The sequence below is a fragment of the Paenarthrobacter sp. 2TAF44 genome (assembly GCF_052114885.1).
Taxonomy (GTDB): domain Bacteria; phylum Actinomycetota; class Actinomycetes; order Actinomycetales; family Micrococcaceae; genus Arthrobacter.
In genome coordinates this window covers 56,468-112,461 of sequence record NZ_JBFRFP010000005.1, presented here as the reverse complement: position 1 = coordinate 112,461, position 55,994 = coordinate 56,468, and the positions used below count along the sequence as shown (strand labels likewise).

55 protein-coding genes and 1 tRNA gene (2 of these 56 running past the window's edge) are annotated in these 55,994 nt (G+C 62.2%); 21 read left to right on the top strand and 35 right to left on the bottom strand.

Annotated features, from left to right (window positions below):
* Both AB4Z15_RS07355 and AB4Z15_RS07350 read left to right on the top strand, forming a co-directional pair.
* Positions 1-470, top strand: the 3' portion of a protein-coding gene (locus tag AB4Z15_RS07355; RefSeq protein ID WP_442016747.1) for a hypothetical protein. 349 nt of this gene lie to the left of the window's left edge; the window shows 470 of its 819 coding nt (coding positions 350-819); the start codon falls outside the window, past its left edge; it ends in the stop codon at positions 468-470.
* 75 nt (positions 471-545) lie between these two features.
* Complete coding sequence (locus AB4Z15_RS07350) at positions 546-1,190, top strand: GNAT family N-acetyltransferase (protein ID WP_442016746.1); 645 nt, start codon at positions 546-548, stop codon at positions 1,188-1,190.
* A gap of 165 nt (positions 1,191-1,355) precedes the next feature.
* Here AB4Z15_RS07350 and AB4Z15_RS07345 read toward each other — a convergent pair whose 3' ends face one another.
* Together AB4Z15_RS07345 and AB4Z15_RS07340 are read right to left on the bottom strand one after the other, a co-directional pair.
* Positions 1,356-2,723, bottom strand: a complete 1,368-nt coding sequence (locus AB4Z15_RS07345; RefSeq protein ID WP_442002709.1) for a PhoH family protein — start codon at positions 2,721-2,723, stop codon at positions 1,356-1,358.
* 263 nt (positions 2,724-2,986) lie between these two features.
* Positions 2,987-3,748, bottom strand: a complete 762-nt coding sequence (locus tag AB4Z15_RS07340) for an isoprenyl transferase (RefSeq protein WP_442002663.1) — start codon at positions 3,746-3,748, stop codon at positions 2,987-2,989.
* Between the two features lie 152 nt (positions 3,749-3,900).
* Here AB4Z15_RS07340 and trhA point away from each other — a divergent pair, with 152 nt between their 5' ends.
* Positions 3,901-4,542 (top strand): PAQR family membrane homeostasis protein TrhA, encoded by a 642-nt coding sequence (trhA, locus tag AB4Z15_RS07335; protein WP_442002662.1) that lies wholly within the window; start codon positions 3,901-3,903, stop codon positions 4,540-4,542.
* On the opposite strand, the gene AB4Z15_RS07330 is transcribed toward trhA, so the two are convergent.
* From AB4Z15_RS07330 to mca, 3 genes are all read right to left on the bottom strand, one after another.
* The gene (locus AB4Z15_RS07330; protein WP_442016745.1) at positions 4,535-6,694 is read right to left on the bottom strand and encodes a thioredoxin domain-containing protein; all 2,160 of its coding nucleotides are present in this window, start codon (positions 6,692-6,694) and stop codon (positions 4,535-4,537) included. The two genes, trhA and AB4Z15_RS07330, sit on opposite strands and share 8 nt — an antisense overlap.
* Positions 6,672-6,971 (bottom strand): hypothetical protein, encoded by a 300-nt coding sequence (locus AB4Z15_RS07325; RefSeq protein ID WP_442016744.1) that lies wholly within the window; start codon positions 6,969-6,971, stop codon positions 6,672-6,674. The genes AB4Z15_RS07330 and AB4Z15_RS07325 overlap by 23 nt, the downstream gene beginning before the upstream one ends.
* A gap of 109 nt (positions 6,972-7,080) precedes the next feature.
* Positions 7,081-7,986 (bottom strand): mycothiol conjugate amidase Mca, encoded by a 906-nt coding sequence (mca, locus tag AB4Z15_RS07320; RefSeq protein ID WP_442016743.1) that lies wholly within the window; start codon positions 7,984-7,986, stop codon positions 7,081-7,083.
* A 76-nt stretch (positions 7,987-8,062) separates the two neighbouring features.
* On the opposite strand from mca, the gene AB4Z15_RS07315 reads away from it, so the two are divergent.
* Positions 8,063-8,521: a DUF4307 domain-containing protein gene (locus tag AB4Z15_RS07315; RefSeq protein ID WP_442016742.1), complete on the top strand. Its 459-nt coding sequence runs from the start codon at positions 8,063-8,065 to the stop codon at positions 8,519-8,521.
* Between the two features lie 151 nt (positions 8,522-8,672).
* A complete protein-coding gene (gene greA / locus AB4Z15_RS07310) occupies positions 8,673-9,167 on the top strand; it encodes a transcription elongation factor GreA (protein WP_442002657.1) in 495 nt (164 codons plus the stop codon).
* 132 nt (positions 9,168-9,299) lie between these two features.
* Here greA and AB4Z15_RS07305 read toward each other — a convergent pair whose 3' ends face one another.
* The 4 genes from AB4Z15_RS07305 to AB4Z15_RS07290 are packed head-to-tail and all read right to left on the bottom strand — an operon-like array spanning position 9,300 to position 13,457.
* Positions 9,300-9,914 (bottom strand): rhomboid family intramembrane serine protease, encoded by a 615-nt coding sequence (locus tag AB4Z15_RS07305; protein ID WP_442016741.1) that lies wholly within the window; start codon positions 9,912-9,914, stop codon positions 9,300-9,302.
* A gap of 12 nt (positions 9,915-9,926) precedes the next feature.
* Positions 9,927-11,165: a threonine ammonia-lyase gene (ilvA, locus tag AB4Z15_RS07300; protein WP_442002655.1), complete on the bottom strand. Its 1,239-nt coding sequence runs from the start codon at positions 11,163-11,165 to the stop codon at positions 9,927-9,929.
* A 3-nt stretch (positions 11,166-11,168) separates the two neighbouring features.
* Entirely contained in the window at positions 11,169-12,449 is a 1,281-nt protein-coding gene (locus AB4Z15_RS07295; protein WP_442016740.1) for an AI-2E family transporter, read from the bottom strand.
* A gap of 57 nt (positions 12,450-12,506) precedes the next feature.
* Positions 12,507-13,457 carry an aldose 1-epimerase family protein gene (locus AB4Z15_RS07290; protein ID WP_442016739.1) on the bottom strand — a complete coding sequence of 317 codons (951 nt, stop codon included), beginning with the start codon at positions 13,455-13,457 and terminating at the stop codon, positions 12,507-12,509.
* 101 nt (positions 13,458-13,558) lie between these two features.
* Here AB4Z15_RS07290 and galT point away from each other — a divergent pair, with 101 nt between their 5' ends.
* The 3 genes from galT to AB4Z15_RS07275 are packed head-to-tail and all read left to right on the top strand — an operon-like array spanning position 13,559 to position 17,168.
* Positions 13,559-14,719, top strand: coding sequence for a galactose-1-phosphate uridylyltransferase (gene galT / locus AB4Z15_RS07285; RefSeq protein WP_442016738.1), 1,161 nt, complete (start codon positions 13,559-13,561; stop codon positions 14,717-14,719).
* Positions 14,716-15,876, top strand: a complete 1,161-nt coding sequence (gene galK, locus AB4Z15_RS07280) for a galactokinase (RefSeq protein ID WP_442016737.1) — start codon at positions 14,716-14,718, stop codon at positions 15,874-15,876. Before galT ends, galK begins: the two co-directional genes overlap by 4 nt.
* Before the next feature lie 53 nt (positions 15,877-15,929).
* Positions 15,930-17,168 carry an acetyl-CoA C-acetyltransferase gene (locus AB4Z15_RS07275; RefSeq protein ID WP_442016736.1) on the top strand — a complete coding sequence of 413 codons (1,239 nt, stop codon included), beginning with the start codon at positions 15,930-15,932 and terminating at the stop codon, positions 17,166-17,168.
* A 97-nt stretch (positions 17,169-17,265) separates the two neighbouring features.
* Here AB4Z15_RS07275 and AB4Z15_RS07270 read toward each other — a convergent pair whose 3' ends face one another.
* Positions 17,266-18,189, bottom strand: a complete 924-nt coding sequence (locus tag AB4Z15_RS07270) for a Bax inhibitor-1/YccA family protein (protein WP_442016735.1) — start codon at positions 18,187-18,189, stop codon at positions 17,266-17,268.
* 279 nt (positions 18,190-18,468) lie between these two features.
* On the opposite strand from AB4Z15_RS07270, the gene AB4Z15_RS07265 reads away from it, so the two are divergent.
* Genes AB4Z15_RS07265 through AB4Z15_RS07250 form a run of 4 tightly spaced genes read left to right on the top strand, consistent with a single transcriptional unit; the run spans position 18,469 to position 22,672 of the window.
* Positions 18,469-19,866: a branched-chain amino acid ABC transporter permease gene (locus AB4Z15_RS07265; protein WP_442016734.1), complete on the top strand. Its 1,398-nt coding sequence runs from the start codon at positions 18,469-18,471 to the stop codon at positions 19,864-19,866.
* A gap of 9 nt (positions 19,867-19,875) precedes the next feature.
* Positions 19,876-20,844 (top strand): branched-chain amino acid ABC transporter permease, encoded by a 969-nt coding sequence (locus AB4Z15_RS07260; RefSeq protein ID WP_442016733.1) that lies wholly within the window; start codon positions 19,876-19,878, stop codon positions 20,842-20,844.
* A complete protein-coding gene (locus AB4Z15_RS07255) occupies positions 20,841-21,905 on the top strand; it encodes an ABC transporter ATP-binding protein (RefSeq protein WP_442016732.1) in 1,065 nt (354 codons plus the stop codon). The genes AB4Z15_RS07260 and AB4Z15_RS07255 overlap by 4 nt, the downstream gene beginning before the upstream one ends.
* Entirely contained in the window at positions 21,902-22,672 is a 771-nt protein-coding gene (locus AB4Z15_RS07250; protein WP_431119032.1) for an ABC transporter ATP-binding protein, read from the top strand. Before AB4Z15_RS07255 ends, AB4Z15_RS07250 begins: the two co-directional genes overlap by 4 nt.
* Positions 22,673-22,834: 162 nt before the next feature.
* On the opposite strand, the gene AB4Z15_RS07245 is transcribed toward AB4Z15_RS07250, so the two are convergent.
* The gene (locus AB4Z15_RS07245) at positions 22,835-24,190 is read right to left on the bottom strand and encodes an ABC transporter substrate-binding protein (protein WP_442016731.1); all 1,356 of its coding nucleotides are present in this window, start codon (positions 24,188-24,190) and stop codon (positions 22,835-22,837) included.
* Positions 24,191-24,525: 335 nt separating this feature from the next.
* On the opposite strand from AB4Z15_RS07245, the gene AB4Z15_RS07240 reads away from it, so the two are divergent.
* Positions 24,526-24,705 (top strand): hypothetical protein, encoded by a 180-nt coding sequence (locus AB4Z15_RS07240; protein ID WP_442016730.1) that lies wholly within the window; start codon positions 24,526-24,528, stop codon positions 24,703-24,705.
* Positions 24,698-24,895 (top strand): hypothetical protein, encoded by a 198-nt coding sequence (locus AB4Z15_RS07235; protein WP_442002642.1) that lies wholly within the window; start codon positions 24,698-24,700, stop codon positions 24,893-24,895. The genes AB4Z15_RS07240 and AB4Z15_RS07235 overlap by 8 nt, the downstream gene beginning before the upstream one ends.
* A gap of 153 nt (positions 24,896-25,048) precedes the next feature.
* On the opposite strand, the gene AB4Z15_RS07230 is transcribed toward AB4Z15_RS07235, so the two are convergent.
* The 7 genes from AB4Z15_RS07230 to AB4Z15_RS07200 all read right to left on the bottom strand — a co-directional run bounded on the left by AB4Z15_RS07230 (position 25,049) and on the right by AB4Z15_RS07200 (position 31,165).
* Positions 25,049-25,122 (bottom strand) — tRNA-Leu (locus AB4Z15_RS07230).
* A 38-nt stretch (positions 25,123-25,160) separates the two neighbouring features.
* On the bottom strand, positions 25,161-26,081 hold the full coding sequence (locus AB4Z15_RS07225; protein WP_442016729.1) for an N-acetyltransferase: 921 nt from the start codon (positions 26,079-26,081) through the stop codon (positions 25,161-25,163).
* A 63-nt stretch (positions 26,082-26,144) separates the two neighbouring features.
* Positions 26,145-27,602: an NAD(P)/FAD-dependent oxidoreductase gene (locus AB4Z15_RS07220; protein ID WP_442016728.1), complete on the bottom strand. Its 1,458-nt coding sequence runs from the start codon at positions 27,600-27,602 to the stop codon at positions 26,145-26,147.
* Positions 27,603-27,640: 38 nt separating this feature from the next.
* Positions 27,641-29,014 carry a S8 family serine peptidase gene (locus AB4Z15_RS07215; RefSeq protein ID WP_442016727.1) on the bottom strand — a complete coding sequence of 458 codons (1,374 nt, stop codon included), beginning with the start codon at positions 29,012-29,014 and terminating at the stop codon, positions 27,641-27,643.
* Entirely contained in the window at positions 29,011-29,967 is a 957-nt protein-coding gene (locus AB4Z15_RS07210) for a Ppx/GppA phosphatase family protein (RefSeq protein WP_442016726.1), read from the bottom strand. The genes AB4Z15_RS07215 and AB4Z15_RS07210 overlap by 4 nt, the downstream gene beginning before the upstream one ends.
* Entirely contained in the window at positions 29,964-30,647 is a 684-nt protein-coding gene (locus tag AB4Z15_RS07205; RefSeq protein WP_442002708.1) for a DUF501 domain-containing protein, read from the bottom strand. The genes AB4Z15_RS07210 and AB4Z15_RS07205 overlap by 4 nt, the downstream gene beginning before the upstream one ends.
* Positions 30,648-30,715: 68 nt before the next feature.
* Positions 30,716-31,165: an FtsB family cell division protein gene (locus AB4Z15_RS07200; protein ID WP_442016725.1), complete on the bottom strand. Its 450-nt coding sequence runs from the start codon at positions 31,163-31,165 to the stop codon at positions 30,716-30,718.
* On the opposite strand from AB4Z15_RS07200, the gene AB4Z15_RS07195 reads away from it, so the two are divergent.
* Positions 31,164-31,568 (top strand): hypothetical protein, encoded by a 405-nt coding sequence (locus AB4Z15_RS07195; RefSeq protein ID WP_442016724.1) that lies wholly within the window; start codon positions 31,164-31,166, stop codon positions 31,566-31,568. The genes AB4Z15_RS07200 and AB4Z15_RS07195 overlap by 2 nt on opposite strands.
* Positions 31,569-31,735: 167 nt before the next feature.
* On the opposite strand, the gene eno is transcribed toward AB4Z15_RS07195, so the two are convergent.
* The 16 genes from eno to AB4Z15_RS07115 all read right to left on the bottom strand — a co-directional run bounded on the left by eno (position 31,736) and on the right by AB4Z15_RS07115 (position 48,573).
* On the bottom strand, positions 31,736-33,016 hold the full coding sequence (gene eno, locus AB4Z15_RS07190) for a phosphopyruvate hydratase (RefSeq protein ID WP_442016723.1): 1,281 nt from the start codon (positions 33,014-33,016) through the stop codon (positions 31,736-31,738).
* A gap of 116 nt (positions 33,017-33,132) precedes the next feature.
* Entirely contained in the window at positions 33,133-33,831 is a 699-nt protein-coding gene (locus AB4Z15_RS07185) for a MazG nucleotide pyrophosphohydrolase domain-containing protein (RefSeq protein ID WP_442016722.1), read from the bottom strand.
* The gene (locus tag AB4Z15_RS07180; RefSeq protein ID WP_442016721.1) at positions 33,809-34,951 is read right to left on the bottom strand and encodes an adenosine deaminase; all 1,143 of its coding nucleotides are present in this window, start codon (positions 34,949-34,951) and stop codon (positions 33,809-33,811) included. Before AB4Z15_RS07180 ends, AB4Z15_RS07185 begins: the two co-directional genes overlap by 23 nt.
* A gap of 76 nt (positions 34,952-35,027) precedes the next feature.
* Positions 35,028-35,750, bottom strand: a complete 723-nt coding sequence (locus AB4Z15_RS07175; RefSeq protein ID WP_442016819.1) for a DedA family protein — start codon at positions 35,748-35,750, stop codon at positions 35,028-35,030.
* A 193-nt stretch (positions 35,751-35,943) separates the two neighbouring features.
* Positions 35,944-36,612 (bottom strand): DedA family protein, encoded by a 669-nt coding sequence (locus AB4Z15_RS07170; RefSeq protein WP_442002634.1) that lies wholly within the window; start codon positions 36,610-36,612, stop codon positions 35,944-35,946.
* A gap of 11 nt (positions 36,613-36,623) precedes the next feature.
* Positions 36,624-37,934, bottom strand: a complete 1,311-nt coding sequence (locus AB4Z15_RS07165) for a thymidine phosphorylase (protein ID WP_442016720.1) — start codon at positions 37,932-37,934, stop codon at positions 36,624-36,626.
* The gene (locus AB4Z15_RS07160) at positions 37,931-38,335 is read right to left on the bottom strand and encodes a cytidine deaminase (protein WP_442002632.1); all 405 of its coding nucleotides are present in this window, start codon (positions 38,333-38,335) and stop codon (positions 37,931-37,933) included. The genes AB4Z15_RS07165 and AB4Z15_RS07160 overlap by 4 nt, the downstream gene beginning before the upstream one ends.
* Before the next feature lie 3 nt (positions 38,336-38,338).
* On the bottom strand, positions 38,339-39,628 hold the full coding sequence (locus tag AB4Z15_RS07155; protein WP_442016719.1) for an ABC transporter permease: 1,290 nt from the start codon (positions 39,626-39,628) through the stop codon (positions 38,339-38,341).
* Complete coding sequence (locus AB4Z15_RS07150; protein WP_442016718.1) at positions 39,625-40,986, bottom strand: ABC transporter permease; 1,362 nt, start codon at positions 40,984-40,986, stop codon at positions 39,625-39,627. Before AB4Z15_RS07150 ends, AB4Z15_RS07155 begins: the two co-directional genes overlap by 4 nt.
* Positions 40,976-42,496, bottom strand: coding sequence for an ABC transporter ATP-binding protein (locus AB4Z15_RS07145; RefSeq protein ID WP_442016717.1), 1,521 nt, complete (start codon positions 42,494-42,496; stop codon positions 40,976-40,978). Before AB4Z15_RS07145 ends, AB4Z15_RS07150 begins: the two co-directional genes overlap by 11 nt.
* Before the next feature lie 206 nt (positions 42,497-42,702).
* Positions 42,703-43,770: a BMP family lipoprotein gene (locus AB4Z15_RS07140; RefSeq protein WP_442016716.1), complete on the bottom strand. Its 1,068-nt coding sequence runs from the start codon at positions 43,768-43,770 to the stop codon at positions 42,703-42,705.
* Between the two features lie 302 nt (positions 43,771-44,072).
* Complete coding sequence (locus AB4Z15_RS07135) at positions 44,073-45,095, bottom strand: NADP-dependent oxidoreductase (RefSeq protein ID WP_442016715.1); 1,023 nt, start codon at positions 45,093-45,095, stop codon at positions 44,073-44,075.
* A complete protein-coding gene (locus tag AB4Z15_RS07130) occupies positions 45,092-45,523 on the bottom strand; it encodes an organic hydroperoxide resistance protein (RefSeq protein ID WP_442016714.1) in 432 nt (143 codons plus the stop codon). The genes AB4Z15_RS07135 and AB4Z15_RS07130 overlap by 4 nt, the downstream gene beginning before the upstream one ends.
* A gap of 54 nt (positions 45,524-45,577) precedes the next feature.
* Positions 45,578-46,012 (bottom strand): MarR family winged helix-turn-helix transcriptional regulator, encoded by a 435-nt coding sequence (locus AB4Z15_RS07125; protein ID WP_442016713.1) that lies wholly within the window; start codon positions 46,010-46,012, stop codon positions 45,578-45,580.
* 113 nt (positions 46,013-46,125) lie between these two features.
* Positions 46,126-47,331: an amidohydrolase gene (locus tag AB4Z15_RS07120; RefSeq protein ID WP_442016712.1), complete on the bottom strand. Its 1,206-nt coding sequence runs from the start codon at positions 47,329-47,331 to the stop codon at positions 46,126-46,128.
* A gap of 108 nt (positions 47,332-47,439) precedes the next feature.
* Complete coding sequence (locus AB4Z15_RS07115) at positions 47,440-48,573, bottom strand: mannose-1-phosphate guanylyltransferase (RefSeq protein WP_442002623.1); 1,134 nt, start codon at positions 48,571-48,573, stop codon at positions 47,440-47,442.
* Between the two features lie 264 nt (positions 48,574-48,837).
* On the opposite strand from AB4Z15_RS07115, the gene sdhC reads away from it, so the two are divergent.
* The 5 genes from sdhC to AB4Z15_RS07090 all read left to right on the top strand — a co-directional run bounded on the left by sdhC (position 48,838) and on the right by AB4Z15_RS07090 (position 53,279).
* Positions 48,838-49,218, top strand: coding sequence for a succinate dehydrogenase, cytochrome b556 subunit (gene sdhC, locus AB4Z15_RS07110; protein ID WP_442002622.1), 381 nt, complete (start codon positions 48,838-48,840; stop codon positions 49,216-49,218).
* A gap of 3 nt (positions 49,219-49,221) precedes the next feature.
* On the top strand, positions 49,222-49,698 hold the full coding sequence (locus AB4Z15_RS07105) for a succinate dehydrogenase hydrophobic membrane anchor subunit (protein WP_442002621.1): 477 nt from the start codon (positions 49,222-49,224) through the stop codon (positions 49,696-49,698).
* 98 nt (positions 49,699-49,796) lie between these two features.
* Positions 49,797-51,596 carry a succinate dehydrogenase flavoprotein subunit gene (gene sdhA / locus AB4Z15_RS07100; protein ID WP_442016711.1) on the top strand — a complete coding sequence of 600 codons (1,800 nt, stop codon included), beginning with the start codon at positions 49,797-49,799 and terminating at the stop codon, positions 51,594-51,596.
* Positions 51,596-52,378 carry a succinate dehydrogenase iron-sulfur subunit gene (locus tag AB4Z15_RS07095; protein WP_011773975.1) on the top strand — a complete coding sequence of 261 codons (783 nt, stop codon included), beginning with the start codon at positions 51,596-51,598 and terminating at the stop codon, positions 52,376-52,378. The genes sdhA and AB4Z15_RS07095 overlap by 1 nt, the downstream gene beginning before the upstream one ends.
* Positions 52,379-52,505: 127 nt before the next feature.
* On the top strand, positions 52,506-53,279 hold the full coding sequence (locus AB4Z15_RS07090; protein ID WP_442016710.1) for an alpha/beta hydrolase: 774 nt from the start codon (positions 52,506-52,508) through the stop codon (positions 53,277-53,279).
* A gap of 68 nt (positions 53,280-53,347) precedes the next feature.
* Here the strand turns inward: AB4Z15_RS07090 and AB4Z15_RS07085 are convergent, their stop codons facing one another.
* Positions 53,348-54,652: an ABC transporter substrate-binding protein gene (locus tag AB4Z15_RS07085; protein WP_442016709.1), complete on the bottom strand. Its 1,305-nt coding sequence runs from the start codon at positions 54,650-54,652 to the stop codon at positions 53,348-53,350.
* Positions 54,653-54,762: 110 nt separating this feature from the next.
* On the opposite strand from AB4Z15_RS07085, the gene AB4Z15_RS07080 reads away from it, so the two are divergent.
* Positions 54,763-55,994, top strand: partial view of a hypothetical protein gene (locus tag AB4Z15_RS07080; protein WP_442016708.1) — the 5' portion only. 991 nt of this gene lie beyond the right edge of the window; only the first 1,232 of its 2,223 coding nucleotides appear in the window; the start codon lies at positions 54,763-54,765; its stop codon lies beyond the right edge, outside the window.

Sequence of the window (55,994 nt, the reverse complement as noted above, 5' to 3'; positions counted from 1 at the left end):
TTTACGACGCCTCTGGCTTGGTCCGTAGGCGCCCAGAGGCGGCCTACGGTGAGCCCTCCTTTGGGAACGGACGGCTGGCTGCCGCACTGGATCCGGTGGAACTTGCCGGTAATGCGCCCGTCCCGCTGGAGTTCCCGGATTCCAATCCAGTGTCACTGGAAGAGCCCCGGGAAGTTGACCATGAGGGACGCTTGGCCTTGGAAACTGTGGTTACGCGTGGCCGAACCTACGTGCCCTTGGATCCTTCCCAACCTTTGGCCCATCCGGGACGCACGCTCATCAGGGTGGATGCAGGGACCGGGGTCTGCGTCGCCAGCCAAAGCCTGGACGGCGATACCGCAGGCAAGGGTCATTGGCTGAAGATCCTGGCCGTTGACGAATACATGCTGGACGATCTCTTCCTTGCCGAGTCAATGAACCTGACCGACGTTCGACGCCATATCTCCTGGGACATCGGCCCAGCAGCCTGACATCCCCACGATCCACCAAGACTGTCACCAACTCTGTGACTCGCATGCCCTCGACGGCCGGGCTAAGCTGCACCGATGACCACGCTCGCGGAAATCTGGCCGCCCTTCGGACTAACGCTCACGACTCCCCGACTGACCCTCCGTCCAGTTCTCGACGCCGATATCCCCGCTGCCGTCGCGGCAGCCCGATCTGGTGTCCACGAGCCCGGCAAGAGCCCGTTCAGCACCCCGTGGGCAGAACTGCCGGACGATGAGCTCGCCCCCAACATGGCCCAGTGGTACTGGCGCTGCAGGGCCGGATTCACGCCTGAATCCTGGACACTCCTCCTCGGGGTCTGGCACAACGAGGACCTCCTGGGCGTCCAGGACATCGGCGCCAAGAACTTCAACACCCTCAAAACAGTCAGCACGGGCTCTTGGCTCAAGCAGTCCGCGCAAGGGCAAGGCTTCGGCAAGGAGATGCGTGCCGCCGTCGTGAGCTATGCGTTCGACTATTTGGACGCGGAAGTGGCCGAATCCGAAGCGGCCTCATGGAACAAGCAATCCCTGGGCGTCTCCCTGAGCCTCGGCTACGAACTCAACGGCCTCGTCCGCGATGGTTGGGGTGACAAAGTCGAAGAAGTCCAAAGAGTCCGCCTCACCCCGGAAACCTTCAACCGCCCCAACTGGACCCTAAAAGTCCAAGGCCACGAAGAGCTGAAAACATATCTCAAGCGCTAACCGCACCTGAGCGCCTAGCGTGGCCGCGGGCTTCCGGGAAGGAGCGCATCGCGACGCATCGGACCCGAAGGTCGCCCAGCGACCTTCGGGTCCTTTTGCGTTGTGTCTAAGCGACGGCGGGAGGCCGTTGCCGCGCGGCAGTGACCACCGTTCGGGAAGGACCAGTTAGATTTCGGCCCCTTCGAGCAGCTCCGTCACCAAGGCCGCAATCGGCGACCGCTCGGACCTGGTGAGGGTGATGTGGCCAAACAGTGGATGACCTTTGAGGGTTTCGACGACGGCGGCCACGCCGTCGTGCCGACCAACACGGAGGTTGTCGCGCTGGGCGACGTCGTGGGTGAGAACGATCTTGGAGTTCTGGCCGATGCGGCTCATCACGGTCAGGAGGACGTTCTTCTCCAGGGACTGTGCCTCGTCCACGATGACGAAGGCATCGTGCAGCGAGCGTCCGCGGATGTGGGTAAGAGGCATGACTTCGAGCATGCCGCGGTCCATGACTTCTTCCACGACTTCCTGGCTGACCAACGCGCCGAGTGTGTCGAAAACGGCTTGAGCCCAAGGGTTCATCTTTTCCGCTTCAGACCCGGGGAGGTATCCCAGTTCCTGGCCGCCTACGGCGTAGAGGGGCCGGAAGACGATGACCTTGCGGTGTTCGCGCCGCTCCAGGACGGCCTCGAGGCCCGCACAGAGTGCCAGTGCGGATTTGCCCGTGCCAGCGCGCCCGCCGATGGAGACAATGCCCACTGCGGGATCCATGAGGAGATCGATGGCCAGCCGTTGTTCCGCCGAACGGCCATGGAGCCCGAAGACATCACGGTCACCCTTGACGAGGCGGACCTGCTTGTCCGCCCCTACACGGCCGAGCGCCGAGCCACGGTTGGACAAGAGGACAAGCCCGGTGTTCACGGGAAGTTCCGCTGCGGCGGGGATGAAAACGGGCTCATGGCCATACAGAGTCGTGATTTCGTCTTCGCTGGCTTCCACTTCGGCTATGCCGGTCCAGCCTGAATCCTTGACGAGTTCGTTGCGGTATTCATCGGCGTGCAGTCCCATGGCAGAGGCTTTGACGCGCATGGGAAGGTCCTTGGACACCACGGTGACGTTGTGGCCCTCGTTTGCCAGGTTCTTCGCTACGGCCAGAATTCGGCTGTCGTTGTCCCCGCCACGGAAGCCTGCGGGAAGGACCTCTGTGGAAATATGGTTCATCTCTACCCGGAGCATGCCTCCGTCGGCACCAATGGGTATCGCGTGGTCCAGTCCACCGTGTTCGATTCGGAGGTCATCCAGGAGCCGCAGGGCTTTGCGGGCAAAGTACCCTAGTTCGGGATCGTGGCGTTTGCCTTCGAGTTCGCTGATGACCACGATCGGGACAATGACTTCGTGCTCAGCGAAGCGCAGCAGTGCGTGCGGGTCTGAGAGCAAGACGGATGTATCGATCACATAGCTGCGGCCCACTGCAGACGATGCTGTCCGTTCCCCCGATGAAACCCGTTTGGCGCGAGAGGTAGCTGCACTTTCCCCGTCAGAAACCATTGTGGGCAGTTGCTCAGAAATAGCCACATCGACTCCAGCCCCGGGCGGTCGCCCGGCCTAATGGTGAAGCGGCTCGGCCGGAAGGCCGGGCGTGGCCTCCCATGTAACTGGTGCGATAGTTCGCTCCATCTACTGGCCTCCCCGATCAGCGGGCGGTTTTGCCTGCTGATGGGATTAACGTAATCCCACTCACAGAAAATTCCGAAACCTGCGTCGGCAAGTCGCATTGCCAGCTGATTAATTCCTGGTTAACCGAAGCGCACCTAGGAGCCGAAGCGACGCTGGCGTCCGGCATAGTCCCGGAGCGCCCGCAGAAAATCAACCTTGCGGAACGCCGGCCAGAGGGCTTCGCAGAAGTAGAACTCGCTGTAGGCGCTCTGCCACATCAGGAATCCGGAGAGCCGCTGCTCACCGGAAGTTCGGATGACAAGGTCCGGATCCGGCTGGCCGCGCGTGTAAAGGAACCTTGAGATGTCGTCCACCGAAAGTTCATCTGCGACGTCGGACATAGTCCGCCCTTTGGCGACCGCATCGCGGAGGAGTTCCTTCACGGCGTCGACGATTTCACGCCGCCCGCCATAGCCGACTGCCACGTTCACATGGATTTTTTCATGGACCGGGGTCCGGGCGGTCAGCTTGTTCAGGCGATCGGCCAGGTAGTCCGGGAGAAGCTCTGGTGCGCCCATTGCGTGCACAGAGACGTCCTCGTTTTCATCCAGCCGGTCCATGGTGTTGGCGATGATGCCCATGAGCAGGTCAAGCTCTTCGCCGGAGCGGTTCATGTTGTCCGTGGAGAGCATGTACAGCGTCACTACTTTGACGCCAAGCTCCTGGCACCAGCCAAGGAACTCGTGGATTTTGTCCGCCCCGGCCTGATGTCCCTGGCTGGTTGGCGCGTTGAATTGACGGGCCCATCTGCGGTTGCCGTCCACCATGACACCGATATGCCTGGGAATGCGGTCTTGCTTCAGGGAGCGAAGGAGTTGGCGCTCGTAGTAGCCATAGAGGAAACCGGGCAGCTCCACCGGACTCTCACCTGACTTCCTTACTTTTACGACGACGGCGCACCTCCAAGGCTACCTTCCCGAGCTGCCCCACTGGTGCAGCGAGAGTCAAACTCCCATCGTGCGGGAGCTACTGATCAGTAACTTACTGAAGCGTAGGTTATTCTTTAACGATGGCCGAGCTGCTCACTATCAAGCCCGCATGGCGCGGTTGGATCCACGCCGTTGCCGCCCCTTTCGCCCTCGCGGCCGGAATCGTCCTGGTGTCACTTGCCCCCACAGCCGACCGAAAGATCACCTCCACGATCTATGCGGTAACGGGCGTCCTTCTTTTCGGCGTCAGCGCCGTTTACCACCGCGGAAATTGGTCCCCGAAGACCCGGCTGGTGCTCAAGCGCCTGGACCACACCAACATCATGCTGGTGATCGCCGGAAGCTATACGCCGCTGGCTTGGTCGCTTCTGGAGCGATCCCAAGCCGTCACGTTGCTGTGGATTATCTGGTCCGCGGCCATTGCCGGCGTGCTGTTCCGGGTTCTCTGGACCGACGCCCCGCGTTGGTTATACGTCCCGATCTATATTGCGCTGGGCTGCGGGGCGCTCTTTTACCTTCCGCAGTTCTTCACAGCGAATGCCGCCTCTGCCACGCTCATTTGTGTGGGCGGCGCCCTCTACATAGCAGGCGCGGTCTTCTATGCCATCAAGAAGCCAAATTTCAGCGTTCAACACTTCGGGTTTCACGAACTCTTCCATGCCTTCACCGTCTTGGCGTTCGCAGCCCACTTCATCGCCATCATGATGGCTGTCCTCAGCTAGCGCCGGAGGTCATTCGCGCCAGCATTGATTGCACGTCCGCAACGGTCCCCACCGGCATCTCGCACACCATATCCCGGCACAAATACACTTGGGGCGAGCCATCAGGCGCACCCGCGCGATGAAGCAGCAGCGGGACCTCGCCATCACCAGCCGGGGACACGGCGTCGTTCTCTTGCAACGCGACCGCCATACCCGGGCTGGCGGATTTCAGAAGCGCACTGTGCAACTCGCTCAGCAGTGGCGAATCGGGACCAACGACGGCGGCCTCCACCGGCCCTGCCAACGCCGCTTGCGCCGTGGCCAGGAGCCAACCGGCAACACGGGGCGCGCGTGTTGCCAGCGAAGGAAGCAGGCCCAGGATATTCCCGGCCATGAGTCGGTGGGCGTGGGAGCCTGAGTACGCCGAATACGTCAGCAGCACTCCGGCAAATCCAGCAGCCCCGCTCGGCGTGGCATTGTCGAACGGATCAAGGGCAGCCCGCTGCCCTTGGGCGTTGAACACCTGGGCAGATTCCCCGGCCGAATCGGCGAGATGCCCGTCCTCGACAAAACGCGCTTCGGCGGCCCGGATGATGTTTTCCGCCAAGCGGTACCAGCGCTTTTTTCCCGTCACGGCGTACAGCGAGAACAGGCCCTCTGCACAGAATGCGTAGTCTTCCAGGAGTCCCCCGATCCCCCGCGCCCTGGAATCGTGCGAGACCCGGACCAGCAGCCCGTGTTCGGCGTTCCAATGCACCTTCTCGAGATACTCGGCAACGTTCTCAGCTGCAGCGACGAGGTCCGGGCGGTCCAGCACCGCTCCGGCCTCGGCAAGCCCGGCGATCGCGAGCCCGTTCCAACCCGCCACAACTTTCTCGTCCCTGGCAGGCTGATTCCGGAGATCCCGTGCGGCGAGGAGCGCGGGCCTGACGCGGTGCCAGAGCGCGGACTCGGGAGCGGACAAGGGCAGTCCGGGATGCAGCGGAGATCCCAATTCCGAGACGTTCCCCTGCGCACCAATATTCATCATGCGTGCAACCTCCTCGGCGTCACCAAGGCCGAGGACTTCCAGCAAGGATGCCGGCGTCCAGAGGTACGCTGCGCCTTCATGGTGCACCCCGTCCACCACGGTATCGGCGTCCAGGGACGAAGCCAGTCCACCCCCGGGCAGCCCCAGCGAGGCCAGCATCCAATCCCCGCACCTGGACGCAACCCCCGCCGCCTCCTCGGCCGGGAACACATCATTGCCTCCAAGACGCACCCAGTGGGCGTAGACGCGCAGGAGCTGGGCATTGTCGTAGAGCATCTTCTCGAAGTGCGGCACCGACCAATCCGCCGTGACCGAATACCTGGCAAAACCGCCGTCGATTTGGTCGCATAATGCCGAACGTGCCATTCCGGCCAGGGCGCGTGCGGCCATGTCACGCGCGGCCTCCGATGTCTCCGACCGTGCCGCTGCGTGACGGATGAGGAACTCAAGCACCGCCGACGGCGGGAACTTTGGGGCGCTGCCGAACCCACCGGCGTCGGGGTCTTCTGACCGGGCCAAAACCGTTACTGCATCCGAAAGCAGCTGTGCATCAAGTACCTCGGGCGGGCCGTCAAGCCGAACGGCAGATGACAGCTGGGCGTTTGCTATGTTCGCGGCCAGTCCCCTGGCGTTTTGCTCCGCAGCCTCGCGGCGTTCAACCCACGCCTCGTGGACCGCTTCAAGCACGTTTCGGAAGGACGGCCGGCCGGGCAAGGGAACGGGCGGGAAGTAAGTGCCTGCATGGAAGGCGAGGCCCTCCGGAGTCAGGAAAACGGACATTGGCCAGCCGCCTTCACCGCTGATGGCCTGCGTGGCCGTCATGTAGACAGAATCGACGTCCGGCCGTTCTTCCCGGTCCACTTTGACGGGCACAAAGTGTGCATTGAGGTAGTCCGCAGTTTCCTGGTCCTCAAAGGATTCATGGGCCATGACATGGCACCAATGACATGCCGCATAGCCGATGGAGAGAAACACGGGGACATCCCGTACTGCGGCAAGGGCAAACGCTTCGTCGCCGAAAGGACGCCAGAAGACCGGGTTGGCTGCGTGTTGGCGCAGGTAGGCAGACGGCTCCGCACCCAGGACGTTCGCCGCCCCGGGCCAGTTGTTTCCGCGCGGGCTAGCGGCTTCCGGGAGCGGCATCGCCGTTCTCATCCGTGGTGCCGGCGTCGCCGCCCGCATTATCAAGGCTTCCGGCTTCTGTAGCCAAGCGTGCCTCCTCCACCTGCGCACGGTACCGAACCCTGCGGATACGGCGAACCATGTCCACGATGAGGAACGTCGAGAGGATGACGACGAAGGCCGTGAGGACGAAGCCCCAGGTCCCGGGCGTCACCTGGTCCTCGGACAGGCCAGGGCGCAGCGTCCCGGTGGGGTCCGGCGACGGACTGACGGTCAAGGCGAGGATCAAGTGGTGCACGTTCAAACCTTCTATGGGAGCTGATGCATGTCGGCAGGCTTCAGCATGAAGCTGGGCTGTTCGATGGCCGCCGGCGATTTCTACAAACGATAGAAACTGGTGGCAACACCTATCTTATCCCCGCAAACAGGTCCTTTTCCGGCAACTCCGTAGACACCCTGGACTTGATCAGCGTGTAGTCCTCCCAAGGCCACGCCGTACGCTGCAAGTCAGGTGAGACCGCAAAGAAGAAGCCCATGGGATCTATCTGCGTCCGATGCGCCCGGAGAGCGTCGTCGCGCGCCTCGAAGAAGTCGCCGCAGTCCACCTGCGTGGTGGTCTGGTGCGCGGGAGCGGGAGGAGTGTGGCCCTCGGCATCTGCTTCAAGCCACGCCGCGAGCCGCTCAGCATACGGCGACTGCAGCCCGGCCTCTTCCAGCGCAAAGTGCAGTGCACGGAAGCGTTCGGGGCTGAAGGCGCGATCGTAGTAGAGCTTGCTGGGCGCCCAGGGCTCCCCTGTTCCGGGATAGCGTGAGGCGTCACCCGCTGCCTCGAACGCCTCAACGGCAACCTTGTGGGCCATGATGTGGTCCGGGTGGGGGTAGCCGCCGTTTTCGTCGTAGCTGATGATGACATGGGGCTTGAAATCGCGGACCAGACGGACCAGTGGGGCCGTGGCGCGTTCCAGCGGCTGCAAGGCAAAGCAACCTGGCGGAAGCGGTGGAAGGGGATCGCCCTCCGGCAGGCCCGAATCCACGAAGCCAAGCCAGCGCTGCCGGATGCCGAGCACGGTCGCCGCGTTGGCCATTTCCAACCGGCGGGCACCTGCCATGTCGCGCTTGGGGTGCGGAGCGTCCACCATGCCGGGGTTCTGGATGTCGCCCCTGGATCCATCAGTGCAGGTGGCGACCATGACGTCTACTCCTGCAGCTGCGTACATCGCCATGGTCGCTGCACCCTTGCTGGACTCATCGTCCGGATGAGCGTGGACGGCGAGCAGCCGCAGCTGCTGCTCGGAACTGCTGGACGCTGTCACTTGACGGCTCCTCTTTCATGGATGGTGCAAATCAGGACTGTGCAGGAGGTGCCGGGATCCGCACTAAACTGGATAGGTGACTTCAGAGGACCTATCGGCCAACGAACTACCGGCAAGCAACAGCCTAGCCAATCGCTACGGTGGTCAAAAGCGCGGCTTGACCCGCGCATCGAAGCGGAACATCGTCATCGTGGCCCTGATCCTCGGAATTGTGTTCGCAGCATGGGTCGCAACGTCCTCTGCACAGGCTCCGGTGACCTTCAAGGACATCGGCTACAGCACTGTCGATGGCACCCAGGCCGAGGTCGACTACCAAGTCACCAAATACCCGGGAGCCACTGCCAAATGCGCCGTGAAGGCCATGGATTCCAAGTTCGCGGTGGTGGGCTGGAAAGTGGTGGTGATCGGCCCCAATGAGCCCAAGGACGGTGCCGATGGTGGGAGCACAACAGCTCAGCGCACGGTGTTGAGAACCGAGTCCCCCGCTGTCGCCGGCGTAGTGGATAATTGCTGGATCGTGGACAGCGGGAAATAACAATCGTGTGACCCACAACTCAACCAGTTTGGGTTCGTCCAGAGGATTTACTACAATGGATGAAACCTTCACCCCGTTAAGTTGGTTACTGAGTTCCACGAGTGGCCACCTCGGCGGGGTCTTTGCTTTGTCAGATCAAGAGGAGAAATCCGTGTCTACCACCAACAGCGCCACAGCAGCTTGGCTTACCCAGGAAGCTTTCGACCGCTTGAAGGCTGAGCTGGACCACCTTTCCGGCGCTGGCCGGGCGGAAATCGTCCAGAAGATCGAAGCCGCCCGCCAAGAAGGCGACCTCAAGGAAAACGGCGGATACCACGCAGCCAAGGAAGAGCAGGGCAAGATTGAAGCCCGCATCCGTCAGCTCACCGCGCTCCTGCGCGATGCCCAGGTTGGCGAAGCCCCTGCCGATGACGGAATCGTAGAGCCCGGCATGTTGGTTGTTGCCCGCATCGCCGGGGACGAAGAGACATTCCTGCTCGGCTCGCGTGAGATCGCCGGCGACTCCGACCTCGATGTCTTCAGCGAGAAGTCTCCGCTGGGTGCCTCCATCATCGGCCACAAGGAGGGCGACAAGCTCAGCTACACCGCCCCCAACGGCAAGGTAATTCCGGTGGAGATCGTCTCCGCCAAGCCGTACGTCGCCTAGGCAGCGCCAAGAACCCGACGCCGGTCCACCCCTTTGCGGGGTGGGCCGGCGTTTTTCGTGTGCGTGCCCAACTAAGTCGCAGCAGACCGCGTTTTGAGGGCTCATAACGCGCACAACTGCGACTCACTTGGGTCAGAGTGCAGCCTGGGGTTTGGGACGCAACAGGATGGCCGCGATGATCCCCCCAATGGCCCCGCCCAGATGCGCCTGCCACGAAATAAAGCCCATGACGGTTGGCAGCACCCCGAAGAGGATGCTGCCGTACGCCATGAAGAGCACCACGGATAACAGAATCTGCCACCAGCTCCTGTTGAAGAAGCCCCTGACCAGCAGGAACGCAAAAAATCCGAACACCAGCCCTGACGCCCCCACTGTCACGCCTCCGCCACCGATAAGCCACACGGTCAGGCCCGAACCCAGCCAGCTGAAGGCCAAGGCTGTGAGGAAGACCCTGATACCGGCCAGGAAAACCAGGAAGCCGAAGATGATGAGGGGCAGGGTGTTGGACAGCAAATGGTTGAGGTTCGCGTGCAGCAGCGGAAACGTCAGGATGTCCAGCACGCCGTCCACGCTGCGGGATCGAAGTCCAAAAGTACTGTTAAGGCCGTGCCTCATCAGCGTGTTCAGGAACTCGATCACATACAGCAGGATCACGAAACTGCCCATGAACAGCAGGCCACCCTTGGCTCGGCCCGCGAGTGTCTCCTTGGCCTCGGCCTTGGATCCGTCAGGCGTTTCGAGCACCATATGCAACTCCCGTCAGTGCACCACGATCGGCTGGAAGCCTTCGGCCCTCAAGGCACCGAGGACCTGTTCGCCGTGTTCGTGGCCTTTCGTTTCCAGGTTTATGGTGATGGAGACGTCGCCCATGCTGATGGAGCCGCCCAGGCGCGTGTGGTCAAGGCCCGTGACGTTGGCGTCGTTTTCGGCAATGATGCGGGCAATAGTCGCCAGTGAGCCCGGGCGGTCATCCAGCATCATGCGGACTGTCATGAACCGGCCCGCGGCCGACAGACCACGCTGGATAACTTTGAGCATCAGCATCGGATCGATGTTGCCACCGGAAAGCACGACGGCGGTGTTCCCCGGGTTTTCGATTTTGCCATCCATCAGCGCGGCTACTCCCACGGCCCCTGCCGGCTCCACGACCATCTTGGCCCGTTCCAGCAGGAAGATCAGGGCCCGGGCAAGGGAATCCTCGCTCACAGTCACAACATCGTCCACGAGCTCGCGGATGATGCTGAAGGGGAGCTGCCCTGGGCGTCCCACTGCGATGCCGTCGGCCATGGTGGAGACCTTTTTGAGCGGCACCAAGGCGTCTGCAGCGAGGGACGGAGGGTAGGCAGCAGCGTTTTCCGCCTGTACCCCGATGACCCGGATCTCGCGTCCGAGCTCTTTGGCCCTGGCCTTGATCGCCACCGCGACGCCGGCAAGAAGCCCTCCGCCGCCCACGCCCATGAGGATGGTGTCTACGTCCGGGATCTGTTCCAGGATCTCCAGCCCGATGGTTCCCTGGCCCGCGACGACGTCCACGTTGTCAAAGGGGTGCACAAAGACTGCGCCCGTTTCGTTGGCGTAGCGCTGAGCTTCGGCCAGTGCTTCATCCACGTTGTGGCCGTGCAGGATAACTTCGGCACCATGGCTGCGCGTTGCTGCAAGCTTGGGCAGAGCGACACCGAGCGGCATATAAATGCGGGCGTTGATGCCCAGGCTCTTCGCGGCTACGGCTACGCCCTGAGCGTGGTTGCCTGCAGAGGCAGCCACCACGCCGCGCTTCTTCTCGGCATCAGTCAGGCGGGCCATCCGCACGTACGCGCCGCGGACCTTGAAGGATCCGGCACGCTGCAGGTTCTCGCATTTGAAGAAAACTTTGCCGCCCACGAGGCTGCCCAGCGCACGGGACGACTCCACCGGAGTCTTGGTAATAATGCCCTCGAGCAACTCCTGCGCCTTGAGGACATCGTCCAGCGTGACGGGCAGGGTATCGAGGGTATTCACTGACTATTCTCCTTTGTTGGTGTCAACTGCAGACTCCTGGACGGAGGTGTTATCTGCGGCCTTGGTCTTGCCGGCAACGCTGCTGCCGCTGCGGGATCCGGCTCGCGGAAGGTGGACTTCCTTGAAGTTGGAGTCACCATCAGCTTCCGACTGCGCGGCTCCAGGCTGCAGCTCGGCCGCGCCCAATCCTTCATCATGTTCCCACGTCCGGCCGGCAATGTAGCGAACCGCCGTGTTTACTACGGCGAGCAGCGGCACTGCGAACAGCGCTCCGGGGATGCCCGCGAGATAGGATCCGGCAGCTACTGAAAGGATGACTGCCACCGGATGAAGCGCCACAGCCCGACCCATGACCAGCGGCTGCAGGATATGGCTTTCAAGCTGCTGGACAAGCAGGACGATGGCCAGCATGATCAGCGCATTGACGGGTCCGTTCGCCACAAGGGCCAGCAGGACGGCGATCGCACCAGTAACCAGCGCACCCACTACGGGAATGAACGAACCAATGAACACCAGGACAGCCAGTGGAAGCGCGAGGGGAACCTGGATGATCGCAGCACCGGCTCCGATGCCCACGGCGTCGATGAAGGCAACGAACATCTGGATCCGTACATAGCTGACCATGGAGGTCCAGCCGCGACGTCCGGCACCATCAGCGGCCCTCCGGGCGGTCTTGGGCAGAAGCCGGACCAGGAACCCCCAGATCCGGCTTCCTTCCAGCAGGAAGAAAATCAGGATAAAGAGTGCCAGCACCAGGCCGGCCGCAAAGTGTCCCGCCGTGCTGCCAAAGGACAGGGCACCGCTGAGGATGCTGCTGCTGTTGTCCTGCAGGGCAGTGGCACCGTCTGAAATGTACTGGTCGATTTGGGCGGCCGTCAGGTGCAGGGGTCCGGCTGCCAGCCAGTCCTGGATCTGTTGGATTCCTGTGAGTGCCTCCGTCCAAAGCTCCCCGAATCCTGAGACAAGCTGCCTGCCTACCAGGGCAAGGGCACCTCCGATGACCCCGATGAAACCCAGCACTGTGATGGCCACTGCTGCACCGTTGGGCAGATTCCGCTTGCGCAGCCAGAGCACCACCGGGTAGAGGAGTCCGGCCAAGAGCGCAGCGACCATGACCGGAATGATGAGGAAGCTGACCTTGCCCAGCAACCAGACCAGGGCGCCGATCATCAACAGGATCAGGCCCATCCGCCACGACCACGCGGCCGCAATGCGCACACCGTAGGGAATGTCTTGGGCAATTTGTCGGTCAGAACGTGATTTGGCGTCCGGTGTTGGCGTCATGAACCCATAATTCCGCAGCCCGCGCCGTATGGGAAACCGGCCCGCCGCGCACATGGCCTAGAGGGAGGCGGTAATCCCCCACGTCATCGTCAAGGTGTCCCCTGGCGCAAGCCAACGCAAACCGTCCCCGCTGTTAAAGGCGTTGGCTGGACCGGTCATGGGCTCTATGGCGACTACCTTTGATCGGCCAGGGAAGGTGTCCGTGACGAACACGTGGACATACTGGCAGTTCTGGTCTTGCTCAAGTGACACGCTGCGTCCATCCGGCGCCGTCAACGTATGGCGGGCCACACCGGCCTCGAACGTCAGGTCCGTCAAGGCGACGTCGATGTCCAAGCTGCCCACCGCGCGGCCGGCAGAAAGGTCAAAGTCTCCCTCCACGGGAGCGGTGCTGCGGGGAATCAACCGTTCGTCCGCTACCAGGCGGGTGGCTGCCTTGACGGTCAGGACCAAATCTTCGGGCGCTACGTCGCCCAGGCGAAGATAGGGGTGGGCGCCCAGGACGACCGGAGCAGCGTCCTGTGAATCGTTGACCATCGTCTGTGAGACACGAAGGTCCAGGTTTTCGTCGAGCTCATACCGTACGAGGTGCCGGACAAGGAAGGGGTAGCCATGCTGTGGGAAGACGGTTGCTTCAAGGGTCACGGAGAACTCAGACTCGTCCACCAGGGTGTAACCGACGTTCCGGAGCAATCCGTGGCTGGCGTTGTTGCGCGAGACCTCGGTGATATCGAGCTGCTGCTTTTTGCCGTTGAGATACCAGACACCATCCTCCACCCGGTTGGCCCACGGGGCGAGGGTGATGCCCGTGGCGCCTGGCGGAATCTCGGCGTCACCGTAAGTTTCGGTGAGTTGGACGCCTCCGCGGGAGTACAGCCGAAGACCTGCCGCGAGCTCGGTCACGATGGCGAGCGCATCGTCCCGGCGAAGCTCGAATTGGCGGCCGGTGGCGAAGCGTCGGGGTGCTGATTCGAGCGGGCTTTGGGCAGATGGGGAAGAGGCAGACATGGCAATACCGTACTGCATGCCGTCCCGTTCCCAGCGAATGAGGGATGTTAGCTTTTGTTTGAAACTATGCGTTTTTGATTGCTTTGTGGGATGATGGACCCATGAGCCGTATGACCCGCACCCGCCTCGCTGACAACCGTGAGTTGATCTACTTTGATGACCCCGGAACTCCTGAGCGCACACCGGACTCGCTGGTGGACCATCGCGATCTTCCGGCCCGTGGAGAGCCTGGCGAGGTCAGGTACGACGCCCTGTCCGGCGAGTGGGTAGCAGTGGCCGCCCACCGCCAGAGCCGCACCCACCTCCCCCCGGCCCACCAGTGCCCCATTTGCCCCACCACTGCCGACAACCCGTCTGAGATCCCCGCCCCGGATTACGATGTTGTGGTTTTCGAGAACCGATTCCCTTCATTGGGACCGGCCCTGGGCGACATTCCGGAGATCCCCGGTCATGGATTCGACGGCCACGGCGTCACAGGCCCCGCCTTCGGTCGCTGCGAAGTTGTGGCCTTTACTCCCCAGCACACAGGATCCTTCGCGGAATTGGGAGAGACCCGCGCCCGCACCGTCATAGAAGCCTGGGCACAGCGCACAGAAGCATTGAGCGCCCTGCCCGGCATCAAGCAGGTCTTCCCGTTCGAGAACCGCGGCGCCGATATCGGAGTCACCCTGCACCACCCCCATGGCCAGATTTACGCGTACCCCTACGTCACGCCCCGGGCCGCCACCTTGGGCGCGGTAGCCCGCAAGTACTACGACGACGTCGACGCGAAAGAAACGCTTGGCGCGTCCCTCCTGAAGGCAGAACGCGAGGATGGCAGCCGCATGGTTCTGGAAGCCAAGCACTTCAGCGCCTACGTGCCCTTCGCCGCACGCTGGCCCTTGGAGATCCACCTGGTCCCCCACCGCAGCGTCCCTGACCTCGCGGCCCTGACGGGCGAAGAACGGGACGAGCTCTCGCATGTCTACCTTGACCTGCTGAAGCGGCTTGATGCGCTCTACCCCACCCCCATGCCGTACATCTCCGCGTGGCACCAGGCACCCCTGGACCCGATCCTGCGCCCTGCGGGGCAGTTGCACCTGCAGCTGACATCACCGCGCCGCGCTGCCGATAAGCTCAAGTACCTGGCAGGCTCTGAAGCAGCCATGGGAGCGTTTATCAATGACACCACCCCGGAAGCCGTGGCGGAGCGACTCCGCGACGTCGCTGCAGCCGCCAACGCCACACAGTTGGCCGACACCCTGGAAGGCACCCGAGCATGACCACCACCACTGACACCAGCGTGCTCTCCGCCCGCTTTCAGGAGACATTTGGTTCGAGTCCCGACGGCGTGTGGCAGGCACCGGGGCGCGTGAACCTGATCGGCGAACACACGGATTACAACGAGGGATTCGTCCTGCCGTTCGCGATTGATAAGACCGCCAAGGTTGCCATCAGACTCCGTGCAGACTCCAGGGTGCGGCTGCTGTCCCTGTTCGGGGGTCATGGTTTGGTGGAAGCGGACCTTTCAAGCTTGGAACCGGGATCCGGCCAGGGCTGGTCACGCTACCCCCTCGGCGTTGCCTGGGCCTTGAAAGAGCGTGGCATCGACGTGCCCGGCTTTGACCTGCTGCTCGATTCGGACGTTCCGCTGGGCGCTGGCCTCTCTTCCTCCCACGCGATTGAATGTGCCGTCATTTCTGCCCTCAACGACCTCACCGGCGCAGGTCTCGGCGCTGAGGACTTGGTGCTCGCCACCCAGCGTGCTGAGAACGTGTTCGTCGGCGCACCCACCGGCATCATGGATCAATCCGCTTCTCTGCGCGGAGCCAAGGGTCATGCTGTGTTCCTGGATTGCCGGGATCAGCACGTTGACCTTGTCCCCTTCGACGCCGAAGCATCGGGTCTGGTCCTGCTGGTCATCGACACGAAGGTGTCGCATTCACACGCCGACGGCGGTTACGCCTCCAGGCGCGCCTCCTGCGAGTTGGGTGCCGAAATCCTCGGTGTTAAAGCACTGCGCGACGTCGGGGTGGAATCCTTGGAGGAAGCAGCAGGCTTGCTGGATGAGCCAACCCTTCGCAGGGTCCGGCATGTGGTCACCGAAAACGACCGCGTGCTCCAGACCGTGGAAATCCTGAACAGCGAAGGCCCGGCCAGCATTGGCCCGTTGCTGGACGCCAGCCACGTGTCCATGCGCGATGACTTCGAGATCTCCTGCCCCGAGCTCGACCTCGCCGTGGAGACCTCCCGGGCCAACGGCGCGATCGGTGCCCGCATGACCGGTGGAGGTTTTGGCGGCTCCGCCATCGCCCTGACCCCGGTGGGTCAGGAGCAGCAGGTGCGTGACGCCGTCGTGCGTTCCTTCGCCGAGAGCGGTTTCACCGCACCGGACATCTTCACCGTAACGCCGGCAGCAGGCGCCCTTCGCCTGGCCTGACCCCCATGGCTTACGCCCGTTTACCTTCCAGATGCCGGGCGTAAGCTGGGGCCATGACTGAGGCTGTCATCGTTTCCACTGCCAGAAGTCCAATTGGGCGGGCCTTCAAAGGCTCCCTCAAGGACGAACGCCCCGACGACCTTGCTACCGCCATGGTGCAGGCCGCACTCGCGAAAGTTCCGGGTTTCGATCCTGCCGCCGAAGATGGAGGCGGCCTGGATGACCTCCTGCTGGGCTGCGCCGAACCCAGTGGCGAAGCGGGCTCCAACATGGCCCGAGTTGTCGCTGTCCTTGCAGGCCTGGACCGTGTACCGGCGGCTACCATCAACCGATTCTGCGCGTCCAGCCTGCAAACGCTCCGCATGGCATTCCACGCCATCAAGGCCGGTGAAGCGAACGCGATCATCTCGGGCGGGGTGGAGAGCGTCTCGAGATACCAGAATTGGGCAGGGGCCGGACAGACCGATGCCGGCAATCACAACCCACTCTTCGAATCAGCAGCCCAGCGGACAGCGGCCCGGGCGGCGTCGAACATTCCCTGGACGGATCCGCGGCTTGGCGGGAGGCTTCCTGACATTTATATCGCCATGGGCCAGACAGCCGAGAACGTGGCCACCAGCTACGGAATCGGCCGGGCAGAGCAGGACGAGTGGGGCGTGCTGAGCCAGAATCGCGCTGAAGCAGCCATTGCCTCGGGTTTCTACGCACGAGAGATCACACCGTACATGCGCAAGGACGGCACCCTGGTTGACCGGGACGACTCTCCGCGGGCGGGAGTGACCTTGGAGGCTGTATCCGCCCTGGACCCCGTCTTCCGGCCCCAAGGCACAGTGACGGCGGGGAATGCGTGCCCACTGAACGACGGCGCCGCCGCCGTCCTGGTCATGAGTGACGCACGCGCACGCGAACTTGGACTTCAGCCGTTGGCACGAGTTGTCTCCACCGCCGTTTCCGCCCTGTCACCCGAACTCATGAGCATGGGACCAGTTGAGTCAACGCGGCGGGCGTTGGCACTGGCAGGACTGACGATTGACGACATCGACCTCGTGGAGCTCAACGAAGCCTTTGCCGTCCAAGTGGTTGCGAGCGCCCGTGAACTTGGCATCGACCCACAGAAGCTCAACGTGCACGGTGGCGCCATTGCCCTGGGGCACCCCTTCGGTATGACCGGAGCGCGCATGACCACCACGCTTCTCAATGGTTTGAAGGAACGCGACGGAACCCTTGGCCTGGCCACCTTATGCGTTGGAGGCGGCCAGGGAATGGCTGTAGTTTTCGAACGCCTGAGCTGAGGTGTCCTGGGCCATGCCACTGTTTTAGCCAGGTCCCCTTTTAAAGAAAAATGCCCCCGAAGTAATTCGGGGGCATTTTTCTTGAACTTGGGCGGACTTAGTCGTCGCCGCGCAAAATCGCCAAAAGCCGGATGATTTCGACGTAGAGCCAAACCAGCGTGACGGTCAGGCCGAAGGCAGCGATCCAGGAGTAGCGCTCAGGGGCGCCGGAACGGACGCCTTGTTCGATGCTGGTGAAGTCCATGATGAGCGAGAAGGCCGCCAGGCCAATCGCCAGGATGCCAATGAAGACACCCAGCGGGATGCCTGCAATCGTGATACTCGTGCGCAGGCCGAACGGTTCCTGAACCGCACCGGTCCACATCATGACAAGGTTGATCAGCGCAAAGACGCCGTAGCCGATGGTGGCGATCATGAAGAAGCGCACCATCTTGGGTGTGGCGCGGACCTTGCCGCTCTTGAAGAGCAACAGCGTGACGCCGAAGACTGCCAAGGTACCGATGACCGCCTGGAGGCCGACGCCGGGGAACATTCCGTCAAGTATCCGGGTCAGGCCACCGAGGAAGAGTCCCTCAAGGCCCGCATATGCCAGAATCAGTGCCGGCGAAGGCTGCTTCTTGAAGGTATTTACCAGGGCAAGGACGAATCCCCCGAGCGCGCCGACGATCATCAGCATGCTCGACAGGGCCGGTGCTACAAAGAGCGTGATGCCCGCGCCGACGACCAAGGCAACAAGGCAGGCGACGGTCTTCATGATGACGTCGTCGTAGGTCATCCGGCCGGTGTCGGCAGGTCCTGCTGCAGGCTGGTTGTACATCTGCTGCAGTTGTTCGTTGGTCATGTTCTGCTGCGAGGCGGACCAAGCGGACCCGGCGTCGAGGACCTGTCCAGGCGCCCGGCCTGGAGCCTGGTTAAACTGCTGGCCGTACGGGTTGGAATACGGATTTTGCGGAACAGGCGGTGCCTGTTTGGCTCCACGGAAATTCTTTCCGTTGAAGATAGGGTTTCCGCCAAGTGCCATTGCGGGTGTCCTCCTGAAAAAGGGCTAAGTGATAATTCACGGTACCAATTACCACGCGTCCAAGGCACGGAAAGTTCCCTTGTTCACCCAGACGAAACTCAACCGTGACACGAATGTGGAAGATTGCTTGTTGCCTATAGCTTCACAGTTGTTATCCGATCGCTATCTTCTGACCTCTATGCTGTGCATTTTTTAGCCGCAGCGAGCGGTAACATAGGCCACACATGGGTGACTTAGATCACAATCGAGGCAGCTAGGCAAGAACTGTTCACAAGCCCCATGACCGTTCGCACCGGCTGCAATGGCGCAGCCGGGACCACCCCCACTGTGGAGGTTTCCATTTTGAGAAGCACACTGCGCGACCCGTCCATGAGACGGTCCAAGGGACTGCAGAGAGCCGTGGGGGCGTTCTTCGCAGCCCTCGTTGCCACTCTGTTGATCGCCGCCCCCGCGGCGGAGGCAACCACCCCCTCGCCTTCGCCATCCCCAACGAATTTCCAAGACAATATCAGCGGCTTCCTCCGCGATGATGCCCGTGCTCCCATACCGGGCGTGAAGATCAAGGCCTCGGGCAACGGGTTTGAGGGCGAAGCAACTTCCGGAGCCAACGGCGCTTGGAACATAGGCGTCCCCACACAAGGCACGTACAGAGTTGAGCTGGATACCTCCACCTTGCCGGAGGGCATCAAGCTTGCCGATGGCCAGGAGAACCCCCGCGACGTCACGTTTAATCAGACGTCCAACCTGTCGGTGATCTTCGCTTTCGGCAAAGGCATCGTCATCCAGCAACAGGACTTCGGCCAAAACCTCCTCAACCGCTTGGTCGCAGGGCTCAGCTTCGGCCTGCTGCTGGCCCTTGCCTCGGTGGGCTTGTCCCTCATCTTCGGTACCACAGGCCTCACCAACTTCGCCCACGGCGAGATGGTGACCATGGGGGCTGTCCTGGTCTTCATGTTCAACGGTTTTGGTTTGCCGTTCTGGCTGGCCATCCTGCTGTCCCTGATCGGCGGCGGGCTCTTCGGGTATGTCCAAGATGCCGGGCTATGGCGGCCTTTGCGACGCCGGGGCTCGGGCTTGGTCCCCATGATGATTGTCAGCATCGGCCTTGCCCTCGCCATCCGCTACGTCATCCAGTTCTTCTTCGGTGGCGCCACCCAACAGCTGCCCGGAGCCCAAAGCGCAGAGGTCCAGATCGGGCCCATCTCCATCTCTCCGAACAACCTGTGGTCCCTGTTGATCAGTGCCGTGGTGATTGCCCTGATCGGCATCGTCCTGCTGAAGACCCGTCTCGGTAAAGCAACCCGCGCAGTGGCAGATAACCCTGCTCTAGCGGCTGCCTCCGGCATCGACGTCGACTCGGTCATCCGGCTCGTATGGATCGTCGGCGGCGTCCTCGCTTCCCTCGGTGGCATCCTGTGGGCCTACTACCGGCCCGGGGTGACGTTCGACATGGGCTCGCAAATCCTGCTGCTCATCTTCGCGGGCGTGACGCTCGGTGGCCTGGGCACCGTCTTCGGTGCCCTGATCGGCTCCATCGTCGTCGGTATCTTCGTGGAGCTGACCACGGTCTTTGGCCTCCCTGCCGACCTGAAGTACGTTGGCGCTTTGTTCATCATGATTGTTGTTCTTCTGTTCCGACCGCAGGGTATCCTCGGCCGGCGTGAGCGTGTGGGTTAGGAGCGGGCCATGGACTTCGGATTTATTCTTTCCAGCGCCCTTGGCGAATTGTTCAGCCCGACGACGGCGGCCTACGCACTTGCTGCTTTGGGCCTCGCCGTACATTTCGGCTACTCAGGTCTGTTGAACTTCGGCCAGGCCGGATTCATGGCAGTGGGAGCCTACGGTTTCGCCATCTCCACGTTGACCTTCAAGACGCCGTTCTTCATCGCGCTGCTTATCGCGGTCCTGTGTTCGGTGATCTTCGCCTTCATCCTGGGTATTCCGACACTGCGCCTGCGGGCGGACTACCTTGCTATCGTGACCATCGCAGCAGCGGAAATTGTGCGCTACGTCGTCACCACCAACCAGCTCACCAGCGTCACGGGTTCGGCAAACGGGCTGGCCGCGTTCGAGGGTGGCTTCTACTCCATGAATCCCTTCCCCGAGGGGTCCTACATGGGTATGAACAACCGTGACTTCTTCATCCGCGTTGTTGGTTGGGGCCTGGTCATTATCTGCTGCCTGTTGGTCTGGCTGCTGATGCGAAGCCCTTGGGGCCGGGTCCTGAAGGGCATCCGCGAGGACGAGAACGCTGTTCGGTCACTCGGCAAGAATGTCTACTCCTACAAGATGCAGGCCCTCATTATCGGCGGCATCCTGGGTGCCCTCGCAGGCATGATCTTCACCCTCCCCCGCGGCGCCGTCCAACCATCCAACTACGGCACGGAGCTCACGTTCTTCCTCTGGACCTGTCTGCTGCTCGGTGGCATGGCAACCGTACTGGGCCCGGTGATCGGAGCCATGATCTTCTGGGTGGTGCTCTCGCTGACACAGAGCCTGCTTTATGGGCTCATCGAATCCGGAGTCATCACCTGGCTGACCACCGTTCAGGCCGGCCAGCTGCGCTACATCCTTGTTGGCGTGGCCCTGATGCTCCTGATGATCTTCCGCCCGCAAGGCGTCTTCGGCAATAAGAAGGAGCTTGCTTTCGCATGAGTGAGACCAACGAACCAAACAGCAACAACCCAGTCAACCCCGTTACCCCTTCCGGCACTGGTAGCTCTGCCCACCGCGCCATCCCAAGCGACGAGACAGGCATCGACTACATGACCGATTCGCGCCCCATTGCGGTCGGGGAAAATACCCCTGGCTGCAAGAAGCGCGATCCGATCGTCGTGGCTGAAAACGTCACCCGCTCCTTCGGCGGCATCAACGCCGTGGACGTGGAATACCTGGAGATCCCCCGCCACAAGATCACCGCATTGATCGGGCCAAACGGTGCCGGCAAGACCACCCTGTTCAACTTGCTCACCGGCTTCGACACGCCAAACACGGGCAAGTGGCAGTTCGAAGGAAACAGTATTGCCGGCGTCTCGTCCTACAAAGTGGCCCGCATGGGCATGGTGCGGACATTCCAGCTGACCAAGGTCATGGGCAAGCTGACAGTCATGGAAAACATGCGGCTCGGTGCAGCGGACCAGCCGGGCGAGCGTCTTTCCAAAGCCCTGTTCAAGGGCATGTGGGGTGGCCGAGAGAAGGAGATCACGGCACAGGCACACGTGCTCTTGGAGAAGTTCAAGCTGGACACCAAGAGGGATGACTACGCCGCTTCCCTCTCCGGCGGCCAGCGTAAGCTCCTGGAGATGGCACGATCCCTCATGGTGAAGCCCAAACTCGTCATGCTCGACGAGCCCATGGCCGGCGTGAACCCCGCACTGACCCAGTCACTCCTGGACCACATCAAAAACCTCAAGGCTGAAGGCATGACGGTCCTGTTCGTGGAGCACGATATGAACATGGTGCGCCACATCGCAGACTGGGTAGTAGTCATGGCAGAAGGAAAGATCGTGGCCGAAGGCCCTCCCGGGGAAGTCATGAAGAACCCTGCCGTGATCGATGCTTACCTTGGCGCACACCACGACGTTGACCTCGGGGACGCAGAAGGCATCAAGGTGCTCGAGGCAGAACTTGAGGCCGACGAAGAGTCGGTGGTGGGAACCGAAGACGCGGGCATCCTGTCCGACATCGTAGAAACCAAGAAGGAGGACGGGAAATGAGCAGCACCAGCGCAATGCCCGCCTCGGCAGATGCCCCAGCCAGCGATTCGGTCGTCAAAGTCACCAACCTGGTGGCGGGCTACATTCCTGGCGTCAATATCCTCAACGGTTGCTCCATCGAGGCACGCAAGGGTGAATTGATCGGCATTATTGGACCCAACGGCGCCGGTAAATCCACCCTGCTGAAGGCCATGTTCGGCCTGGTCAAGGTCCACTCCGGCACTGTAATAGTCCGGGGTCAGGATCTCACAGGATTGAAGGCCAACAAGCTCGTCACCCAGGGCGTCGGCTTTGTCCCCCAGACCAACAACGTGTTCGCCACGCTCACCATCGAAGAGAACCTCCAGATGGGCATGTTCCAGCGACCCAAGGCGTTCGCCGAGCGCTTCGACTTCGTTGCCAGCCTCTTCCCCGAACTGGCCAAGCGACGTGCCCAGCGAGCCGGTTCCCTCTCAGGCGGTGAACGCCAGATGGTCGCCATGGGGCGGGCACTCATGATGGATCCCGCGGTCCTCCTGCTCGATGAGCCATCGGCAGGCCTCTCCCCCGTCAAGCAGGACGAGACCTTCCTTCGGGTCCACGAGATCAACCGCGCCGGCGTCTCAGTCATCATGGTGGAACAGAACGCCCGCCGTTGCCTGCAGATCTGCGACCGCGGCTACGTCCTGGACCAAGGGAAGGACGCCTACACAGGCACTGGACGCGAGCTCATGAAGGACCCCAAGGTCATCCAGTTGTACCTGGGAACCCTCGCAGACGAGGTCTAGCAGCGCTTTACACGCACTGAGGGCCCTGGGGAACCCGGGGCCCTCCTTGCGTCCCGGCTCAGCAACACACCCCCGGCGTCGGAGCTAAAAACAAAACAGAACAGGTCCCCTTCCTGGAGAGGAAGGGGACCTGTTCTGTTTGCGGTCTAGTCAGGGTTTGGCTTAGAGCTTGCCGAACTCTTCACGGACCGGCTTGTAGGTGTTGTTGTCCTGGTATTCGTAGATACCGATGTACGCCTCGGTGGGGTCACCGGCGTCGGAGAACGTTACCGGGCCCGACTGGCCGTCGTAGTCGATGTCCTTGCCCTGGCGAAGCAGGGTTACGCAGGAGGCGAAGTCGGTGCACTTCTCGCCACCCTCAGAGACATCCTTCAGCTTGGCTGCGATGTCCGTGCCCTTGGTGCTCTTGGCCGCTTCAGAGGCCAGCGCGATCAGGTTCACGGCGTCGTAGGACTCACCTGCGTAGCTGTAATCCTTCAGGGCTGGATCGATAGCGAGGAGCTTCTGCTTGAAGGCATCCTTGGCGAACGTACCGGGGATGGTTCCCTGTGCGCCCTTCAAGGTGCCGGCCTGGAAGTCCTTGCTGTAATCCGAGGTGTTGCCGTCAACCATGAACAGCTGCGTGGGCTTGATTCCCTTGCCGGTGATCAGGGGGACGATGCTCTTCGCCTGGTCGAAGGTGATCAGTGCGATGGCGTCGGGCTTGGCGGCGATGACCTTGTCCACCTGGCTGCTGAACTGCGAGTCACCTTCGTTGAAGAGTTCCTCGGCCACAACCTTGCCGCCAGCGGCTTCGAAGGCTGCCTTGACGTTCTTCTGCAGCCCGGTGCCGTAGGCGTCGTTGAGGACGATCATGCCCACAGTCTGGGCGCCACAGGTAGCCATGTAGTTACCCAGAACCTTGCCCTGCAGGACGTCGGAGGGCGCGGTGCGCCAGTAGAGGCCCTTGTCGTCCCAAGTGGTGAAGTCAGGGGACGTATTCGCAGGCGAGAACTGGATGACTCCAGCGCCGGTGATCTGGTTGATGACCGTCTTGGAAACACCAGACGAGGCGGCGCCAATAACTGCGCTCACACCCTGGCCCAGGAGGGCGGTGGTGGACTGGGTTGCGATGTCGGTCTTGGTGTCACCGGAGTCACGGTGCACCACCGAAACGGGAGCGCCCAGGACGCCGCCAGCATCATTGACTTCCTTGATACCGAGGTTGACACCGGCAATTTCCGGTGGGCCCAGGAACGCAAGCGACCCCGTTGTCGGCAGAAGCGATCCAAGTTTCAGAGGAGTGGCGGTAGTAGTGGTCGAGGGAGGTACGGGTCCCGTGTTGGTAGCAGCCTGGCTGTTGCCGGCTCCCGCCCCTGCACTCGGAGCCGGGCAGGAGATGCCTGCAGCGGCGGCGGAACTTGACCCGGTTTGGCTCGGCGTGGAGGACCCACCACAAGCTGTGGCCAGGAGGGCAACCCCAATGCCAAGCGCTGTAAGCTTGGCGGCTCGGGGCGCCGCTTGGGAAAGATCAAACATTCGTTGTCTCCTCGATCGAAAGGTGCGAACTGCCTTTGATGCGATAACTCAGGTGTTCCTGATTAAGACTCAAACTAGTGCAATTGATCCGGGAAGATAAGTGATTCAGGTCACATCCCTATAACACTCGTTGCCTGTGGGGAATCTACGAGCCTGCTGGGAAAAGTCTCTGAAGAGTGGCTGACACATGGAAGGGGAGGAAACGTCCTCCCCTTCCGCTCAGTGCCCCAAGTGGGACTCGCTGGGGAGGCATTGGAATCCGTCACGAAACGCATCATTCCACCACTGAGAAATTACCCCGTTCCACACCCAAACTAGCGAACATTCGAGAGCACATGAAGACCGTCAAAGATCCGTTGTTCATCACCATCGTTTCCACCGGCATCACCGTCGGCGCAGGGGCCGTAGTGTCCGGCGGCAAGTACCCCGTGGTCAGCTTCGGGTTGCTGGCAGCTTGGCTGGTGGTTGCGGTGGTTGCCGGAGTGATACTTGCGAGGCGGCGCAGGCATGGTTGATCTGGAAGAAATCCGGGCGGCGGCCGAAGCGAAAGCCAAGGCCGCCGCTGAGGCCGAGCGCCTGGACTTGGAACTGCGCACCCTCATCCGGGAAGCATTTTCAAAGGACGACATCCGACTCAAGGACCTCATCGAAGCCACCGGCCTATCCAAGCCCCGCCTTTATCAGATCAGGGACGGCAGGCGCTGAATGGCCAGGATGACGACCAGGGCCCGCAAGCGGGCCAATGAAACGCAATGGTAACCAAATAGGCAACCAACCCACCGAAAATACAAACAACCCAGAACTGGCAACGGCCCCACTTTCCTTACAAACCAAAGAAAGTAGGGCCGTTCTCCTCTGTGCCCCAAGTGGGACTCGAACCCACAACACGCGGATTTTAAGTCCGCTGCCTCTGCCAATTGGGCTATTGGGGCGCCCGCACCATGGTATCCCAGCTAGACCGGCATCCCAGCTACACGCGTTCGAATGGCGCCGCGTAGCGAAAGGTTCCCCGGACGCCGTCGGGCCATGCTGGCAGGGGCAGCAGCTGGAAGTGATCACCCCAGGAAGCCTCGGGCGGTTCCACACCCAAGGAGGTGGCCGGCACGTACCCGAAGCGCGGGTAATAGAGAGGGCTGCCCAGCAAAGCAATCGCAGGCTCCCCTGCCGCCGTGGCGCGCGCGGCAGACTCACGCATGAGGGCCGAGCCGACGCCGCGTCGCTGAAACTGGGGAAGCACGCCGATGGGACCCAACCCGACGAGTTCCAGGTCGCCGATCCAGCCGCGAGTGCTGATGGCGTAGCCAACAATGTCCCCGCCGATCTCAGCCACGATGCTCAACTCTGGAATGTACTCGACGCACTCGAAGAGCTCGCGCAGCAAGCCAACCTCCACGGGTGTCCCCTCAACGGGTTGGCCAGTCATGGGAGACACCGAGAAGGCCCGCGCCGTCAGTTCCAGGATTTCAGGGCGGTCTTCTGGCCGCTCAGTCCGCAGTACCACCCCTCGGGCCAGCAAACGCAACACGTCCAGCGCGCGGTCGGTGTCCGCTATTGGGACCAGCAAGTGGTCATGGTGAAAGCCGGCGAGGACGTTGCAGCTGATGCCTGCATGCGTAAGCGCCGCACTCACGGCGGCCGTCAATCCCACTGCTTCCAATGCGGAATGAATCTGGAGCGTGATCCAGGCGGCCACGAAATCGTAGGAGAGGCCAAGCCGGTCCGCCTCACCCCGTCGCAGGACCACAGTCAAACCCTCGGCCTCCCGGACGGCGGCCTCGATGTCGCCTTCCAGCGGCTTGCCATGCGGCCAGAGGGCGTACACGTAGTCACCCTCCCTGATGACAGGATGCAGTGACGCCAGAAGGGTCTTCAGATCAGTTTCGCCGGGCATGGCAACAGCTTAAACGACGACGACGGCCACACCCCTTAGGGGAGCAGCCGTCGTCGAACGTTACTACTTGGCGTCAGCCGATACCGGAGTCTTGTCCTCGGCAGGCTTTTCCGCAACAGCAGGTGCGGGGGCAGGTGCAGCAGCCGGCTTGGGGGCCGGGGTGGCAGCTGCAACGAAAGCGCCACGCGGGTTGTCCAGGTCAATCAGTTGCGTGGTGTCGCGGCCAGCGAAGAAGGCCAGGATCCAGCCGAAGATCACGCGGAACTTACGCTCAACCGTGGGCATCGCCATGCCGTGGTATCCACGGTGTGCCAGCCAGGCGAGGCCGCCCTTGAGGCCGATGCGGCCCAGCAGGTTGATGTTGGCAACCCCCTTCCACTCGCCGAAGCCGGCCACGGCACCAAGGTTCTTGTGCTTGTAGTCGTGCAGCGGCTTGTCCCAGCGGGAAGCCCAGAGGTTCTTTGCGAGCTTCTTTGCCTGGCGGAGCGCGTGCTGGGCGTTCGGAACGCAAGTACCGTCCGGAAGGCCCTTGCCCGTGAGGTCCGGAACAGCGGCGATATCGCCGGCTGCCCAGGCGTTCTCCACTATGCCTTCGTCGCCGGCAATACGGAGGTCCGGGAGCACCCGGACACGGCCGCGCGGTTCCAGCGGGAAGTCGGTGGAGCGGATCATCGGGTTGGCCTGCACGCCGGCAGCCCAGACCAAGGTGTCAGCTTCAACTTCACCTGCGGACGTCTTGTCCGGGAGGTTGATCAGCTTGAGGTTGCCCTCGGCGCTGTCCAGGGAGGTGTTGAGGAGGACCTCGATATCGCGGCTACGCAGGTGCTCTACAACCCACTCGGCCTGGGATGCGGTGACCTCGGGCATGATGCGGCCCATGGCCTCAACGAGGATGAAGCGGACTTCTTCCTGGCGGACACGCGGGTTGTTCTTGACGGCGGCGCGGGCGAGGTCTTCCATTTCGGTGAGGCATTCGATGCCGGCAAAACCGCCACCGACAACCACGAAGGTGAGCGCCTTGGCGCGCTCTGCGGGGTCCGTCATGATGGAAGCGGCTTCAATGCGCTCCAGCACCTTGTTGCGAAGCGCTACGGCTTCCTCGATGGTCTTCAGGCCGATGCCCTTGTCAGCGAGGCCCTTGATCGGGAAGGTGCGGGTGATGGCACCGGCGGCGATGACGACGTCGAAGTACGGAATCTCGAAGGTAGCTTCACCGTTGGCAGGAGCCACAACCGCGGTGCGGTTTGCGTGGTCGATGCTGGTGACGCGGCCCTGGATGAGCTCCGTCTGCTTGAGGTGCTGACGGTGGGAGACGACGGCGTGGCGTGCCTCGATGTTGCCACCAGCGACCTCAGGGAGGAACGGCTGGTAAGTCATGTAGGGCAGTGGATCTACGACGGTGACGATGCCACCTGCATTCGCGATCTTCTTCTGCAATTTAAGGGCTACGTACAGGCCGACGTAGCCGCCGCCGACGACGAGAACCCGGGGACGGTCAATGAGCTCTGGGGTGGTTGCCATGAAACCAGAGTACAGCACTTTGTGAAAATCTTCACTAGCTACTTCCGGGTGGGTGGATCCACTGCTTCCAGCGTTCCCGTTTCGGCCTCTTCCCCTGTAGACGAAGGCCGCCGCGCTACCCTGCGCAGCTGAATGGAGGCGCCCACAAGGATCACCGCGAAGATGCCGCCGAAGCCGAGTACGACGGCGGCCGGAAGCGCGTCGTCCACGTGCGCCGGAGTGGCGGCAACTGGAACAGTTGGATCTGCCAAGGTGGGTGGCGCGCTGGTAGGACTGGCCACGGGAGCCTGGGACGGGGTGCTGAAGTCGCCCCGCCTGTGGACACGAATCCAATCCGCGATCGAACCGAGCGGGTTGGTGCTTGTGGTCTCTACCTCATCCTTCAGAGCTGCCTCTGCGTTCAGCACACCGTAGCCGTAAAGCGGGTCCTTGCCAGGGGCGCCAGCGTCCTTGGCCGTGCTCACAATCCTGTTGATGACCTGCTTTGCACTCATCTCCGGCCACTTGGACCTGATGAGTGCGGCCACGCCGGAAACAATGGGCGCGGCCCCGGAAGTTCCAGCCCATTCGGCGTATCCGCCTCCGGGCATCCCGCCAAGGAGGTTTTCTGCCGGTGCTGCAACGCCGATGCTGATCCCCTGCGAGGAGGAGTCGACGCTGGCCCGGCCATCGCCGTCGAGCCCTGCCACGGTGAGTACACCTGGAATGGTGGCGGGAGCTCCTACCTGCACGTTGCCACCCACCCGGTTCCCCGCGGCGGCGACGATCACCACATCCTTTTGCTCGGCATACAGGAATGCCGCATCCCAACTTTGCGGCCATACCGGTGAGGTACTGCCCAGGGAAATATTGATGACCTTTGCGCCATTGTCCACAGCCCACCGCACGGCATCGGGAATCTGTTCCTGGTCCGTCTTACCTCCCGGGTTCGGTGAACCCAGCCAGGTGGACACTGCCAGGATCTCCGCTTCAGGCGCGACGCCGATGATCCCGTCCGGTCCCCCAGCGGGAGGAACGGTGGGCGAGGCTGAGGGCGAAGGGGAAGCTGTGGGCGTGATGTGTCCGCGCCCGGCCAGCATGGTGGCCACAAGTGTCCCGTGCTCCGTTTTGGCGCCGATGCTCTTCTGTCCGTTGGGCGCGCCAGCTCCGGAAACGTCCGTTCCGCCCACCACGACGCCCTTGAGGTCAGGGTGGTTCCCGTCAATGCCGCTATCGATGATGGCTACCTTGACGCCAGCTCCCTTGGAGACCTGCCAGGCATTCGTGATTCCCGATTCCTTGAGCCAGAACTCCTTGTCCCGCCAAGCGTCCGCCGTCGCTGCCGGGGCAGTCAACAGCGCACCGGCCAATGCTCCCCCGGCCAGCGTCGTGGCCAGGGCAGCAGAAAGCAGGCGATGGTATCGCAGGGTCATGCGGAGTCCTGGATACTCAGGGCAATCCCATCCAGGATGTCGTGTTCGCTGGAAATTGCATCGCTGATAGCACCGTTGCCCACGGCGGCAAGCCTTCCCAGGATGCGCCGCCACACCAGGGCTCCAGCTCCGATGACGTCCACACGGCCTGGATGCATGTAGGGAAGAACCGCCCGTTCGTCGCGGGTCATTTCCAGCAGGCTGGTGCACGCATCGCTGATGGTTTCAATGTCCAGGTAGGCACCGTGGATCCGGTCAGGCTGGTACTCGCTCAGGCCCAGGGCGTGCGCAGTGATGGTGGTGATGGAACCCGCGACGCCAACCACGGCTGTGGCACTTTCCAGCGGAACGGTCTGCGCGGCAAGATCAAGTGCGGCGTCGACGTCGGCCTCTGCTGCTGCAATCTGCGCCGCAGTAGGCGGGTCGCTGCGAAGGTGGCGTTCCGTCAGCCGAACACAGCCAATGTCCACAGAACGCGCGGCAATCACGCCACTGGCGTCGCCGAGGACGAATTCGGTGCTGCCGCCACCAAGGTCAACCACCAGCACCGCGTCATCGCCGGTAACGGGCAAAACGCTGCTTGCACCTGCGAAGGACAGCGCAGCTTCCTCATCACCCGAGATAACTTCAGGCTCCACGCCAAGAAGCTCCCGGATTCCATCAACGAAAACCTGGCGATTCCGGGCGTCGCGGGTGGCCGAGGTCGCAGCAAAGCGCACGCGCGCGGCACCGTGTTCACGGATAAGTGCTGCATAGTCCGCTGTGGCGGAGAAGGTGCGTTCCAAGGCCTCGGGAGCAAGTTCTCCGGTAGCATCCACACCTTGTCCCAGCCGCACCACGCGCATTTCACGCACGACGTCGGTCAGAGGCCCGGGCGCCCCATTCGCCGAAGCATCGGCAATGAGGAGGCGGATGGAGTTGGTTCCGCAGTCAATGGCGGCGACGCGGCTCATGCGTCCTCCACCAATTCGCTGCCGGACTCGGCCTTGGGCTTTCGGACCGGTGCCGGGCGACCCACGATGTCAGGCAGACCTTGAGGACCGTGACGGCTCAGGTCCCTGGAAGGAGCCTCGCCTGCAGTGTCCCAGGCGCCATCGCAGTAGCAACGGTCCTTGGTCCACCACTCTGCGATGGCGTCCAACGCTTCATCACCCAGCGGGTTGACCCCGGGACCGGCGGCCAGGGAATGGCCAACCAGGACGTGCAAGCACTTGACGCGGGTGGGCATGCCACCAGCGGAGATCCCATCGATTTCCGGCACGGCCCCCGTGCCGGAACGCCCAGCGATCTCGTTGCGTGCCTGCAGGTAGGACTCATGGGCGCCGTGATACGCATCCGCAAGTTCCTGATCCGCAGTGAGCCGATCATTCATCTCGTTCATCAACCCGCCCGCTTCGAGCCGCGACACGGCGGACGTGATGACCGGGTGGGTCAGGTAGAAGGTGGTGGGAAACGGAGTTCCGTTGCTAAGCCGGGGCGCCGTGGCCGCGACGAGCGGATTCCCGCATACACAGCGCGCGGGAATCTCCACCACGTCCCGCACCGGCCTGCCCAGCTGTCGGCTGAGGACATCGAGGTCGTGTGCTGATGGCTGGCGGGATTCCTGCGGCACGGCTGCCGTGTTCTCTTCCACTTGCGCTGCCAACCTTCCTGCCCTTTTGGCCATGTCCCAGTAGGACACGACGGCGGCGGGCACCGCGTCTAGTCTGTTGCCGATCGTCTGATTGACTCCCAGAGCGCATCCACCCAGGGCAGGTTTGCCGGGTTCGCGGATGATCCGGAGCCGGTGCGGCCCCCAGGGGTACCGGCGGCTTCTTCCCCGCCAAATACCCAGTAACCCGTTTCACCCGGCATAACCATGTTAATGCGGTCGCGGGCCTGCTGTTTCACGTAGTTGGGATCCTGCCACCGCGAAAGCTGCTTGTTCAGCTCCGCCTGCTCTGCCTGCTTGCTGGCGATCTCGGCCTCCAGCGCGGAGATTTCAGCCCGCTTCTCCAGGAAAATCCGGACCGTGGGCGCAAGCATGATGGTGATGGCAATCATGACCACGGCCAGCGCCAACATCCTGCCCGAGAACGCCTTCGCCGGTACGGGATCGAGGTCCTGGGCTTCACGGGTGCTGTTGCCGGAGGCTTTGTCCGAAGCTTTCATGGACGAAGCTTTCATGGACGCGGCGGGGCTGGTCTTGGTGGCCGGGCTCCTGGTGCTGGCTGCGCTCCTGCTGCTGGCTGAGCTCTTGGTGCTGGCCGCAGTCTTGGGACTGCCTGCGGTCCTGGTGCTGGCTGCCGTCTTGGCACTGCCGGAGGGCTTGGGAGCCGTGGGTTTCCTGGTGGCCGGTGCCGGCGTCGAAGATTCCCCAGAGCTGCGGGAGGCACCGAACTCAGCCGCAATGACCTCTCCGCCGGCCGAGGCTGCGCTGTTGGGCCTGCCTGCAGCATTTGGCCTGCCTGCGCCGGCAGGGTCTGCGCTGCTTGGCCTGCCTGCGCTGTTTGGCCTTCCGAGGGCATCGGCCCTGGGAACCTTTGGACGACGGGTGGCCATGACACTCCTGTAATGCCCGGTGCTTGCCTGGCGGGTTGCTGCGCTTGCCCTGCGCGTAACGTACGTGTGCGGGACTTGCGTAGGTCCTGCTGTGCCCGCGGTTCCGCAGGCAAGCGTTAAACAGAACCGGTGGCTATGGTCTTTCCACCATAGCCACCGGTCAGCTGTTTTCGCGGAATGCTAGCCCTTGAAACGCGGGAACGCGCTGCGGCCGGCGTAGCGTGCGGCGTCGTCGAGTTCTTCTTCGATGCGCAGGAGCTGGTTGTACTTGGCGACGCGCTCGGAGCGGGCCGGGGCACCGGTCTTGATCTGGCCCGCGTTGGTAGCAACGGCGATGTCAGCAATGGTGGTGTCCTCGGTTTCGCCGGAGCGGTGCGAGGTGATGGTGGTGTAACCGGAACGCTGGGCCAGGGAAACGGCGTCCAGGGTCTCGGTCAGGGAACCGATCTGGTTGACCTTGACCAGGAGGGAGTTGGCCGTGGCGGCGCTGATTCCCTGCTGCAGGCGGACCGGGTTGGTGACGAAGAGGTCATCGCCAACCAGCTGGACCTTGTCACCGATGGCGTCGGTGAGGGTCTTCCAGCCTTCCCAGTCGTTCTCGTCCAGCGGGTCTTCAATGGAGACCAGCGGGTAGTCGGCAACGAGCTCGGCGTAGTAGGCGCTCATTTCCGAGGCGGTCAGTGCCTTGCCTTCGAACTGGTAAGCACCGTCCTTGTAGAACTCGGAGGAAGCAACGTCCAGGGCAAGGGCGATGTCCGTACCCGGGGTGTAGCCGGCGTTCTTGATGGCTTCCTGGATCAGGTCCAGTGCTGCGCGGTTGGACGGCAGGTTGGGGGCGAAGCCACCCTCGTCACCGAGGCCCGTGGAGAGGCCCTTTTCCTGGAGGACAGCCTTGAGGTTGTGGTAGACCTCAACGCCCCAGCGCAGGCCTTCGGAGAAGGTCTCGGCACCGATCGGGGCGATCATGAATTCCTGGATGTCAACATCGGAGTCGGCGTGCGAGCCACCGTTGAGGATGTTCATCAGCGGAACCGGCAGGACGTGTGCGTTCGGGCCACCGAGGTACTTGTACAGCGGCAGGTCCGAGGAAGCAGCAGCTGCGTTGGCAACGGCCAGGGAAACACCCAGAATGGCGTTGGCGCCGAGCTTGCTCTTGTTCGGGGTGCCGTCGAGGTCGATCATGGCCTGGTCGATGCTGCGCTGGTCCGTTGCGTCGAAACCAATGAGTGCCGGCGAGATCTCGTCGATGACCGCGTCAACGGCCTTCTGGACACCCTTGCCGAGGTAACGGCCTTTGTCGCCGTCGCGGAGTTCAACAGCTTCGTGCTCGCCGGTGGAGGCGCCGGAGGGAACTGCTGCGCGGCCGATCTGGCCGTCGGAAAGCAGGACCTCAACTTCTACGGTCGGGTTTCCGCGGGAATCAAGGATTTCGCGGGCGTGGATGGCATCGATAACCGCCATGGATGTGCTCCTTATGGGCAAATTACAGGAATGTGGAGGGAAATTCTCAACGTCCTCGTCGCTACTAGCGTAGTCGAGAGTGGCTTAGGTTACGGAACGGGTTCAAACTCCTCACGTCATGAAGGCTGGGCCTTCCCGTTCTGAAACGATCGAACTGCTGCGCGGAGGGCACGCTCGGCGTCGAGCCCTTGCTCCCGGGCACCGGCAACGACGGCGAGCAACAGCTCACCGAGCGCCTCTTCCGAGTCTGGAATTGCAGGAAGCCCGACGGCGGTGGCCCGGCTTTGGGCGTCGATCGACAGACCCGCACGGGCAGCACGGTCCAGGGACTTTTGCGCCCCTGCCAAAGCAGGCAGGTGCGGTGGGATTCCCTCGAAGGGATCGGCACGGCCAGGCTTCTCAGCACGCTTCACGGCATCCCACTTCAGGATGATTTCCTCGACCGTGGCCGGGAACGTTGCCTGCAGCGAACCGTCCGGCTTGAACACATGCGGATTGCGGCGGACCATTTTTTCGTGGATGTCGTGGGCTACGGCATCAAAATCGAAGCTGCCACGCTCCTCGGCAAGCCGGGCGTGAAGCACCACTTGAAGCAGTACGTCGCCCAGCTCGCCGCGAAGCTCCTCGTCCCTGACCGGCGAATCCCCGGCCTCGATCGAGTCCACAACCTCATAGGCTTCCTCGATCAGGTACTCCACCAGGGACTCATGCGTCAGCGCACCCATCCAAGGGCAGTGCTCCCGCAACGAGGCGACAGTCCGGATCAGCTCCGTAATCCCGGGGCCGGACTCGTTAGCCGAGGTTGGCGTAGGCATCGTTGATGTACTCGACCAAAGCTTCACGCTCGTCCAGAGGCAGGAAGGCGGCCTCTGCCGCGTTCAGCGTCAGTTCGAGCAAATCATCGAGGTCGTAGTCGAAGGTTTCCACCAGCAGCTCAAACTCGTCCGTCAGGGTGACACCGCTCATGAGCCTGTTGTCCGTGTTGATGGTGACGTTGAACCCGAGCTGGAAAAGCATGTCCAACGGGTGGCTCTCGATGCCTTCGCCGAAGCTGGAGATAGCGCCGGTCTGGAGGTTCGATGACGGGCAGATTTCCAGTGCAATTCCGCGGTCGCGAACCCAGGCGGCCACGCCGCCGAGTGTCACCATGCCGATGGTGTCCTCGCCGTCGTCGTCGGAGTTGTCTTCAAATTCCACCGTGATGTCCTCGGCAATACGCACTCCGTGCCCAAGCCGCAGAGCGCGTCCGTCCACGAGCGCCGACTGGATGCTGTCCAGGCCCGCAGCCTCACCGGCGTGGACCGTGGCCGGGAAGTTGTTCTCGGCAAGGTACGTGAACGCGTCCTTGAAGCGGGAGGGCAGGAAGCCGTCCTCGGCGCCTGCGATGTCGAAGCCCACAGCGCCGTTGGCGCGGTGTCGAACAGCGAGCTCCGCGATTTCCTGGCCGCGGTCGGCGTGGCGCATCGCAGTGATGAGTTGCCCTACCTGGATCTGCTGGCCGCGTTCTTCCGCCGCGTCCACGCCGGCTTCGAGGCCATCCTGGACCGCTTCCACTACTTCATCCAGTGTCAGGCCCTTCTGCAGGTGCTGCTCAGGGGCCCAGCGGACTTCACCGTAAACGACCCCGTCCTCGGCAAGGTCTTCCACGAATTCCTTGGCGACCCGGAACAGGCCTTCCTTGGTCTGCATCACAGCAACCGTGTGGTCGAACGTTTCCAGGTAGCGCACCAGCGAACCGGAATCGGCGGATTCGCGGAACCATTCGCCCAGGGCAACCGGATCAGTGGAGGGCAGCGTGTGGCCGACGGCCTGCGCCAGTTCGATGATGGTTGCAGGCCGCAGTCCTCCGTCCAAATGGTCGTGGAGGGAAACCTTGGGAAGGCTCTTCAAATCGAAGTCGAGGGCAGGGGCAGCGTCAACAATGGGCTCAGTCACGTACTAAGAGTAATCCCCACCGCCGCCATGGACTCGTTTCAGGCCCCCTCTGTGGTCGCCTGCGGAAGGCAGGAGCCTAGCCAGCAGGCTTGGAGAGGTCGACGCCGGCAACGGCCTTTTGGGTCAACTCCTGGGGGTCCGGCGTTGGCGCCTTCGCTGTTGTAGGGGCAGCGGCGGCCTGATCCTTCTTAGCCTGATCCTTCTTAGCCAGATCCTTCTTCTCCAGGTGCTTGTGCCACCAGCGAAGGACGTGGTCCACAACAATGCCCAGGATCACCGCGAACGCCACGGCAATGCCCACGCCGAGCAGGGGGTTGTTGTGCACCCACTGGCCGGCGAGAAGGCCGATGCCGATGGAGTAGCAAACCCAGGTGACGCAGGCGAAGGCATCCAAGAAGAAGAATGTCCTGTGGCGGAAACCCGTCTGGCCGGCAACGTAGTTAACAGCCACACGTCCCCAGGGAATGTAGCGGGCAGTAAAGATCAGGACTGCCCCACGTTTGTCGAGCTCATACTGAGCCCACGCGAACATCTTCTGGACCTTGGGGCGGCGCATCCACTTCCAGCGTGTCAATCCGATCTTGCGGCCCAGCATGTACGCCATATTGTCACCGGCCATTGCACCAACCAAGGCCGTGGCTCCCAGAATCCAAAGGTTCGGCTGACCGTTGTGAAGGGACAGCGCCGAGAGCCCCACAATGGCTGTTTCACTGGGAAGAATGGTGGCAAATCCGTCAATGAAGAAAAAGACGAGGAGTACCGGGTAAATCCAAGGCTGCCCGGCTGCATGCTCGAGCATTTGGTTCAAAAACTCCACGCGGCGGTAGCTCCTAGGCGAATATGACTTGACACTGTGACAGAAGTCGCTCTTAGTGTCCCACGGCCGGGACGTCGTTCGCTACGCCCCAGCCTCGGGATCACCCACTTAACGCTACGCGTGGAGTACTCGTTCCGTCGTCAACCGCCGGGCTGATCTCCCGGCGTCGTTCGTGTCATACCGTGGGTGGAGGCGGCGCTTCTTCCTCAGCAATACTCGTGGCGTCTTCGACGTTGCTGCGGTCCAGCGGCGCCGATCCCCTGACCTTGCTGATGATGCGGTCAATGATGATGCCCAGAATCACAGCCACCACAATGGCAATCACTGCGCCCAACAGGTGGTTGTGCTCGAACCAGACCCCAAAGAAGTACCCCAGGACCACCGAATAGCTTGCCCACAGGATGGCGGACATCGCAGTCAGCGCTACAAAGCGGCGGTGATGGAAGTGCGTGGCACCGGCTGTGAGGTTTACTGCCACCCGGCCGATGGGAATGAAGCGCGCCACCATGATGAGTGAGGCCGACCGCCGTCGGAGTTCCTTACCGGCCCAGCGGAAGGCTCCTTGCATGCGCTGCGTACGCATCCAACGCCAACGCTGGACCCCGATACGGTGCCCTATCAGGTAGGCAATGTTGTCGCCTGAGAAGGCGCCGATTGCTGCCATGACCCCGAGCAGCCACACGTTGGGTGAGCCTGCGCCGCCGGAGACAGCACTCAAGCCGACCACCACGGATTCGCTGGGAATGGGTGGGAAGAAACCGTCGATCAGGCAGCAGGCCAACACAAGGAACAACACCCACGGCTGCTCGGCCGCGGCCAGGATGAAATCGTTGATGGCCTGCACGGGATCTAAGCCTAGGCGATCCTGTCGATGATCAGCTGATGGGCCGGTCGTGAGCCCTCAGGTGCAATCACCACGGCGTCCTGCAACGCTTCCTTGGCCCGCTCAAACTTCTCAGGAGTATCGGTCAGGAGCGTCATCAATGGTTCGCCGGCCCTGACCAGCGCGCCCGGTTTGGCATGAAGCCGCACCCCGGCACCGGCCTGGACTTTGTCCTCCTTGCGGGCGCGGCCAGCTCCGAGGCGCCACGCGGCAACGCCGACGGACAGGGCATCCAGTTCAACCAGGACGCCATCAGCGGGGGCGTAGACAACCTCGGATTCCCTGGCCACCGGCAAGGCGGCGCGCGGATCGCCGCCCTGCGCTTCGATCATCCGGTTCCAGACGTCCATGGCGCGCCCATCCTTGAGGGCAGCGGCGGGGTCGGCATCATGAATGCCGGCACCGGCCAGCATCTCCTCGGCCAAGCGGACAGTCAGTTCGACGACGTCTTCCGGACCGCCGCCCGCCAGGACGTCCACAGACTCCTCCACCTCGATCGCATTACCGGCTGTCAGGCCCAGGGGCGTGGACATATCTGTCATCAAAGCCACTGTGTGAACGCCCGCGTCCTTGCCCAAGGCCACCATGGTCTCCGCCAACTCACGAGCCCGCGCCTCATCCTTCATGAAGGCGCCGGAACCCACCTTTACGTCCAGTACCAACGAGCCGGTGCCTTCTGCGATCTTCTTACTCATGATCGAGGAAGCAATCAACGGGATCGCTTCAACCGTTCCCGTGACGTCACGCAATGCATAGAGCTTCTTGTCAGCCGGTGCCAGACCGGATCCGGCAGCGCAAATGACCGCTCCGACGTCCTGGAGCTGGGCCATGATTTCCTCATTACTCAGGTTCGCACGCCATCCGGGGATTGCTTCGAGCTTGTCCAAAGTGCCGCCGGTGTGGCCGAGCCCGCGGCCGGACAGCTGCGGCACGGCCACGCCAAAGACCGCCACCAGTGGGGCCAACGGGAGGGTGATCTTATCCCCCACCCCGCCGGTGGAGTGTTTGTCGCTGGTAGGCTTCCGGCCGCCGTCGGGCGTTGTCAGCGAGGAAAAGTCCATCCGCTCCCCGGAGGCGATCATCGCCGAAGTCCAGCGTGAGATTTCCTCGCGGTTCATGCCGTTGAGCAGGATGGCCATGTTCAGCGCCGCCATCTGCTCCTCGGCGATCACACCCCGCGTATAGGCGTCAATAGTCCAATCGATCTGTTCCGGAGTGAGCGTGCCTTTGTCGCGTTTGATGGAGATGATCTGAACGGCGTCGAAAGCTTCAGGGCTTCTCACGTGGTTTCCTCCAGGTTTTCGGGACCAAAGGCGTCAGGCAGCACTTGGTCCATGGATTTGATTCCCTGCGTTGTCATGAGCTGCATTCCGGGCGCCCGGAACTCGTAGAGCAGCTGACGGCAGCGCCCGCACGGCATGAGGACGTTTCCCAGGCTATCGACGCAGTAGAAAGCCGCGATCCGGCCCCCACCGGTCATGTGGAGCTGCCCCACCAAGGCGCATTCAGCGCAGAGGGTCAGGCCATAGCTGGCGTTCTCCACGTTGCAGCCACTAATGATTCTGCCGTCCTCGGTGAGGGCCGCAGCCCCCACCGGGAACTTGGAGTACGGGGCATAGGCCCGTTCCATGGCCTGTACCGCAGCTTCTTCCAGGGCCTGCCAATCGACGTCATCCGAAGGCATGCGTCAACCTTTCACGTACGGTATGCCGCTCGCGGCAGGTGGCCGTGACCTACCCACCAAACCGGCGACGGCGAAGATGGTCACCAGGTACGGCAGCATGGCCATGAACTGGCTCGGAACGGGGGTACCAATGATGCCCAGAATCGATTGCAGGTTGTACGCAAAGCCGAACAGCAGCGAGGCGAGGAAGGCACCGATCGGGTTCCACCGTCCAAAGATCAAGGCAGCGAGGGCGATGAAGCCACGGCCACCGGAGATTTCCTTGGTGAAGGAGTCGATGGTCACCAGCGTGAACACGGCACCACCGATGCCGGCGATCGCACCGCCCAGCGTCACGTTCCAGAAGCGGGTGGCGTTGACGTTGATGCCCAGGGTGTCCGCAGCCTGTGGATGCTCGCCGACAGCGCGGACACGCAGGCCCCAACGGGTCTTGAACAGGCCGAACCAGACCACTGCTACAGCCACATACATGAGGTAGCCAGCGATGGACTGCTTGAACAGGATGGGCCCGATGATGGGAATATCCGAAAGGAATGGAATCGGCAGGATATCCAGGCGGCCAGGGGTGTTGAACTGCTCCTTGTTGGTCACCATGACTGTGCCGAACAGGAAGCCGGTGAGACCGGAGACCAGCACATTGAGCACAACGCCCACAATGATCTGGTTGACGAGGTATTTTATGCTGAAGACCGCGAGGACCATGGACACGGCGGCACCGGCGGCTGCAGCAGCAATCAACCCGACATAGGGGCTGCCAGTCACCGTTGCCACCAAGGCGGCGGTGAAAGCTCCGCCCAGCAACTGGCCTTCAATGGCAATGTTCACCACGCCCACCCGCTCGCACAGGACGCCGGAAAGGGAGCCAAAAACCAAGGGAACAGCCAAGGTCACCGAACCCGCAATGAGGCCGGCAAGGGAGATGGACGGCTGCCGTGCGCCGGCAACAATCCATACCAGCAAGGCGAAAACGAAGACCACCGCGAAGGCGATCGGCAGCCACTTCGGGGATCGCTCACCCCGTGTCCACAAGTAGATCGAGTAAGCGGCCATGGCCAGGAGCACGATGGCCAGGACGATGCCACCCACCTTGCCTGGAATCGCCAGCGCCGGGACGGCAAAGGCGTCGCCGGGATCGCTGATCTTCATTTCTGCTGTCTGGTCCGGACCCAAGAGGCCGAAGAACACTAGGGCAATGAGTGCCAGGACGCCAAGCGAAACCGGGACCTTCAAGGATGGCCGCAGCCCGGGTAATGCTGTTGCTCCCGCTAGGGGCGCGGTGGATGTTGCGCTCACTTGGCACCTCCGGTGGCGTTGGCAAGGGCAGCTTTCCGAGCGGCCTTCGGTGTCTTGTTCTTCTTCTTGGGCTCAAGCCGGAAAACCGACCTGATCAGTGGCGGCGCCGCGATGAACAGGACGATCAGGGACTGGACCACCAGCACGATGTCGATCGGCGTTCCCGTTTGGATCTGCATCTGAACCGCACCGGCCCGGAAAGCACCGAAGAGCAGGCCCGCGAAGAACGTTCCCCATGGAGTGCTTCGGCCAAGCAGTGCAACAGTGATGGAGTCGAAGCCAATCTGGGCTGCAACACCGCCCGTCAATACCTTTTCGGTGCCGGCCACCTGGGCAACGCCACCGAAGGCAGCGAGGGCGCCGGCAAAAGCCATCACCAGGATGGTGGCGCGGGGTACCTTGACGCCCGCCGTGCGCGCGGCCACTGGGTTGGCACCAACTGCGCGGAACTCAAAGCCAATGGTGGAGCGGTTCAGCATCCACCACACGCCGTATGTCAGCAGGACGGCCACCAGGAAACCCAGGTGGAGCCGGGAACCTGGAATGAGCACAGGGTAAGTGGCAGTCTCATCCAGCCGGGGTGAGATGGGGCTGTTGTCCCCCGGGCGCCGGAAGGCCGCGGTGTTCAGGAGGAAGTCCAAAAGGAACAACGCGACGTAGTTCAGCATGATCGTCACGATGACCTCGTGCGCGCCGGTCCGGGCTTTGAGGATGCCAACTATCGCACCCCAGGCAGCGCCGCCGAGGACGCCCATGATGATGACCAGCAGCAGGTGGAGCCCGAACGGCAAGTGCCAGGTGAAACCAACATAGGCAGCCAGCGTTGCGCTGATGATGATCTGGCCTTGGGCGCCGATGTTGAACAGGCCGGCGCGGAAGGCCAAGGCAACGCCGAGGCCTGCACAGATCAGTGGCGTGGCTACCGTCATTGTTTCAAGCAGGGGCATGAAGCCTTCGCGGGGGTTGAACACCGAGCCCTGGAACAACGCGACGTAGCTCTTGGTCATGGCATTCCACAACGCCAGCAGGAAATCGCTGGGCCGCGCGAAGAAATAACCCGCGCTCTCGGAAACCTTCTTGTCCGTGCTGGCAATGAGCAAACCGCCCAGGAACAGCGCCACGATAACCGCCAGGACGGACACGAAGCCGTTGCCCATGACGATCCTGCGCATCGTGCTGGCTTGCCGGTGACCGGTGTCCCCACTCTGAGAGGACACGGGAACGATGGACGGTTCCAACGTGCCGCCAGCGGTGTCCAGCGCGACGTCCGCCGCACGTACTTCCGAGGCAGATTCCTCGGGGGTCTCGTCCTTGCTGGGAGTCTGGTCCTTACTGGGGGTCTGGTCCTTACTCGTCATGGGAGCCTCCTTCCGGGCCGACGCCAGCCATCATCAGGCCGAGGGTGTCACGGGGAGTTCCGGCAGGGACAATGCCCACCAGCTTCCCCTTGTAAAGCACCGCGATCCTGTCCGCGAGTTCGATCACTTCATCGAGTTCCGTGGAAATGATCATCACGGGTGTTCCAACGTCCCGCTCCGCAACTATGCGCTTATGCAGGAACTCGATGGAGCCAACATCCACGCCACGCGTGGGCTGGCTTGCGATGAACAGCCGCAACGGCCTGGACAACTCGCGGGCCATAACCACCTTTTGCTGGTTGCCACCGGAGAGGGTTCCTGCCGCAGCTCCCGCCGACGGCGTCCTGATATCGAACTCCTGGATCTTGGCTTCGGCATTTTCTGCCACTTTGGAGGGCTTCATGCTGATGCCGCTTGCGAACGGTGCTTGGTCGTAAAGGTCCAGCACCAGGTTCTCGGCAACGGAAAAGGGGCCTACCAGCCCGTCCACTGTGCGGTCTTCCGGGACAAAGCCGACGCCGGAGCGCAGCACGTCCTTGACCGGCAGGCCCAGGAGCTGCTTGCCGTCCAGCGTCACGGATCCCGTGACGTGCGGCTGGATACCGAGGATGGCTTCCGTAAGTTCCGTCTGGCCGTTGCCTTGGACACCCGCGACGGCGAGGATCTCACCTTGGGCGATGTCGAAGCTGATGCCGTCCACCACGTTGGTTCCATTGGGGGCGCGGACTGTCAGGTCCTTCACAACGAAGGTTGTTTCCTTTGGCTGGGCTGCGGCTTTGTCCAAGGTCAGGCTCACGGGGCGGCCAACCATCATGGAGGCAAGTTCCGTGGCTGAGGCCGTGGGTGGAGCATCGCCTACTACTTTGCCGCGGCGGATTACCGTGATGACGTCGGAGACGGCCTTCACTTCGCGAAGCTTGTGCGAAATGAACACGACCGATGTGCCGGCTGCCTTGAGCTGGCGCATGATGTCCAGCAACTCATCCGTTTCCTGCGGCGTCAGGACTGCCGTTGGTTCGTCCAGGATGAGCACCTTGGCCTCCCGGACCAACGCCTTGATGATCTCGACGCGTTGCTGGACGCCCACGGGGAGGTCCTCCACCAGGGCGTCGGGATCGACGTCGAAGCCGTACTTCTTTGAAATGTCCCGGATTTTCTTCCGGGTTTCTTCAATGCTGAGGACGCCGCCAAAGGACGTTGGCTCCGCACCGAGGGCCACGTTTTCGGCGACAGTGAAGACGGGAACCAGCATGAAATGCTGGTGGACCATGCCAATACCGGCGGCCATGGCGTCGCCCGGGCCCCGGAAGTTGACCGTCTTGTCGTCAACGAGGATTTGTCCGGCCGTCGGTTCATAGAGTCCGTACAGCACGTTCATGAGGGTTGATTTTCCGGCGCCATTTTCGCCGAGGAGGCAATGGATCTGGCCGGATTCGACCACGAGGTCGATGTCTTGGTTGGCGTAGAAGGTCCCGAAAGCTTTCGAGATCCCCTTCAATTCGAGTTTCACAACTCCCACCGTTCTTTGAGTCCGAGGGACGGCTGTACTGCTCAAAGCCATTGGCTTTGAGCAGAAGCCTATTCTTGCGAGGGCCAGCAAGATAGGCGCTGCGGCCCGCAATATGGGCGCTGGGGCCCCGCAATATAGGCGCTGGTCAGGGCAAAAACGAGCCGCCAGTACCGGCACTCGGTACTGGCGGCGCGTCCAGGAAATTGTTACTTCTTGGGGCTTGCCGCTGATTCAACAACCAGCTTGCCGGACACGATGTCCGCCTTCAGGGCATCGAGCTCGGACTTCGTCTCGGCGGGGACTGCGGAATCGAGGTCGTGGAACGGTGCAATGGCAACACCCTTGTTGGCAAGGGTGCCAACATAGGCTTCGTTGCTGAACTTGCCTTCCTTGTCGTCCTTCACCACCGTTTCGACGGCGTCATCCATTTGCTTGACCACGGAGGTCAGCATGAGGTCCTTGTACTCAGGAGCGGTGAGGTAGCCATCGGAGTCAACCCAGATGAGCTTGACGTCCTTGCCGGCGGCCTTGGCTTCCTTGAGGGCTGCCCCTGCACCCTTACCCACCGGGCCTGCCACGGGCATGATGATGTCCGCACCCTGGTCCAGGAGGTTCTTGGTGATTTGCTTGCCGGTGTCCTGCTTCTCGAAGTCGCCCGTGAACGAGCCATCCTGGGTGGCCTTATCCCAGCCGACTACCTGGACGGACTTGCCCTTGGCCTTGTTGTAGGCCTGGACGCCGTCGTAGAACCCGTCCATGAAGATCGTGACCGTAGGGAGCTTGATGCCGCCGAAGGTCCCGACCTTGCCGGTCTTGCTTGCGGATGCAGCAGCGTAGCCTGCGAGGTACGCAGCCTGGGCGGTGTCATAGACCACTGGCTTCACGTTGGCGATGGGGTCCTGATACGAGAAGTCAATGATGGCGAAGTGCTTGTCGGTGTTCTTCTGCGCTGCTGCCTTGGTGGCGTCGCCCAGGAGGAAGCCCACCGTGACGGTCAGATTGCAGCCAGCGGAAACCATGCCGTTGAGGTTGGTCTCGAAGTCGCTGTTGGCCTTGGACTCAGCCGACTTCATGGTAATGCCAAGGTCCTTTTCGGCCTTCTGCATACCCTCGAAGGAGGACTGGTTAAAGGACTGGTCATCGAATCCGCCGGAGTCGGACACAATGCAGCCGATGTAGTCGCTCTTGGTCGGGCTGGCCGAACCGGCGTCGGGAGCCTGTCCGCAACCGCTGAGCAGGAGCGCTGCCGCTCCTGCAGTTGCAATACCGGCCATTGAACCGCGCTTAATAGAACCGCGCCTAAGGGTGGCACGCAGTGGGTTCTTCAATTTTCCTCCAGGAAGAAAGTGAGTCGCGCTACGACGGATGGTCAATGAGTGTCCGTTTCGAATACCCGAGGCAGAAATTCTGTTTTCACTGAAGTTCGCAGCACTGCGCCGAAGCGCCTTGATACCCTCAACACTAGTGGCGTGGACCACACGCAGGTAGCACAATTCAGTCCCCAAGGGCAGATTGTTGACCTTTTGTTACCAAGCAGTAGCCGGGTGCGCAAGTCACACCCGGCCCACCCCCAATGTCAGAGCCTGACGAGCATCTTTCCGGTGTTGGCGCCGTCCAGCAGATCCATGAATGCCTGCGGTGCGTTCTCCAGGCCGTCCACGATCGTTTCGTCGTAGCGGACGGTCCCGTCGGCCAGCCAACCGGCCATCTTTTCGGCAAATTCGGCCGCGTGCTGACGCTGGCCGCCCACCAGGAATCCGCGCAGGGTCAGCTGCTTGCCAATCGCCAGGGCCAGGTTCCTTGGTGCGGCCGGCGGCTCGGTGGAGTTGTACTGCGCAATGGCACCGCACATGGCCACGCGCCCGCCAACAGTGAGAGTGGCCAGAGCGGCTTCGAGGTGTTCGCCGCCCACATTGTCGAAGTACACATCGATGCCGCGCTCCCCCGCCGCCTCACGCAACTGATCAAGAACCGGGCCATCGTTGTAATTGAAGGCGGCGTCGAAACCGAGCTCCAGCAGCCTGACGACCTTTTCGGCAGAACCGGCACTGCCGATCACCTTGCTGGCTCCGGATGCCTTGGCAATCTGGCCCACCATGGATCCCACAGCGCCGGCCGCACCGGATACGAAGACGACATCACCTTCTTTGAACTCGGCCACCTTGAGCAGGCCCGCATAAGCGGTCAGGCCCGTCATGCCCAAAGCACCAAGGAACGCCGATGTTGGAGCAAGGCCGCTTGGAACCGTGGTTGTCGCAGCCGCGTCCACCACCGCATGCTCGCGCCATCCCAGTTGATGCACGACGACGTCGCCCACCTTGTGCGCGTCGGACCTGGACGCGATCACCTCACCTACCGCACCGCCGTCGAGCGCTGCATCCAGGCGGAAAGGCGCCGAGTAGGACTTGACGTCATTCATGCGTCCCCGCATGTAGGGATCCACGGACATGAACTGGTTCCGGACCAGGACCTGGCCGTCCTGAAGGTCCGGGAGGCCGGAGGCGGCCAGCCGGAAGTTCTCCGGGGCAGGGCGTCCTACCGGGCGTGAGGCGAGCTGGATTTCGCGGGTTTCCACCGGCGTGCTGGTAGCGGCGCTCATGCTGCGAACTCCACGAGCTTGAGGTCTACGGCCATGTTGCCGCGGGTGGCGTTGGAGTAGGGGCAGATCTGGTGCGCCTTGGCCATCAGTTCCTCGGCCGTTCCGCGATCCAGGGCGGGCAGGGCGATCTCCAGTTCGGCGGCCAAGCCGTAGCCCTCGCGGTCAGTGAGGGCCCCGAAGTGGACCTTGGCGGCAACGGCGGAATCACTGAGGTCGACGCGTTCCTTGCGGCCCACCAGGCGCAGGGCGGAGTGGAAGCATGCCGCGTAGCCGGCGGCGAACAACTGCTCGGGGTTGGTGCCCTGGCCGTTGCCTCCCAGCTCAATCGGGCTGGCGAGGGCTACGTCAAGCTTGCCGTCGTTGGTACGGGCGTTGCCATCGCGGCCTTCGCCGGAGGCCAAAGCCTCGGCAGTGTAGAGAGTCTTCACGAATCTTCCTTTATCTCTTGGACATCAGTGGGCTTGTGTGTGGCTTGAAAATTCTCAGAGTGACTTCTGCAGTGCCGCGGTGAGTTTGCCGAGCGTCGCGTGCAACTGCTCAATCTCCTCCGTGGAGAGGCCGGCGGCATCAGCGAGGCGCTTGGGGACGGCCTGGGCGCGGGTGCTCAGCTCCCTGCCGGCATCGGTCAGGACGACATCCACCCGTCGTTCGTCCTCAACGGAACGATGGCGCTCAACGAGCCCAAGGCCTTCAAGGCGCTTCAGGAGAGGCGACAACGTGCCGGAGTCGAGCCCGAGCTCCGCGCCAAGTTCCCGCACGCTGCGCGGTTCCTGCTCCCAGAGGACCAACATCACCAGGTACTGCGGATAGGTAAGACCCAGCTCGTCCAGCACGGGGCGGTAGACCGCCGTCGCGGCCTTGGACGCCGAATACAGCGCAAAGCAGACTTGGTGGCGAAGGCGGGGTGCATCACTCATGAATGAAACGATAGTGCACAATTCAATTGTGCACAACTCAACTTGGCCCAACTAGGGGACAATACATGTCCCAATGAGTGCTCAGTGGAACACGTGCTGTCCCTTAGTTGGGTTTAGTCCTGGAGGTCGCGGATCGTCCGCAGCGCGGCAGCAGTGAGGACGCGGATGGCGTAGCCGAGGGCGCGTTCATCCACGATGAAGTCGCCACGGTGAAGGTCGTATTCCTCGCCGCCAGGCGTATGCGTGCCGAGCCGCATCATGGCTCCCGGAAGGTCGGCCAGGAACCAGGCAAAGTCTTCGCCACCCATCGACTGGGGCGTCAGGACTACGGCGTTCTCGCCAAGTTCGGCACGCGCTGCGGCTTCAATCAAGGCTGTCTCGTGCTCCGAGTTGACCACGGGAGGAACGCCTCGCGTGTGCTCCAGGTGCACATCCACGCCGTAAGGAGCGGCAACCTGCTTTACGACGTCGTCCAGCAACTCGCCCGCGCTGTGCCAGGCATCCCGGTCCAGGCAGCGCATGGTGCCCGCCATGTAGCCAGTGCCGGGAATGGCGTTGGGTGCGGAACCTGCCGAGATCTGGCCCCACACCACGGACACTCCGCTGCGGACGTCCACGCGGCGTGAGAGCACGGCGGGTACGTTGACCGCAATTTGCGCCAGGGCAAAGACGAGGTCTTCCGTCAGGTGCGGCCTGGATGTGTGGCCACCGCGGCCCGTGAGCTCGATCTTAATGGTGTCCGATGCCGAGGTGATGGCCCCGATCCGGGTGCCGATCTTGCCGACGTTGATCCTGGGATCACAGTGCAACGCAAGGATACGGGGAACGCCTTCCAGCACACCCTGCTCGATGCAGGACAAAGCACCGCCGGGCATGGTCTCCTCGGCCGGCTGGAAGATAATGCGGACAGTGCCGCCCAGCGGGGTGTTCTTGTGCATCCGCTGCAGCACCAAGGCAATGCCGAGCATGGTGGTGGTGTGGACGTCATGCCCGCAGGCATGGGTGACGCCGTGGTTCTTCGAAGCGAACGGCAGACCCGTTTCCTCGATGATGGGCAAGGCGTCGATGTCACCACGCAGTGCAGTGGCAATGGGACCTTCTCCGATGTCCACCGTGAGCCCGGTGCCTTCAAGGCGACGCGGCTGCAATCCGGCAGCTTCGAGCCGCTCCACGAGTTTGTCCGTGGTGCGGAATTCCTTGAAGGAGAGTTCAGGGTGTGCGTGGAGGTCCCGCCTGAAATCGATGAGTCCAGGCAGCAGCTCATCCACCCACGGACTTACAACGGGGGTGGGCTCGGTTTCAGTGGTGTAATTGCGCACGTCACAACTCTAGCCATCCACGGCCTCCGAAGAACGAAAGCCACCTCTTGGTTACGCTGCGTTCAGGCGCAGGACAACCAAAGAGGTGGCTCACGGTATAAGGGATTGCTACAGGACGTCCGTATCGCCACTGGCTTTGAGGGCATCAACAGTGCCCTTGACCAACTGGGCATGTTCCTTTGTAGTGACCAGGAGTGCGTCGGGCGTGTCCACGATGACCACGTCCTTGATGCCGATTAGGGCGATCACGCGCTTGGTATCGGAAACCACCACACCACTCGCATTCTCGGCAAACACGCGGGCACCTTCGCCAAGAACGGTCACTTCATCGACGTCGCCTGCGTTGTTCAGGCGGCCGATTGCGGCAAAGTCGCCAACGTCGTCCCAGCGGAAAGTACCAGGCACGACGGCGACATCGCCGGCTGCCGCTGCCGGCTCGGCAACGGCGTAGTCGATCGCAATCTTGGGCAGTGTGGGCCAGACACGCGCGGTAACTTCGGCGCGCTGGGGCGTGTCCCAGGCTTCGGCGATTTCCTGAAGGCCCTTGAACAGCTCCGGCTGGTTCGCTTCGAGGTGCTGGAGCATGAGCGCTACGGGAGCAACGAACATGCCTGCGTTCCAGACGTAGTCCCCTGCCTCCACATATTTGTTGGCAACTTCCTGGCTCGGCTTCTCAACAAACTCAGCCACAGCAAGGGCGTTCGGAGCACCTTCCACGTTCAGTGCTGCACCGGAGCGGATGTAGCCGAAGCCGGTGGAGGGGTGCGTGGGCTTGATGCCGATGGTGACGATCTTGCCCGTGGCAGCGGTGTAAATTGCCTCACGCACAGTGTCCTGGAACAGATCGTCGGGGCTGATCACTTGGTCTGCGGCGAACGAACCCATGATGGTCTCCGGGTCGCGGCGGTGGAGAATTGCGGCGGCCAAGCCGATGGCAGCACCGGAGTCCTTGGGCTCGCTTTCGAGCACCAGCTCGTCATCGCCCACTTCGGGGAGCTGCCGGCATACAGCGGCACGGTGTGCCTCGCCGGTCACAACGAGCACCCGCTCACCGGCCAGCGGCTCAAGGCGGTCATAGGTGGCCCTCAACAACGTGCTGCCGGAGCCGGTCAGGTCATGGAGGAACTTGGGCGCAGCGGCACGCGAGAGTGGCCACAGCCGGGTCCCCACACCGCCCGCCGGAATAACCGCGTGGAAGCGGTTCAATGGAGATTCCGGGAATGTCGCGTCTTCTGTACTCACCGCAACACTTTATCGGACGCGGCTGCAAAGCCCCGCAGTCCGCCACACATGTGGCCTTCGTCTCATGAAGCAGGGGAAATTGCCCAAATATCGCGTAAATACGGGCAGGAAACATGGAATTAACAACCAGAGAAGCGCGTCCTAAATTGAATAAGCTGGTAGCGAAGCCTAGATTTAGGCGTGAGCTACGAGTGCTCTCGCAGCAGGCGTTCCCCCCGCATGGATCCCATGCCAGCGCCGCTGTGTTGCAGGAAGGTTTAATCAGTGCCGACAAAACCAGCTGGCACCTTGTACCGCGGCCGTGAAGGCATGTGGTCCTGGGTTGGACACCGTATTACCGGTGTAGTGATCTTTTTCTTCTTGTTGGTCCATGTGTTGGACACCTCATTGGTGCGCGTGTCCCCTGAGGCCTACACGGCCGTCATTGGTGCTTACAAGAACCCCGTCATGGCCCTGGGTGAAACGGGCCTGGTCGCCGCGATCATCTTCCACGCCTTCAACGGCCTGCGTGTGATCGCCATCGACTTCTGGAAGAAGGGCGCGAAGTACCAGCGCCAAATGCTGTGGATCGTGCTTGCGCTGTGGCTGGTCACGTTCGCCGGCTTCGCTATCCGCCACCTTTCCCTCGCGCTGGGAGGCCACTAGACCATGACCACGATCGAATCCCCCCGCAGCGGAAAAATCGGTGCAGGCAAGATTGCTCCGAAATACAACCGCACCGGCCCCAGCCGTGGCAACTTCGAGATGATCGCCTGGCTCTTCATGCGCCTCTCCGGCATCGTCCTGGTGGTGCTGATCTTCGGCCACCTCTTCGTGAACCTGCTGGTGGGTGAGGGTATCCACGCCATCGACTTCGGTTTCGTCGCCGGTAAGTGGGCGGACCCCTTCTGGCAGTTCTGGGACCTCGCCATGCTCTGGCTTGCCATGCTGCACGGAACCAACGGCGTCCGCACCATCATCAACGACTACGCTGAAAAGGACGCCACGCGCTTCTGGCTCAAGGTAGTCCTCTATGCAGCCACGGCTGTCATCATCATTCTCGGCACCCTGGTGATCTTCACGTTCAACCCGTGCCCCGTCGTCGACGGCGTTCAGCTGCCTGGCGGCTTCTGCCCGGCCCCGTAACGGCGCTTCCGGTGACTCCTTTGAGTCCACCGGTTCGCCTGACGTAGCGGAGCAGCCTCCGCCGACCATCTGAATTTTTGAAAGAGAGAGCATCTGGTATGCAGGTCCATAAGTACGACGTCGTCATTGTCGGTGCAGGTGGCGCCGGCATGCGCGCCGCGATCGAATCCGGTCAGCGCGCACGCACAGCGGTACTGACCAAGCTCTACCCCACCCGCTCGCACACCGGTGCAGCACAGGGCGGTATGTGTGCAGCACTGGCCAACGTCGAAGAAGACAACTGGGAGTGGCACACCTTTGACACGATCAAGGGTGGCGACTACCTGGTTGACCAGGACGCAGCCGAGGTCATGGCGAAGGAAGCCATCGACGCCGTGCTGGACCTGGAAAAGATGGGTCTGCCGTTCAACCGCACGCCCGAGGGCCGGATTGACCAGCGACGCTTCGGTGGCCACACCCGTGACCACGGCAAGGCTCCTGTCCGCCGTGCTTGCTACGCTGCCGACCGTACCGGCCACATGATCCTGCAGACGTTGTACCAAAACTGCGTCAAGCACAACGTTGAGTTCTACAACGAGTACTACGTCCTTGACCTGCTGATCGTCGAAGAAGACGCAGTGCGCGAAGACGGTACCCCGTACAAGCAGAAGCGTGTAGCGGGCGTAGTCTCCTACGATCTTGCTTCCGGTGAACTGCACGTTTTCCAGGCCAAGTCCGTGGTGTTCGCCTCCGGTGGTGCCGGCAAGGTCTTCAAGACGACCTCCAACGCCCACACCCTCACGGGCGACGGCATGGGCATCGCGTTCCGCCGCGGCATCCCCCTGGAAGACATGGAGTTCTTCCAGTTCCACCCGACCGGCCTCGCTGGCTTGGGCATCCTCCTCACCGAGGGCGCACGTGGTGAAGGTGCCATCCTTCGTAACTCCGAGGGTGAGCGCTTCATGGAGCGTTACGCCCCAACCATCAAGGACCTTGCACCCCGTGACATCGTGGCCCGCGCCATGGCCAACGAAGTGCGTGAAGGCCGTGGTTGTGGTCCAAACAAGGATTACGTCCTCCTGGACCTGACCCACCTTGAGCCTGCCCACATCGAGGCCAAGCTTCCGGACATCACGGAGTTCGCGCGCACCTACCTGGGTGTGGAGCCGTTCACCGATCCTGTCCCCGTGTTCCCCACCGCGCACTACGCCATGGGCGGCATCCCGACCAACATCACCACCGAGGTGCTGCAGGACAACGACACGATCGTGCCGGGCCTCTACGCAGCCGGTGAAGTTGCCTGTGTTTCCGTGCACGGCTCGAACCGACTCGGCACCAACTCGCTCCTGGACATCAACGTCTTCGGTAAGCGCGCCGGCATCGCCGCTGCGGAGTACTCCAAGACAGCCGACTACGTCGAGCTGCCCGAGGACCCCGAGGCAATGACCCGCGGCATTCTCAATGGCCTCCTGACCGGCAACGGCACCGAACGCGTTGCCCAGATCCGCAAGGAACTGCAGGACACCATGGATGCAAACATGCAGGTGTTCCGTACCAAGGAATCGCTGGAACAGGTCCTTCGCGACATCGCTTCCTTCGAAGAGCGGTACAAGAACGTCACCGTCCAGGACAAGGGCAAGCGCTTCAACCTGGACCTCCTGGAAGCAGTGGAGCTGGGCTTCCTGCTGGACATGGCCAAGGTCATGACAGTCGGTGCCCTGCACCGTGAAGAGTCCCGCGGTGGCCACTACCGCGAAGACTTCCCGGACCGCAATGACGAAAAGTTCATGAAGCACTCCATGGCTTACCTGGACACTTCCGTCACCGTCGACTCCTCGGCGGAATCTGTTGCGGGCATCCGTCTTGAGACGAAGCCCGTCATCTTCACCCGTTACGAGCCGATGGAGCGTAAGTACTAATGACGACCGAAATGGCAGAGCCCGCTTCCAAGATCGAGCTCCCGGCAAGTGTTGCGGGCGACGGTGAAATTCCCACCTTCCACATCACGCTGCGCGTACGCCGCTACGATCCCGAGATCTCGGACGAAGCACGCTGGGATGACTACAAGCTGACCATGTACGGCACGGACCGCGTTCTGGATGCCCTCCACAAGGTCAAGTGGGAGATCGACGGCAGCGTTTCCTTCCGCCGCTCCTGCGCCCACGGTGTCTGTGGTTCGGATGCCATGCGCATCAACGGCCGCAACCGCCTCGCCTGCAAGACGCTGCTGAAGGACCTGGACACCACCAAGCCCATCACCGTCGAGCCGATCAAGGGCCTCCCCGTGGAGAAGGACCTGATCGTGGACATGGAACCCTTCTTCCAGTCCTTCCGCGAAGTCATGCCGTTCCTGATCAACAAGGGCCACGAGCCCACCAAGGAGCGCCTGCAGTCCGTTGAGGACCGTGAGCGCTTTGACGACACCACCAAGTGCATCCTGTGTGCTGCCTGCACCTCGTCCTGCCCGGTCTTCTGGACCGACGGCCAGTACTTTGGTCCGGCCGCAATCGTGAACGCACACCGCTTCATCTTCGATTCCCGTGATGACGCCGGCGACATGCGCCTGGAAATCCTGAACGACAAAGAAGGTGTGTGGCGCTGCCGCACCACCTTCAACTGCTCGGAAGCATGCCCCCGCGGCATCCAGGTGACCCAGGCAATTGCCGAGGTCAAGCAGGCCATCCTCGCCCGCAAGATCTAGTTCCCCGGTCACCTAAGGAACCACACGACGACGGCGCCGCCCACCACTTTTGGTGCGTGGCGCCGTCGTCGTTAATCATTTGGCCTACCTCGCCCCGGCCGGTAGCCGCAAAAGCAAGGAGACCAGCGTGCCACGCTCTGAGAAGATCACTTTCACCGGAAGCACGGGTGATGCCCTCGCCGGCATCGTGGACGTGCCTGAGGGGCCTGTCCGCGGCTGGGGCGTGTACTCGCACGGCCTGACCCTGGGCAAGGACAGCCCCGCTGCTTCCCGGATCTGCAAAGGGCTCGCGGAGCAAGGTGTTGGCATGCTCCGGTTCGACAACCTTGGCCTGGGTGGCTCCGCCGGGGAATGGTCCGCGGGATCTTTCAGCGTCAAGGTGGCTGACACCATCCTCGCCGCCGCCTTCATGCGGGAGCAGGACAGGCCGGTCTCCTTGCTGGTGGGCCACTCCTTTGGCGGCGCCGCTGTGCTGGCCGCTGCGCGCGATATCCCTGACCTCAACGCCGTGGTGACCGTAGGCGCACCTTACGAGCCAAAGCACGTTGAGCACATGTTCGACGCCGAGATTGACTCCATCCTGCGTGACGGCAGCGCCGTGGTTGACCTCGGCGGCCGTCCCATGGAGGTCCGCAGGCACTTTGTGGAGGACGTAGAACGCGCTGACCTGCGCGATTGCATCCGCACCCTCCACAAGCCGTTGATGGTGATGCACTCCCCCACTGACAACACCGTGGGCATCGACAACGCCAGCGAGATCTTCCGTACAGCGCGGCATCCCCGCAGCTTCATTTCGCTTGAGGGCAGTGAGCACCTCCTGACGGGCAAGGGACAGGCCGCCCGGGTGGCACGCATTATCAGCGCCTGGGCGGATCCCTATCTGGAAGTCCGCGACGCCTAAAACCAACGCGGGGTCACTTATGGCCCATGTTTCCCTCTGGAAGGGACCACAAGTGACCCCGCGTTGTCCTATTTGCCGATGGCGGCCTTGCTCTCACTAAGCCACTGTTCGGCGGCCTTCTCCGGGGTCAGCCGCTTGAAGAGGACTTCGGTGTTGATGCGAGCTGTAATCTCGGAGACTGCTGTTGAACCGGTAGGACCGATGAACGTAGGGGCGAAGTCCATCTTCCCGATCTGGTCGATGTAGGCGGCCTCGGCCTTGCCCTGCGGCGTGAGCAGATCCTTGATGGCCGTACGCATGCCGGAGTTGCTGGGCACGCCACGGTCGCTCTGGATGATCTTTGCTGCGGCCTCATTGTTCACAAGGAAGCTGACCAGCTTGGCAGCGGCATCCGTATGCTTGCTACGCGCGGAGATGGTGTAGAACTGCGATGACTGCAGCCAGATGCCAGGCGTGGGCGTCTCCCCAGGCAACTTCAGCAGCTTCAGCTCAGCGCCGGAGGCTTTGCTGAGTGCGGTCAGGGAGTTGGACCAAGTGAGCATCATGCCGGCCTGCCCCATGCCCATAAGTGTCTGTTCAGTGCTGACGTTGAGTTTCTCCACGGTTTCCGAAGCGCTGGGGGCCGCGCCTGACTCGCTGAGTTTGAGCGAGAAGTCGAAGTAGTCCTGCACAGTTTCCTTGTCCAGTCCCAACTGGCCGTCCTGAGTGTAGAGGGACTTGCCACGTTGGCGGGCGAAGGCATCCAGCGAGTCATGCGTGAGGACGGTGGCTGTGCCGTATGTTCCCTTGGGGCTCTTGGCGGTGATGTCTTCGGCGGTCTTTGCGAAGTCATCCCACGACCACGTGCTGTCATCCGGCATTGCAACGCCTGCAGCCTGGAAAACAGCGGGGTTCACTACGATGGCCAAGGCGTTGGCACCAGTGGAGACGCCGTACTGCTTGCCCTGGACCTGCCCGTTTTCCAAGGCTCCCTGATCCATTTTGGAGAGGTCGAGTGAGCCGTCCACCTTGGACAGATCCAGCAGGGCCCCGCGGTTGGCGTACTCGGCCGGGTAGGCACCGCCCATGGTGATGACATCGGGGGCGTCGTTTGCTGCCACCTGGGTAGCGAGCTTGTCGAAGTAGCCTCCTATGTCGCCATACTCCGGCTTGACCTTGATGTTGGGATTGGCAGCCTCGAACTCCTTGATGGCCTTGTTGGTCAGTTCGGCACGGGTGGCGTTGCCCCACCACGAGAATCGGATTTCCACGGGGCCGTCTTCGGGCTGGTTGGTGGATGAGGGGCTGGAGCAGGCTGCGGTGAGCCCAATCATGCCGAAGGCTGCTACGAAAGCTATTACCTTGCGGATAGTACGGAGAGATCTACGCGTCATTGGGTAAGCTTCTTTCAGGCTCAAGAAAACGGTTCCTGAAACGTATCAAGGGAGTGTATATTCGTCAATAGTTTTGGATATGAACTATTTGACCTACCGAGGAGCCCGCCTTGCCCAAGAGGTCCGAATCCCCTGCAATCGACCGCAGGGCACTCGTCCAGCGCCATAATGTCCGTCAGAAACACCTTGACGCGCGGAGCCCCGTATCCGTCGGCAATGGCGAGTTCGCCTTCACGTTGGATCTCACCGGCTTGCAGACTTTTCCCGCGGCCTACCCTGTGGGCGCCCGCGATGAGCTCCCTGCGGGCACGCTTCTGGGAACCCAGTCGCAATGGGGTTGGCACTCCGTGCCGGCGGCACAGCCCTACGACCTGGCTGGCTCGACCGTCCTCTACGATTCCCCCCGCGGCCCAGTGCCGTACGTGGACATGGTGGGTGGCATCGTCAACGATCGCGAGACAGTCACATCCCCGGCTGAGACCTGGCTCCGGGCGAACCAGCATCGGCTGGACCTGGGTCGCATCGGCTTCCACTGGCTTGAGAATGGCACCGTCCGCTCCATCCTTGAAGCGGAGATCACCGACGCCGAACAAACACTCGATTTATGGTCGGGAGTGGTGACGAGCCGCTTCACGTTGGCAGGACACCCCGTCAAGGTTACGACGGCGTGCCACCCCGACCGTGATGAGCTCGGCGTCCGCGTGGAATCGAGGGCGCTTGGTGCCGGTTTGGTCGTCGGTGTCAGGTTCCCCTATGGCTCCGAGGCGTGGCACGACGCGGCTGACTGGAACAGTCCGAACGCCCACACCACCTCGCTCGATGGCCCGGTCAAGTCCGATGAGCACGGTGGCTGCGCAACATGGACAGCCCACCGCGAGTTGGACGAGGCCCGCTATCAGGTGGTGATCACCGGCCAAAACCTTACAGTGGAACAGCCCGAACAGCATCAACTCCAAGTAGCTCCTGCTACGGCCGGAGGTTCGGACACCAACGACGTGCTGGACTTCTCCGTCGCCTTCCTTTCCGAGGAAGATGGCGACTGCATCCCTCGAGGCAACAACAGGCGAACGGTCACGACACCTGCGGTAAGCCATGCGGCCACTGACCGGACCGGCGTCGAGCTTTCACCTGCCTGTAACGTGATCGCAGCTTCCCAGGCCTATTGGCCTGGTTTCTGGTACTCGGGCGGCGCGATCGAGCTTGATGCGACCGAGGACCCCAGAGCCAAGGAACTGGAGCGAAGGATTGTCCTTTCCCAGTATCTGACGGCGATCAACTGCTCAGGCTCGCTGCCTCCGCAGGAAACCGGGCTCGTATGCAACTCCTGGCGTGGCCGCTTCCA

What these genes read in the sequence shown, in the direction of transcription:
- AB4Z15_RS07305 (WP_442016741.1), bottom strand. Translation starts at nt 9,914, where the DNA reads ATGGTGCTCGAAACGCCTGACGGATCCAAGGCCGAGGCCAAGGAGACA.
- AB4Z15_RS07160 (WP_442002632.1), bottom strand. Translation starts at nt 38,335, where the DNA reads ATGCCTTCGGATGACGTCGATTGGCAGGCCCTGGAAGAAGCTGCGGTA.
- AB4Z15_RS07220 (WP_442016728.1), bottom strand. Translation starts at nt 27,602, where the DNA reads ATGGCAACCACCCCAGAGCTCATTGACCGTCCCCGGGTTCTCGTCGTC.
- trhA (WP_442002662.1), top strand. Translation starts at nt 3,901, where the DNA reads ATGGCCGAGCTGCTCACTATCAAGCCCGCATGGCGCGGTTGGATCCAC.
- AB4Z15_RS07245 (WP_442016731.1), bottom strand. Translation starts at nt 24,190, where the DNA reads ATGTTTGATCTTTCCCAAGCGGCGCCCCGAGCCGCCAAGCTTACAGCG.
- AB4Z15_RS07150 (WP_442016718.1), bottom strand. Translation starts at nt 40,986, where the DNA reads ATGACGAGTAAGGACCAGACCCCCAGTAAGGACCAGACTCCCAGCAAG.
- AB4Z15_RS07175 (WP_442016819.1), bottom strand. Translation starts at nt 35,750, where the DNA reads ATGCTCGAGCATGCAGCCGGGCAGCCTTGGATTTACCCGGTACTCCTC.
- AB4Z15_RS07095 (WP_011773975.1), top strand. Translation starts at nt 51,596, where the DNA reads ATGACGACCGAAATGGCAGAGCCCGCTTCCAAGATCGAGCTCCCGGCA.
- AB4Z15_RS07240 (WP_442016730.1), top strand. Translation starts at nt 24,526, where the DNA reads ATGAAGACCGTCAAAGATCCGTTGTTCATCACCATCGTTTCCACCGGC.
- galK (WP_442016737.1), top strand. Translation starts at nt 14,716, where the DNA reads ATGACCACCACCACTGACACCAGCGTGCTCTCCGCCCGCTTTCAGGAG.
- sdhA (WP_442016711.1), top strand. Translation starts at nt 49,797, where the DNA reads ATGCAGGTCCATAAGTACGACGTCGTCATTGTCGGTGCAGGTGGCGCC.
- AB4Z15_RS07200 (WP_442016725.1), bottom strand. Translation starts at nt 31,165, where the DNA reads ATGAAAGCTTCGGACAAAGCCTCCGGCAACAGCACCCGTGAAGCCCAG.
- AB4Z15_RS07345 (WP_442002709.1), bottom strand. Translation starts at nt 2,723, where the DNA reads ATGGTTTCTGACGGGGAAAGTGCAGCTACCTCTCGCGCCAAACGGGTT.
- AB4Z15_RS07185 (WP_442016722.1), bottom strand. Translation starts at nt 33,831, where the DNA reads ATGCCTACGCCAACCTCGGCTAACGAGTCCGGCCCCGGGATTACGGAG.
- AB4Z15_RS07255 (WP_442016732.1), top strand. Translation starts at nt 20,841, where the DNA reads ATGAGTGAGACCAACGAACCAAACAGCAACAACCCAGTCAACCCCGTT.
- AB4Z15_RS07270 (WP_442016735.1), bottom strand. Translation starts at nt 18,189, where the DNA reads ATGGCACTTGGCGGAAACCCTATCTTCAACGGAAAGAATTTCCGTGGA.
- AB4Z15_RS07350 (WP_442016746.1), top strand. Translation starts at nt 546, where the DNA reads ATGACCACGCTCGCGGAAATCTGGCCGCCCTTCGGACTAACGCTCACG.
- AB4Z15_RS07125 (WP_442016713.1), bottom strand. Translation starts at nt 46,012, where the DNA reads ATGAGTGATGCACCCCGCCTTCGCCACCAAGTCTGCTTTGCGCTGTAT.
- AB4Z15_RS07290 (WP_442016739.1), bottom strand. Translation starts at nt 13,457, where the DNA reads ATGTCTGCCTCTTCCCCATCTGCCCAAAGCCCGCTCGAATCAGCACCC.
- AB4Z15_RS07105 (WP_442002621.1), top strand. Translation starts at nt 49,222, where the DNA reads ATGACCACGATCGAATCCCCCCGCAGCGGAAAAATCGGTGCAGGCAAG.
- AB4Z15_RS07210 (WP_442016726.1), bottom strand. Translation starts at nt 29,967, where the DNA reads ATGAGCCGCGTCGCCGCCATTGACTGCGGAACCAACTCCATCCGCCTC.
- AB4Z15_RS07135 (WP_442016715.1), bottom strand. Translation starts at nt 45,095, where the DNA reads ATGAGCGCCGCTACCAGCACGCCGGTGGAAACCCGCGAAATCCAGCTC.
- AB4Z15_RS07330 (WP_442016745.1), bottom strand. Translation starts at nt 6,694, where the DNA reads ATGCCGCTCCCGGAAGCCGCTAGCCCGCGCGGAAACAACTGGCCCGGG.
- AB4Z15_RS07140 (WP_442016716.1), bottom strand. Translation starts at nt 43,770, where the DNA reads ATGGCCGGTATTGCAACTGCAGGAGCGGCAGCGCTCCTGCTCAGCGGT.
- eno (WP_442016723.1), bottom strand. Translation starts at nt 33,016, where the DNA reads ATGGCGGTTATCGATGCCATCCACGCCCGCGAAATCCTTGATTCCCGC.
- AB4Z15_RS07295 (WP_442016740.1), bottom strand. Translation starts at nt 12,449, where the DNA reads ATGACGCCAACACCGGACGCCAAATCACGTTCTGACCGACAAATTGCC.
- AB4Z15_RS07275 (WP_442016736.1), top strand. Translation starts at nt 15,930, where the DNA reads ATGACTGAGGCTGTCATCGTTTCCACTGCCAGAAGTCCAATTGGGCGG.
- AB4Z15_RS07250 (WP_431119032.1), top strand. Translation starts at nt 21,902, where the DNA reads ATGAGCAGCACCAGCGCAATGCCCGCCTCGGCAGATGCCCCAGCCAGC.
- AB4Z15_RS07265 (WP_442016734.1), top strand. Translation starts at nt 18,469, where the DNA reads ATGACCGTTCGCACCGGCTGCAATGGCGCAGCCGGGACCACCCCCACT.
- AB4Z15_RS07085 (WP_442016709.1), bottom strand. Translation starts at nt 54,652, where the DNA reads ATGACGCGTAGATCTCTCCGTACTATCCGCAAGGTAATAGCTTTCGTA.
- AB4Z15_RS07260 (WP_442016733.1), top strand. Translation starts at nt 19,876, where the DNA reads ATGGACTTCGGATTTATTCTTTCCAGCGCCCTTGGCGAATTGTTCAGC.
- AB4Z15_RS07215 (WP_442016727.1), bottom strand. Translation starts at nt 29,014, where the DNA reads ATGACCCTGCGATACCATCGCCTGCTTTCTGCTGCCCTGGCCACGACG.
- galT (WP_442016738.1), top strand. Translation starts at nt 13,559, where the DNA reads ATGAGCCGTATGACCCGCACCCGCCTCGCTGACAACCGTGAGTTGATC.
- AB4Z15_RS07235 (WP_442002642.1), top strand. Translation starts at nt 24,698, where the DNA reads ATGGTTGATCTGGAAGAAATCCGGGCGGCGGCCGAAGCGAAAGCCAAG.
- AB4Z15_RS07195 (WP_442016724.1), top strand. Translation starts at nt 31,164, where the DNA reads ATGGACGAAGCTTTCATGGACGCGGCGGGGCTGGTCTTGGTGGCCGGG.
- AB4Z15_RS07225 (WP_442016729.1), bottom strand. Translation starts at nt 26,081, where the DNA reads ATGCCCGGCGAAACTGATCTGAAGACCCTTCTGGCGTCACTGCATCCT.